Genomic DNA, 57,671 nt, shown 5'->3' on the forward strand with positions numbered 1-57,671 from the left:
CGCGGACGCGAAGCCTTTCGTGGAGAGGAACAGCGGTCTATAGCACAACCCTTAATCCACTCTGGGTGGAGCATTAACTTTCCATAAAGTACTTTTATGAATCTATCAATCTACTTATGACACTAATTCCTGCTCTTCCCCAAAGATGGATTTTTCCAGAAGCTCCGCAACATCATAAGTGCTTACCTCTTCTTCCACCTCTTTAGCCTTCGTACCGTCAGATAGCATGGTCAAGCAATATGGACAACCAGAACTGATGACGCTTGGCGCCACTTCTAAAGCTTGCTCCGTACGCGCTACGTTAACACGTGATCCGGCATCTTCCTCCATCCACATGAGTCCTCCACCTGCGCCACAACACATTCCGTTTTGACGGTTACGCGCCATTTCCACTACCTTCACTCCTGGTATGGCTTTGAGAATATCACGAGGCGGCTCATAGACTTCATTGTATCTTCCTAAATAACAGGAGTCGTGATAGGTGATTGTCTCTTTTACTTCGTGATGTGGTGTTAGTTTTCCTTCTTCTACTAGCTGCGCCAACAGCTCTGTATGATGGTAAACCTCTGCTTCCAATCCGAAATCAGGATATTCATTTTTGAAAATATTGTACGCATGAGGATCGATGGTCACAATCTTCTTCACTTCATTTTTCTCAAACTCTGCAATATTGCTTGTTGCCAGCTCTTGGAATAAGAATTCGTTTCCTAAGCGACGTGGTGTATCTCCAGAGTTCTTCTCTTTGTTTCCTAAAATAGCGAACTTCACGCCTGCTTCGTTCAACAGTCTTGCAAAAGAGATTGCAATTTTTTGTGAGCGGTTGTCAAAGGATCCCATGGAACCCACCCAGAACAGATATTCAAATTCTTCTCCAGCTTTTTTCACTTCTTTTACAGTAGGAATTTTCACTTCTGGTGCTGCTTCGCGCCAGTTTTCACGCTCTTTACGATTTAAGCCCCATGGATTTCCTTGACGCTCAATATTCGTCATCGCACGCTGCGCATCTGCATCCATTTTTCCTTCTGTTAAAACAAGATAACGGCGCAGGTCGATAATTTTGTCTACATGCTCGTTCATTACCGGACATTGGTCCTCACAGTTACGACAGGTCGTACAGGCCCAGATCTCTTCCTCTGTAATGACATCCCCAATTAAGCTTGGGCTGTATTCTATTGTTGCTGCACTTTCTTCTGCCCCTTTTCCAGCAGATGCTAAGGCAAGTTGATTTCCTTGCGTGTTATTGAATGCGAAGGTTGGTACCCAAGGGGATTTGGACGTAATCGCCGCTCCCTTATCCGTTAAATGGTCCCGGATTTTGACAATCAGGTCCATTGGGGAAAGCATTTTTCCTGTTCCTGTTGCCGGACACATATTGGTACAGCGGCCGCATTCCACACAGGCGTACATATCAATCAATTGCAGCTGAGTGAAATCCTCCACTTTTCCAACCCCAAAAGTCTCTTGTGATTCGTCTTCAAAATCAATTTTCTCCAATTTTCCAGGGTTCGTTGTACGATGGAAAAATACGTTGGCAGGCCCTGCAATTAAGTGAGCATGCTTGGATTGTGGAACATAAACTAAAAATGCCAGTAAGAAAAGTAAATGAACCCACCAGCCGACATAGAATAGCACAATGGCTGCTGTTGTATTAATCCAGCCAAAGAGGAAAGCAAACGCAGACGCGACAGGCTCACTCCATGTTAAACCGTGGTTGTGCCAGATTAGTCCCATTCCGTTGGCAAATAGTACGGAGACCATAAGGCCACCAATAAATAATAGAACAAGCCCAGCTTTGAAGCCTCGTTTAAGACGGACAAGCTTTTCCACGTAGCGGCGGTAGAATGCCCACACCACTGCCACTAGAATCATCAGGGTAACTAGTTCCTGAAAAAATGTGAATGCAGGATAGAGCGGTCCAAGCGGCAGGTGTGCATTCGGGAATAACCCTTTGATAATCAAATCGATGGCACCGAGCTGGACCATTAAAAAGCCGTAGAAGAACATAACATGGATGATTCCACTCTTTTTATCCTTTAAAAGCTTCTTCTGGCCGAATACATTGACCCAGACTTTCTCTAAGCGTTCCTTTAAATTTTTATCAAACTCCACTTTTTTCCCAAGTTTGATGTACTGTATTCTTGTTCGGATCAAGTATACGAACAATGATACTGCGTAAGCGGTTACAATTATCGTTAAAATCCAATTGGCTATTAACAAACCGTTCCCCACGTCTCTCCACTCCTTTCGTGTCTCTTGCCTTATTTTAATGTTTGGAAAGAATCTAATTTTCAGAACTTTAATTTATCTCTATCTTAATTCTGAATGAGCATTCAGTCAACACATTTGATAATTTTTTTTGCTTAAACTTACTCGTCTTTTGGGTATAGAATGGGAGATGGATTAGGGTGAAATACCTAATGCAGCAAGAATTTATGCAAAAAGGATAAGGCACATGTATTCTGTAAAAGCTAAATGGAAGGAAAGATGGAGGGATTTTTATGGAAATTATACTGTATATTGTAATAGCACTTTTAATTATTATAGCTTGGGTCCTCATCGATTTTTCTTTAGGTCGCAAAAATCATCTTAAAAATTTGAGAAAAAAAGAGTTTCCCAAAAGAAATAGTGATTTTACCCTTTATACCGACGGCAATAAGCTGTATGAAGATCTTTTTGATGAAATGAAAAACGCCTCCAATCATATTCATACGTTTTTTTACATGGTAAATGATGACCATGTGAGTGAGGAGTATTTTACGATTCTTAAGAATAAGGCTGACGAAGGGGTGGAAGTTCGGCTTCTGATGGATTATCTAGGATCTCACAAAGTGAAGAAAAAGAAGGTGGAGGAGCTCCGGTCCCATGGCATCACAGCTGAGTTTTGCCAAAAGCCCTCTTTTCCTTATCTCTTTTTTAGTATCAACCAGCGGAATCACCGCAAAATCACCGTCATAGATGGCAAGATCGGATATCTTGGCGGATTTAATATCGGCAAAGAGTATTTGGGGCAGGATCCCAAGTTTGGTGTGTGGAGAGATTATCACTTGAAATTTACGGGTGAAGGAGTGCAGGATCTACAAACCCAATTTTTTGAGAACTGGACGGAGGCGAATCCAGGGACAAGTCAGGATTATCAATTACCTAACTATTATCCTCCGCTGGCAAAAGGGAAAAGCAGGCATCAGCTTGTTCCAACCAACGGTCGATTTTTGGAAGATACTTTTCAGGGACTTATTCGAAGGGCACAAAAATCAATTATTATCTGTACCCCCTATTTTATACCTAATGATGAGCTCTTTGACGAACTGCTTCAAGCGCTGAATCGGGGTGTGAAGGTTACAATCCTGCTTCCTGAAAAAGCAGATCATATACTGGTAAGGGATGCGGCTTTTCTATATTTCCCCGCACTACTGAAAGCCGGAGCGGATGTGCACTTTTTCTACCTCGGATTCTATCACGCCAAGGTGATGGTGATTGATGAGGAGATGTGTGATATTGGTACGGCGAACTTTGATAAGCGTAGCCTATATTTAAATAATGAATTAAATTGTTTGATTTTTGATCCGGAATTTGTACAGTCATTAATACCGGCGATTCAAAAGGATATTCATAATGCCGAGAAGCTGACCTACGAGTTCATCAATGAACGGTCGATTTTTGACAAAGGAAAAGAGCAAGTAGCAAGGCTTGTGGCGCCTTTGCTTTAGAAATTGTGTAATTTTAAGATAAAGTTAAACTAGAGCCTTAAATTTAGGGGGTTAGGAAAGTTGCGAATACGTTTTGGGTTTGTTTCACAGTCATGGTCTTTATGGGAGGCTTCTCCTGCTAAAACACTGACGTTTACAAGGTATCAGCAATTGTCAGCAGCGGAGGGGAAAGAAAAGCTTCTCGACGTGACGCGTCAAAATCTAGAAAATACGCTCCGTACGATTTATTATTGTATCGCACACGATATTAAGGTATTCCGCTTCTCCTCGTCGATTGTTCCGCTTGCTACACATCCTGAAGTAAGATGGGATTTTGTTTCAGAGTTCCGAGAAGAGTTTAAAGAGATCGGTGACTTGGTTAAGCGATATGGAATGCGATCCAGCTTTCACCCGAATCAATTCACGCTGTTTACCAGCGACAAAAAGCATATTGCGGAAAATGCTGTCATTGATATGGCATACCACTACGAAATGCTTGAGGCGATGGGCTTGGAGAAGGAAGGGACCATTAACATCCATGTTGGCGGTGCTTATGGAAACAAGGAGCTAGCGGTGGAGCGGTTTTATGAAAATATTAAGCTGCTGCCAGAGCATATCTTGAAGCGGATGACATTGGAAAACGATGATAAAACGTATACAACGGAGGAAACCTTGGTGTTATGCGAGAAGCTTGGCATTCCGCTTGCCTTTGATTATCATCATGAGTTCGCCAATCCGAGTGCGACGCCATGGGAAGAACTGTTGCCAAGGGTGTATGCGACATGGGACAAAATAGGGATTATTCCTAAGATTCACATTTCCTCCCCTATCTCGGAGAAAAAACTGCGTCATCATGCGGATTACGTGGACCTTGCGTTTGTACTGGAATTTATCAAAGTGGTTGCGGGACTCGGAAAAGATGTGGATTTCATGATTGAAGCCAAACGCAAAGACGATGCTGCTCTTCAACTCGTAGAAGACGTTGCGGCGATTCGCGGTGTGAAGCGTATTGGCGGAGCTGCTGTAGAGTGGTGAAGTGAAAGGGGGGTCTGGCCCCCCTTCACTTTCTTCCTTTAGGAAGATTGTTGAAACATGGGGGAGACCCACATGAAGAGTTTGTAGCCTAGGTAGATTCCGACGATGCCCACGACGCCGGCGAATGCTGGTGGCGCTGGGATTGGAAGACGAAATAAGGCGAAGAGGAATCCAACGACTAATCCTGTAATTAGTGCAAGTATGCTTTCTTTCATTTTGATCAACTCCTTTTCAAGTTATCCTTCTACCTTAAGTTTCACCAAAAAGAGGCTCACTACTCTAAATAGTAGGAAGCCACCTTTTTGAAATCATAGATTTTTTACATTTTTTCTGGTGCAGATACACCGATAAGGTTTAGTGCGTCCTTAAGGGTTATTTGGACAGCTTTCATTAGTGCCAGACGTACTTTTGATTTTTCCATATTGTCTGCATCTAAAACTTTTTCTGCATTGTAAAAGCTGTGCAGGGCAGAAGAAAGTTCGAATGTGTAGTTCGTGATTCGGTGTGGAATTCGTTTCTGAGCCGCTTCAGCCACTGCCAGTGGATATTCTCCAAGCTTTTTCAGCAGGTCGATCTCTTTTTCCGACGCAATATGCTCTAAGGCAAATGGTCCAGTTAACTCTACCCCTAGCTCGTCTCCTTGACGAAGCATGCTGCAGATGCGCGCATGGGCATATTGTGCATAGAATACCGGATTTTCATTAGATTGAGATACAGCTAAGTCCATATCAAAGTCCAAGTGCGTGTCTCCACTGCGCATTGCGAAGAAATAACGAACGGCATCCAAGCCTACTTCTTCCATCAAGTCGCGTAATGTAACAGCTTTTCCGGTACGCTTGCTCATTTTCATTTTTTCACCGTTTTGGAATAGGTGCACAAGCTGGATAATTTCCACTTCCAGCGTGTCCTTGCCATGGCCTAGCGCTTCAATAGCCGCTTTCATACGAGGAATATAACCATGGTGATCTGCTCCCCAAATATTAATCAGCTTGTCGTGGCCACGTTTCAATTTATCTAGATGGTACGCAATATCAGGTGTTAGATAGGTATAGGAACCATCATTTTTTATTAACACACGGTTTTTATCGTCACCAAAATCGGTCGAACGGAACCAGGTTGCACCCTCCTCCTCGTAAATATGCCCTTTTTCACGAAGTGTAGATAATGCCTGATCAATTTTGCCGTTGTTGTAAAGGGATGTTTCTGAGTACCAAACGTCAAAGCGGACACGGAACTCTTCTAGGTCTTCCTGCAGTTTTCTCATTTCATATTTTAGGCCATATTCACGAAAAAAGCTGCGTCGATCTTCTTCGGATTCTTTTACAAAACGGTCGCCAAACTCGTCTGCGATGGCCTGGCCAATTCCGATAATGTCTTTACCATGGTACCCGTCTTCCGGCATTTCTTTCTCCTGACCTAGTGCTTGGAAGTAGCGGGCTTCAACAGATAGCGCAAGATTGTTAATCTGGTTACCTGCATCATTGATATAGTACTCTCTTGTCACGGTATAACCTGCTTTATCGAGTACATTACAGAGGGAGTCACCTACAGCCGCTCCACGGGCATGTCCTAAATGCAGATCCCCTGTAGGGTTTGCCGAAACAAACTCGACATTGATTTTTTCGCCGTTTCCTGCATTTGAACTACCATACTCCGAGCCTTGCTCTAGGATTGTCGGGATTAAGTCAGTCAAGTAGCTGTTATTCATATAAAAATTGATAAACCCTGGTCCTGCGATGTCTATTTTTTCAATAGAAGCCTTTGATTGATCAAAATGTTTCACAATTTCATCGGCAATCATACGCGGCGCTTTTTTCGCTACACGAGCCAATTGCATCGCCATATTTGTCGAGTAGTCTCCATTCGCCTTGTCCTTTGGCGTTTCGAGCACAACGTCCGGAATCTGATCTTCCGTCGCCAAGCCTGCCTTGATGACAGCGTCTTTTATCTCAGTTTTCAAGCGCTCTTGTACTTGTTCTACTATGTTCATTCTGCTTGTTCCTCCTCGTAATGGATGGTGATAAAATATAGCCCTGTCTGTTCGCCTTGCACTTTTAGGTTATATTGCAACTGTACGGAGCCTCGGTTTTTTACTGGATCCTTCATTCGCACAATTTTTTCTGTATCAGTTTCGAGTTGAAATGTGCCAAATTCACTTTCGAGCGAGCCTGCTGTCCTCTCGCCCGCTCGGAAGGATTGCCGCATTTTCAACGCACCGGAACGACTTACCCATACTTCTTTATCTGTTAGTTTATAAATAACATCGAGTTTTTCCTTGTTCTCGAGCTCTTCGGTAAAGACGATATATTCAGTTTCACCTTTTATGTAGTATTGACCATTTGTAATAAACGTCATAACCTGCCTTTGTTCCTCGTGGAGAATTTCAGACTTGAATTTCACCTGAACCGGCATTTTCTCGTTTTTCTGATTGTCTTGCAACCGAGACACTTCCTTTATATTTTACGCTTTTGGTAAGCGATAACTTTTCTATAACCTTCATAGTATAAAACAAGTAGTGGCGCAAGTTCAATAGTGAGTGGTCAGTTTTCAAGGTTTTCTGGTACATCATCCGGACCCCAGCTTGCTTTTCATGTATCAGCATTTTGTTTTCTGGTTCGTCATCCGGCCTCCACTTATACTTTTTTTCATTGAACAAAAGCGCAAGGCGCCCGCATAGAGACGTAGGAGAGCTGGACGGTGTTTGTTCTTAAAACTTTTTAAAAATTTCTTAACTAAAAAAGCCTTACCCATCAACAGCTAACTGTCGTGGATAAGGCTCACTTTTTCTATGGGATGTTTTGGCATTTTTAGCCCGTCACTCTTGTTGCTTTGGCGCTCTTTTCTGTGCAAACGTGATAAGCGCTCTTATTTTACCCAACCAAGGATCATTTCGCGAATGAGCTTGCTTGCTGTGTTTGCTGTTTGTTCAGAAGGGTCATAGATAGGTGCTACTTCCACTAAGTCTCCGCCTACTACATTTACTTCTGATTGTGCGATTGCATGGATGGAAGCCAAAAGCTCACGGGATGTAATCCCCCCAGCATCCACCGTTCCCGTTCCAGGTGCGTGTGCCGGATCCAACACATCGATGTCGATGGTCACATACACCGGGCGGCCTGCTAGCTTAGGCAGAATTTCTTTCAAAGGCTCGAGCACCTCAAATTTGGAAATGTGCATGCCGACCTCTTTAGCCCATTGGAATTCTTCTTTCATTCCTGAGCGAATTCCAAAAGAATACACATTAGAAGGACCGATTAGGTTGGCCACTTTCTTGATTGGTGTAGAGTGGGATAACGGCTCGCCCTCGTAATCGTCACGTAGATCTGTGTGCGCATCCATATGGATGATTGCAAGGTCCGGATATTTCTTGTACATTGCCTTCATGACAGGCCATGATACAAGATGCTCCCCACCCATTCCAAGTGGAAACTTATCAGCAGCTAGAAGTTGGTCAATGTAGTCCTCGATAATCTCAATGCTCTTTTGCGGATTTCCAAAAGGCAATGGAATGTCGCCTGCGTCAAAATATTTTACTTCCTCTAGTTCACGATCAAGGTATGCACTGTATTCCTCTAGTCCAATTGATACTTCTCGAATTCGAGCAGGACCAAAACGGGAACCAGGACGATAGCTTACTGTCCAATCCATCGGCATCCCATAAATCACTGCCTGACTCTCTTCAAAGCTTGGATGACTTTTAATAAATACATTACCTGAATAAGCCTCGTCAAAACGCATCCTATTTCCTCCTTCATTCAAGGACCATCCCCATTACCACATAAAATGCCTGTGAAATGGGCGCTTTAGTCCTTTACTGTATATTAGGCACCAGGTCCCTCTTCATCACTTTAAAGCAAAGAACGATTGTGTCTCCTATTGATTCTGCAGGTTACTTAATCAGGTCCCCGACAAATTTCGGTAGTGCGAATGCTGCTTTGTGCAGTTCTTTTGTGTAGTACTTTGTTTCCATCTCGTGGAAGCGGTCTTCACTTACTTCGAGTGGGTCGTGTTTTTTCGATCCGATCGTGAATGTCCATAGTCCGCTTGGGTAGGTCGGGATGTTTGCAATGTAAAGGCGAGTGATCGGGAAGATTTCGCTTACGTCACGTTGCACGTTTGTGATTAACTCTGGTGTGAACCAAGGGTTGTCCGTTTGTGCTACAAATACACCATCTTCTTTTAATGCTTTGGAAATCCCTGCATAGAAGCCTTTTGTGAATAGGTTAACTGCAGGTCCTACTGGCTCTGTGGAGTCAACCATGATAACGTCATACTCATTTTCGCTTTCAGCAATGTGCATGAAGCCGTCTCCTACTTTCACTTCAACACGAGTATCGTCAAGCATACCTGCGATTTCCGGTAAGTATTTCTTTGAGTACTCAATTACTTTTCCGTCAATTTCTACTAGTGTCGCTTTTTTCACGCTAGGGTGCTTTAGGACTTCACGAATTACGCCGCCGTCTCCGCCGCCTACCACTAATACGTTTTCAGGGTTCGGATGGGTGAATAGGGGGACATGTGCCACCATTTCGTGGTAAACGAACTCATCTTTTTGCGTTGTCATTACCATGCCGTCGAGTACGAGCATGTTGCCGAATTCCTCTGTTTCTACCATGTCCAGCTTCTGAAATTCTGTTTGCTCTGTATGTAAAGTGCGTTTTATTTTCGCTGTAATTCCAAAGTTCTTTGTTTGATATTCTGTGTACCATAATTCCATTTGTACAACATTCCCTTCTCGTTTTTTATTTCGTTACTTATTTCGTTTTTTTCTGCGTGTGAAAATCTATTTCTATATCGAATAAACTTCGCTTTTATCGTTCCCTATCCATAGATATTGAAACATAGATTGCAGGGGTTTTGGAACTATTTTCTGCATTTACTTCGGATAAGCTGTGAAATTGTTAGGTAGCTTTTCCACTCCCTGTTCCTTTCCGTTTCAGGTGCTCGCTTTCCGCGGGGCGGTGCAGGAGCCTCCTCGGCTGCGCCTGTGGGGTCTCCTGTCTACCGCTATCTCCCGCTGGAGTCGATCACCTGCCACTCCAATACACAGGGGGGAAGACTTTATATATGTGATGACCTTCTCTTCTATGTATATGGTGGCATATCTACATTTGAAGAGCCCTTTTATAGACAGGTTATTCTCTTACCACCTAGGATTTCAGTTTAGGGGTGAGCACCATTTGATTCTTTGTTTCCTAGCTGTGGATCGGAACGAAAGGCGGAGACTCCTGCGGGAGATAGTGCTTTGGGAAGACCCCGCAGGCGTTTAGCCGAGGAGGCTTCCCAAGCACCCCGCGGACGCGGAGCCTTTCGTGGAGAGGAACAGCGGTCTTTACAACAACCCTCCATCCACCAGGTACACATACCTAACTTTCAAGAATCCTAAAAGAACACAACTTAATGCTTGATGGACCTAGCTGTGTATCGGAACGAAAGGCGGAGACTCCTTGCTAAGAGATAGTGCTTTGGGAAGACCCCGCAGGCGTTTAAACGAGGAGGCTTCCCAAGCACCCCGCGGACGCGAAGCCTTTCGTGGAGAGGAACAGCCGTATTCAAAGAGACGATCAAAAGTTTCTTGAACTACTGAATTCTTACTATGAAAATCCCTTGATTTAGAAAGGTCGGTTCCAAATAAGCAACATTCAATTCTAAATACCCCTTTATCCTAAAGCGGAATGAAAAAAGCGAAATTAATTTTTGTACAACAAGGAAAAAGTATAGATGAATCTAGCGAAAATTCAAGTTAAAAATTTATTTTTTTCTAAAATGTTTAAAACATGTGAAAGATTTTCATACTGAGAAGGAATAGTTTAAAGCATTTATTGTATAGAAAGGGGGATTAGAGAGAATGGAATTAATGACAAATGATAGATTGCAGCAGCTTGTTAAAATGGTTCGTGCCTTTATTTTTATTGTATCTATCCTAGCAATCTCTTTGTTTTTAATGATTGGCGGCATCCTGATTTATGCTAAATCTAAAGGGGCGCCTCCTCTTTCAGTAACTCAGTCCTCCATTATTTATAGCAAGGACGGTTCGATTATCGGGGAGGCTCATAGCGGGGAAAAGCGGTATTGGGTGGCATTGGAGGATATATCGCCTCACATGATAGACGCAACGATATCGGTGGAGGATCGCCGTTTTTTCCGTCATCATGGTTTTGACCCAAAGCGGATAGCCGGCGCATTGATTGCTGATATAAAGGCGATGGCAAAAGTGCAAGGGGCAAGCACCATTTCTCAGCAGTATGCTCGTAATCTTTTTTTGGAGCATGAGAAAACGTGGAAGAGGAAGATCGATGAGGCACTCTACACGATTCGAATTGAGGCCAATTATACAAAAGAAGAGATTTTAGAAGGTTACCTTAATACCATCTACTATGGTCATGGTGCCTATGGGGTGGAATCGGCTTCTCACTATTATTTCGGAAAGTCGGCGAGTGAGTTGAATAGAGCGGAGGCGACCATGCTTGCAGGGATCCCAAAAGGTCCGAGTGTTTTTTCCCCCTTTAATGACCAGGAGCGAGCGGTATCGCGCCAAAAAATAGTGCTGCAATCAATGGTGGAAAATAACCATATTACAAGTGAGGAAGCTGCCCGAACGTTAGATGAGCCACTAGTGTATGGGGAGCGTGAGCATTTGCCAAAGGAATTTATGGCACCTTATTTCCAGGATGCGGTGCGGGCTGTTATTCGTCATGATCTTAAGTTGCAGGAGGAGCTGGAGATGGGTGGTCTTCATATCTATACCACACTGGATCCCAAGCTTCAGGAGATAGCCGAGGAACAGATTGAAGCAACGTTTGATCCAGAATCTGATATGCAGGTTGGTTTTGTGTCGATGGACCCGAAGACTGGAAAGGTGCTTGCACTTGTAGGGGGAAGAAATTATGAAGAAAGCCCTTATAATCGTGTTACACAAGCTGAAAGGCAGCCTGGTTCAACGTTTAAGCCATTTCTTTACTACCGGGCCCTAGAGAAAGGATTTACTCCTTCCACGGGCTTTAGAAGCGAAAAAACGACGTTTCAGGTGGATGATGGGCGTTCCACTTATACGCCACATAACTTTAACCATTATTATGCGAATGGTCCGTTAACTATGATGCAGGCTTTGCCTTTGTCCGATAATGTGTTTGCGGTAAAAACGCATTTATTGCTAGGAAAAGAGGAGCTAGTTAAACAAGCCAAAAAGCTCGGCATCACGTCTCAAGTGAAAGAGGTACCGTCGCTTGCGCTTGGGACTTCCCCTGTACGTGTCTTGGATATGGCACATGCTTATGGAATTTTTGCCAATGGTGGAAAAGAAGTGGAACCTGTTTTTATTGAAAAAGTCGTTAACTATCGTGGAGAGGTTCTTTTTGAACGAGAAGCAGAATCTGAGCAAATATTAGACCCGGACGTGACATTTGTCTTGAACCATCTGATGACAGGAATGTTTGATACAACACTTAATGGCTACATGGCGGTTACAGGTAACGCAATTAAGGACCAGCTTACACGGCCGTATGCTGGAAAATCCGGCTCTACGGAAACAGACAGCTGGATGATTGGCTATACTCCTCAGTTGGTCAGCGCTGTCTGGACAGGCTATGACAAAGACCGTTCGATTACTTTATGGACAGAAAAGCAGTATGCGAAGCAAATCTGGGCAGGCTTTATGGAACGTGCGCTCGATAACCGATCGGTCGTCGCTTTTCGGCCGACAGAAAATGTGACAGGTGTGCAAGTGAACCCGCAGAGTGGTTTATTGGCTACAAGTGACTGTCCTGTTTCTCGCTTAACTTATTATGTAAAAGGAACAGAGCCGACAGAATATTGCCAGCCAAACTTAGAAGAATTGGATGAAGCAACGGAAGTGCCGGAAGAACCGCCGGAAAAAGAGGAGCAATGGTGGAAAAAGCTCGTTCCATGGATGTAGGATTCCTTTGGAGTTAATATTCTATAAAAGTTAAAACCCCCGAGATGCCTCTCGGGGGTTTTAGGTGTCCTAGCTCTCCATGTGCTCTTTACACATGTAGGTTTATCTTACTTTTTTTATGACAATAACTCAAGTGGTTATGGTTGAACGTTCAAAAAAATGTCACAACTTTATTTCCAGGAAGCTCTTGACAATCAATTGATAGCCAACTGATTTTTCAATTCTTCTTCTGAGCGTTCCCACATACCTGCATCAAATTCTTGCAGATAGTTTTGCAGGATAGTTTTAGAGCGTTCATCCATATGGTCTGCCATGATGCGGCGTTTCATTGATTTATCCATTTTGTTCACATGATCCGGCAGAGACTTATAACCTCTTCTAATCTCTCGGTCCACTGTCATTTCACACGCAGTCACACCAGCATAATACGGACCCTCCTGCTTACGGTCAATGGTTACCCATACTAACCAATAGGGCTTTCCATTTGGCACTTCTTCCTTGTTCTTCAAGAATTTAATACCTTTTTCCACGGCACTACGAGCGTGCATCGCCCCAATATCAACAAAAGCCTCGCCGCCTTCAACATCCACAAAAACGGGGGACACATTATCTAAACTTAGCGCACCGATGCCAAAGCCGCCATGCCCGTCTGTCGGGTCGTTTTTGATAATATTAAAGCCTACCGGTTTCTTTTTCTTTTCCATGTCCATCATATTGCCTCCTTAACTTAAGGTTCTAGACCTAACTTAATAATAGTGCGCTAATCCACTGTGCAAGCGTGCCGGACACAAATGGAATGAAATCATACAATAATGGTCTGATTGTGTAATCACCAAGGGGCGTGAATATTAATACTAAAAATAGTAAGATGCCATATGGCTCCAACCTTGTCATTTTCACTCGAAAGGAAGTGGGCACCAGATCCTCGATAATTCGGTATCCATCCAATGGTGGAAATGGGAGTAAGTTAAAAATGAATAATAGCACATTCAAATGGGTGAAGATGCCAAAGAACATTTCTACCTTTTCCAATACCGGTACGGAAAGTCCATCCAACACTCCAAACCTTACCATAAAAAAGAACAAAAAATAACCGATACAGGCAAGCAATAAATTACTTAATGGTCCTGCTAGAGAAACTAGAATCCCTGCCAGTCGGGGATTTTTGAAATAAAATCGATTTACAGGTACAGGCTTGGCCCAACCGAATCCTGCAATAAAAATCAGGATTGTCCCAATAGGATCCAAGTGGACATGAGGTGCCAATGTCAACCTGCCTTGATTCTTTGCCGTAGGGTCGCCAAATTTGTAGGCGGTGTACGCATGTGCAAATTCATGGAGTGTAAAAGCGATAATTAATGTAATGACGATAAATGGAATCTGCTCCAGATCAAAGGGTAAATACCCCAACAAACTTTCCAAACCTTTTCCCCTTTTCTATACGTACTTCTAATTTAAGTATACAATATTCTATGTAAGATTAGAAAATAATAGAAGAAAAAAGGAGTGTCATTGATGCCTTACATTACCGTTAAAATGCTTGAAGGTCGCACAGAAGAGCAAAAAAAAGCACTAGTAGAAAAGGTTACAACAGCAGTCAGTGAAACAACTGGTGCTTCGGAGGATAAAATTGTTGTCTTTATCGAGGAAATGACAAAGGGACACTATGCTGTTGGCGGAAAACGGTTGAGTGATCTTTCATAAGCATTAGAGGTTGGGACAAAACTAAAACCGCTAACAAAAATTTAAGTAACGACTTTAAATACCGCTAATGATTTCCGTGCAAGACTCCGCTTTCCGCGGGTAGCCCGTGAGCCTCCTCGGCTTTGCCTGCGGGGTCTCACATAAGCTACTCTTCCCGCAGGAGTCTCCGCCTTGCACTCCAATCAACCGCTAGAATAGTTTATAAACTATAAACGTCCATTTGAACAAAACCAATAAGAAACTCAAACATCCTTTTGAAGCCATAAGGATAGTTCGGATTTCCCTCTTTTTGTCCAGCCTCAATTATTTTCTCTCAGCCTCTCCTTCAGAACCGCTTTCTTTTCCTCCAATTTCACCAAGTCCAAGGGCTCAAATTGCGATTCTTGGATACTGCCAACCAGAAAATCATGCATGCTATTAATTTTTCTCCTAATCTTACTCTGACTTCCTTCCGCGATCAATATCAAGCATTCTAAGATCGCTAAGATAACCGAGATATCATTTTTTCCGTAAATTCTAATTTGGTAGAAGGCGGTATAGAGAATCTCTTCAAAGGTTCGCTGCCGAATTGCGATACGCTGCTGCTTTTCCTCGTCCAAGTAAAGTAGCGCATCAGAGTCGATCTCCCCAAAGCTGATTAGTAGCCGGCTCATATAACGTATACAATTGTTTGCGGTATTGGGATCATTTATCCCTGGAGAAATCGCCCGCAACGCAACTTCGGTTAGCTTTTGCAAGGCAAACTCTGCATCCTGCAAGGTCGTTCTTTCCTCTCCTATCTGCACATATGACGCAATGTCCAGTTCCTCTTTCTTTTCTTTTAAATAATAGATTTCTCCAATCACAGTTCGATCGGTAACAAAATCGCCTATCCGCTTCTTGAAGGAGATGAAAACGTTCAGTTTTTTTGCTTTTTTGGCAAGATTAGTTGTTTCAATGACTTGAATATATCCTGTATTATGTAAGGAAAAACTGACTTTCTCTGTATAGGAAAACGGTTCATTTTCAACAAATTGCAGCATGCCCTTGTCTGCATTTTGCTTCTTTTTCTCTACACTTTCCAAACCCTCTTCCATTAACCGTTCGATCAGCTGGCTCACTTGAATCGACCGTGATACATGATGGACGAAAAAGACAAAATACCCCACACAGATAATGGCCAAAATCACCCCTACACCAGAAGAAAGTACCCTTTCCCCTTCTAACCCATCCTTCATAAACAAAAGAGTCAGGACCGTATAAATGAATGATCCCACAAAAATTCCTAGAACCCGTAGCGTACTCTTTTCTGTCATAAAATCCTGTAGAGTCCGAGGAGAGAACTGGGAAGAATAGGTCGTAAGCACCACCATAATGGTAGAAAACGAAATGGTCGTCATTGTTAAGATCGCCGTCGCAATCGAACTAAGAATGGTCGCCCCCAAATCTACATTTGTGAACAAAATTCCAGGTAAGATTCCCTGGACCAGATTTGCAAAGACTGTATCTACTAAAATTACCATTGTTGTTAAAATAATACTTGCCAAGCTATACACACCTGGCACAAACCATATGCTCTGCCTTGCTTTCAACGTCCATTTAATCATGATAATCTCCTTGCTGCATCGTTTTATCTTTCTTATTCCCCAATCTAGCTACCAGTAAGCCGCTTCGTCTTCCTCTCGGGTAAAAAAAAAGCCAAGCCGAATTTCGGCCTAGCTCACTGACTGCGCTCGCAGCTTTTCAATGTATTCGTATGCTTCTTCTACTTCCTGCTCTGTGTAACGCTGCTTACTTTTTAAGGTGAATACTTTTTCCTTCACTTCATCTTTCGGAAGATTCTCGAAGAACAAAACGGTCGATACAAGTTCCAAAAAGCGGGAGCTCTGTTCATTCATAGCTGTCATGCATTCGTTCAGGTGAGGCATTTCCAATTCATAATGGTTCAGAAATTCCTCGCCTGTTTCCGTAAGAGAATAGCGGTACTGGGAGTATCCACCTTTGTTTTCTTTCAGCTCATTTAAAAAGCCTAGGTTGCAAAGCTCTTCCACCCTTAATGTTACTTCTTCGGAATATGGTCCATAGAAATGGAAATTGTATTTTTCATAGAATGGGTAATTTAGCTTTTTCGCTATGTACACCATCTTTTGCAGCTTTTTTCTCCCAATAACTTCCCCGGCAGTTGCAAATACTTTCATTAATTTCGCGTGATCAACTAACAAACCCTTCATCTCCTAACGTGTATCCATGGCCTAACTAAAATTTCTCTAAAATCTCGAGGATTTTCTTTTTTATCGTTCGTTTTGTCGTGAGGTCCTCTAGTATGTCTTTTGGAAAATAGAGTTTATGATCGGTTCTTCTTTTTCCCGAAATGGCTTCCACAATTTCTGATTGCCTGGACAGTTCTCTAACGTCGCCGTTCGGCATTAACAGATGGATTGGAAGTCGCTCTTCTTCTTCACCTGGGCGGTAAAAGTCGTACGGTAGATCAGAGGACGAATCGACAACCAGGTAATATTCTGGGTCAAGCCCTGCTTTTTTGAAAAGACCCATAAGCTCCAATAAATCCATCATCTGCTTGTTAGGATTAAATTCGACATACTTAAACAAATTCCTGTTCATAAATCGTCGACATAAGTCACTTAATATCGAATCTTCTTCTTCCTCCCATGCTTGGAAGTAGAACATAATTACCGATTCGTCTAACTTTATATAATCTTCCAATGCCAGCTTGTCCTCAAATAAAGAATAAAAGTGGATTGGTTTATGTTTAAATGTGTAGTTTTCTTGGCTGAGCTGTTTGGCACGATGAAGAATTTTCGTTAAAATTACTTCCGCACTTCTTGTCACAGGATGAAAATAAACCTGCCAATACATTTGATAGCGACTCATAATATAATCTTCTACCGCATGCATTCCGCTTGATTTAATTACCACCTGGTCCTCGCGCGGTCGCATTACACGCAATATCCTCTCCATGTCAAAGTTTCCATAGCTGACTCCAGTGAAATAAGCATCACGAAGCAAGTAATCCATCCTGTCTGCATCGATTTGACTAGAAATTAAGCTTACAACCAGCTTGTTTTTGTAAGTTTTCGCAATAACCTCTGCCACATGCTTCGGAAAATCCTTATGAACGCGCAAAAGGACTGCATTTACTTCTGTGTCTCCTAAGATAATGGCTTGTGTAAAGTCTTCATGGTCAAGATGAAATACCTTTTCAAAGGAATGAGAAAAAGGCCCATGTCCTAAATCATGAAGGAGTGCAGCACACAAACATAATAGCCTGTCTTCCGGGTTCCAGTCCGGTCGGCCTTCAAACCCATCATCAATAATGCGGCGCACAATTTCATACACTCCCAACGAGTGGTTAAGACGGCTATGTTCGGCCCCATGAAACGTCAAATAGGTTGTACCTAACTGACGAATTCGACGCAGGCGCTGAAACTCTCTCGTTCCGATCAAATCCCATACCACACGGTCACGAACATGGACATAGCGATGGACAGGATCTTTAAATACTTTTTCTTCACTTAGTTTTTGTTTTGCATAACTCATCAAATGACCTCATTTACGTGTGGCATGGTTACTACATTAATTAAGATAACACTATTATATCGTATTTTATTTACATGAAAAGGGGGATAATAACGGGTATTTGAGGTTCTATGTTCGTTTTACCCTATCATCATCCCTTCTACTCTTTTTTTCGCCATTCTCTTATTTTTAACCTAGATCCACACTACGTTAATTCCTCGTATAGTACCAGAAAATAAAAAATCACCTTTGTACAAATACGAAGGCAATTTTTTTATGGCTCGTTCGTAATTTTTGTTACGAAAAACCTATTTTTTTAGCTTAATTTTTATTTTATCAATCAATTCATCTTCTGTTGGTGCGGAAACCGGCCGGTTGTTCACAAAAGCAAACGACTTTTTTCTACCTGGTCCACAATATGATTGGCATCCTACATCTACCGTTGCTTCTTCGTCCACCTGATTCAGCTTGGGAATCAACGTTTTGATGTTGGTTGCTTGGCAATCATCGCATATACGGAATTCATTCGCCATGATCTTGTACAACCCTTTCTAGCTTTTAAATTCATTTATATAGGCTCTTTTCGTTAGGATTGTTGCTCTAAGCCCCGTAAAGAATCGGTATTTGGATTTTTTACTCAATGCGAAAACAGCCTTTATATATAGGAAGTTTCTTTGTGACCTTTTTTAATCGCAAATGATATTTTACATGTAAAAATACGACATTGCAAGCCGATTTCTAGAAGAATATGGGTCAAAGTCGCGACAGATAACAATCTAGTAATTATTTCTATTAATATGTATAAATATTTTTTTCTGGTCAAAAATAATAACAGAACTAAAGATATTAAGGGAGTTGGATATCCATGAAAGATCGTCAAGATGCCTGGTCTGAAGAGAATGATTTATTATTGGCGGAAACGGTGCTACGCCATGTAAGGGAAGGCAGTACACAGCTTAACGCATTTGAAGAGGTCGGTGACAAGTTGAACCGTACTTCTGCCGCTTGTGGTTTCCGCTGGAACGCAGTTGTCCGCCATGATTATGAAAAGGCACTACAATTAGCAAAAAAACAACGCAAACAAAGGCAGCGTGCATTAGGGCAGCCTACTAAGAAACTATTATACAACCCACCGGAATCCATTGTAGATGAAGACATTCCATATGTGCTCGAGCAGCAGAGGGAAGTCGAGATGCCTCCTGCAACAGAGGTAAAAACAGAACGCAGAGAAGAAGTGCAAGCGGAAGTAAAAGTTAATCAACCTTTGAAGCAGCCATCCTATTCTAATTTTACTGGTGCATTATCCATTGATCAGGTTATCGGTTTCTTACAAACCATGAAACATACAAACGTCCATACTAGCGCTCTACAACTTGAAAATGAGAGATTAGTAAAAGAAAATGCCGAGTTGAGCCGTAAAACTCAGGAGCTTGAGAAGCGAGTACAGAAGCTTCAGGATGAGCAGCTGACAGTTCAGGAAGATTATGAAACATTGATGAAAATCATGAACCGTGCAAGAAAGCTTGTACTGTTCGATGAGGATGACCGTGTGCCATCAAAATTCATGATGGACCGAAACGGGAATTTGGAGAAACTGGCGGAATAGATAGAGAAGGGGCCTAGTCCACAGCATGGTAAAGTGCTGAGGGCTGGGCCCCTTTTATATGGGAACTACATAAATTTCTCATTTCGCTCGATTATCCTTTGATGGTATTGGTGATAGAGCTCCGTTTCGGTTCCTTGGAGGGTGTTGGCGTAAAGGCTGCCGCTCCATTCTTTCAGGGAGGTTAGTAAGCGCAGCATGACATCTTGAACAGTCAATTGCAGGCCGGTCAGTTCCGTCAACGATGCCATCACACTTGGATCAATGGTCGGAAAGGCAAATTTGGTTTCTTCCCCTTGAAGCGCTCGCTTGTAAAATTCTTGTATAAGGGTTGCACGCTCAGAACCACTTTCGTTGATACAAAGGTATATTTGAACCGCTACACCTCCGCGAATTCTGCGTTGTGAAATTCCGGCGAATTTTTGATCATTTATGCTAAGGTCGTAGCTTCCTGGACAGTAGGAGCCGATAATTTCCTTTGCTTCTATCCTTGTTGTAATGTCATGAAACATATGCTTGGTCAATTCGTACATCGCATCATAGCCTCTGTTGATATCGATGGCTTTCTCTCCTTCAGGAAAAACAAGCGAAATGTTCAGTACTCCGCGATCAAGCACAACCGCCAATCCACCAGAGTTTCGGACAATGACCTGGTAGCCCTCTGCTTGTAGATAGCTGATACCATTTTGTAGATGCGGCAGTCTTGTGTCTTGGATGCCGAGAACAATCGTCTTGTCATGCACCCATGTACGGCAAACCGCTCCACTCTCCCCTTGCCCTACAGAAGTACATAAGGTATCGTCCATCGCAAAGGACTGAAGGGCTTGAAAATTTGTGCCTAATGAAGATTGATCGATAATTCGCCACTTTTCCTGCCTTAACAACTGCAGTGCTGGCGTATTCGTTGATTTACTCATGGTAACAAATACTCCTCTAACCATTCTAATATATTCCCTAGCATTATAATACAAGTGCAGAAGGAGGGAAAGGTCCCTTGTACTTTTGGGGCCAGTCCCCAGCAGGAATTTCTCTATAAACGTCGAATAAGCAGGTAGGTGCGCCGTTTTGAGCGGCTGCACTTCCCTGCTTTTTGTTGAGGTTTTATCACTTAGGCTCACGGGATTGGGAGCGGTGTCGGACTCGTTCGGGCCTTTGGTGTCCACGCGGCACCGTTTTTGTGGGCTCTGCACTTTGAGTACACCCGGCACCCGTTTTTGTGGCCTCCATGGTCTCATTTCGCACTTTGAGGCCACCCGGCCCCGCCTCCATGCTCTCATTCCATACTTTGTGTCCACGCGGCACCCGTTTTTCCCGCCTCCATGGTCTCATTCAATTCCTTTACTAATGCAAGACTCCCATTTTGTACTTCAGATTTAGTTAAGTGCTTGTCCAGCGGTAATTAGCGCCAGTTTGTACACGTCTTCTACGCTGCATCCGCGAGAAAGGTCATTTACCGGTTTGTTCAGGCCTTGCAAGATTGGTCCTACTGCTTCAAAGTTTCCGAGGCGTTGTGCAATTTTGTAGCCAATGTTTCCTGCTTCTAAGCTTGGAAATACGAATACGTTCGCATCGCCTTTGATGATGGAGCCTGGTGCTTTCTTTTCAGCAACAGATGGAACGAACGCTGCATCAAATTGAAACTCGCCGTCAATGATTAGCTCTGGTGAACGTTCTGCCGCTAAACGGGCTGCTTCCACTACACGCTCTGTTTCCGGTGACTTGGCTGATCCTTTAGTGGAGAAGCTTAGCATTGCTACTTTTGGCTCGATATTGAACATTTTCGCAGTTGCCGCACTTTCTACTGCAATTTCCGCTAGATCTGTGCTGTCTGGGGAAATATTGATGGCGCAATCAGCAAATACGTATTTCTCATCGTTGCGAACCATAATAAACACACCAGATGTTTTACGCACACCCTCTTTTGTTTTGATGATTTGCAATGCCGGGCGAACGGTGTCGGCTGTCGAGTGAACCGCTCCGCTTACTAAGCCTTGTGCACGGTTAACATGGACAAGCATGGTTCCAAAATAGTTTGGTGTCATCAGTATTTTACGTGCATCCTCTTCTGTTGCCTTGCCTTTACGACGTTCCACAAAGGAATCCACAAGCTCATCTAGATGCTCATAGGTCTTAGGATCATAAATTTCTACCCCATCCAACGTAAGCTTTAATTTCTCCGCAAGGTTAGTGATTTCCACTAAATCCCCTACCACAATCGGCTTTACCATATTTTCAGCGGCCAAACGCGCAACCGCAGTTAAGACACGCTCATCGGTTCCTTCTGGAAATACTATTTTCAAGTCTTTACCTACTATATTTTCTTTTAACGTTGTAAATAAATCACTCACACAAATCGCTCCTTTGTCACTTTAGAATCGCTTATAAAGATAAGGATACTTTAACAAATTGGAAAAGCAAACATTACCCTTTATTGACATCGCTTACAAGAAAAAGTCTTTATTTTCTAAAAAAAACACTCTATCTATGCCCTACTATTGTATCTACCACTCCCTTTCCTATTCATAAACCGGGTACATTTTGAGGTAATAAGGCGCTCGGTGCATGAAAAGAGCATGCCGCAACCAATACTATTGGAGATTATGTGAACACCCACACCACAAATAGCCTAAAAGCGTCCTATAATAAAGAAGATATGGGAAAACTGTGTTATAGTATGGATGAATACATAGTAGTAAAAATCGATTCTTTCTAAGGAGTGATTCTAATGAGTGAAGCAGCTCAAACATTAGATGGCTGGTATAGCCTGCATGATTTTCGATCGATTGATTGGTCCCTTTGGAAAACACTTTCAAGTGAAGAACGCCAAACGGCCATTAACGAGTTTTTAGGATTGATGGAGAAGTGGAACAAAACGCAAGCGGAGAAGAATGGAAGCCATGCTTTGTACACAATTGTTGGTCAAAAAGCAGACTTCATGATGATGATTCTTCGTCCAACACTTGAAGAACTTAACGATATTGAAAACGAATTTAATAAAACAACCCTTGCTCAGTACACCATTCCGGTACATTCCTATGTATCCATTGTGGAGCTTAGCAACTATCTGCCGGCTGGTGAGGATCCATATGAAAACCCTCAAATTCTAGCGAGACTCTATCCTGAATTACCAAAAGCGAAGCATGTATGTTTCTATCCAATGGACAAGCGCCGTATGGGAGAAGATAACTGGTACATGCTGCCGATGGAAGATCGCCGCCGCCTGATGCGCAGCCACGGAATGATCGGCCGTCAGTATGCAGGGAAAGTTAAGCAAGTAATCACCGGTTCTGTCGGATTTGATGATTACGAGTGGGGCGTCACTCTTTTTGCAGATGAAGCACTTCAATTCAAAAAGCTTGTATACGAAATGCGTTTTGATGAAGTAAGTGCCCGCTACGGTGAGTTCGGTACATTCTTTGTTGGAAACATTTTAGCGGAAGATAAAGTTTATTCATTCTTGCATGTGTAAAATAAAAATCGGTGGGACTCTTGATTGCAAGGGTCCTTTTTTTGTTGTCTAAAAGTTATGTCATCTAGAAGGATCCATCTTTATCTGCACCTACTCCCCTACTTTCTAAATCCACATCCTATCCTAAACATGCTAAAACCACTTGGCATATTCCACCCCCACCTTTCATACAATCAAGTAGTGTGAGTTATCTTTTTTATTTGCACCATTTTCGGCCCGCTCAATATGTTAATAGAGATACGCAAGAGGGCTTGAACCAGGTTCTTTTGTAATATTGAGGTGAGAAAATGGAGCCCGCTACTTTTTCCCTGGGGTTTTTCCGACCTGATGGACCGTGCCCGGCACAGTGGTACATTCAGCCAAATACAGGTCGTTATAAGGCGCATCGCTTCTTTTCACCAACAGAAGCTAATTGTGCTGATGTTTACAACACTTTTTTAAGTAGAGAAATCTATACTTACACGTTTTGAGGAGGGAATGGCACATGAGTCAACAGTTTAGTCAGGCAGCAGGTTACCCTTATGGAGCGGGGTATGGTGATCCTTACTCAGGTTTAAGTCGTGCTTATGGACAGCAAGGCGGCTATCCTTACGGTTATGGAGGATACGGCCAGCAACAACAACAAGTGTTAGGGCAATCAGGAGTACCTGGTTTTCCATCGCAGACTACCCAACAAGCTCCTGCTATACCAGGGATGCTGCCTTTAGAGCAGTCGTATATTGAAAACATTCTACGTCTGAACCGCGGAAAGCTTGCTACTGTTTACATGACATTTGAGAACAATCGTGAGTGGAATGCGAAGATTTTCAAAGGGATTATTGAGGCGGCAGGACGTGATCATTTGATCTTAAGTGATCCGCAAACAGGTAAACGTTATCTGCTCTTGATGGTTTACTTGGACTATATTACTTTTGATGAAGAACTGGATTATGAATACCCTTTTAGTGGGCAGGTACCTTTGAGCCAGTACCAGCCTCGTTGATTGGATAATTGATAGGGCTCTTTTAGATAGAGTTTATTAGTAAGGACGTTTGGTTTTTGGTTAAACACATTCTATTGTGAGGGGTTGGGGACCTTGCTTTTGAGTGTGTTTTTTTGTTTTTGTTTTTGTTAGGAAAGTAGGTTGGCGGTGTAACTCCCTGTTCCTTTTCGTTCCAGGTGATCGCTTTCCGCGGGGCGGTGCGGGAGCCTCCTCGGCTAAAGCCTGTGGGGTCTCCCGTCTACCGCTACCTCCCGCTGGAGTCGATCACCTTCCACTCCAATACACAGGGGGAAGCACTTAGATATAAGGTCATTTTTTCACCTTGACTATTGTGAGTAATTTTTATATTGAATTTGAATTCTAAGTTTTATATAGGTGAGACCTTTTAAAAGACCTTTAAAGACCACACATTGGACTTTTGGTTCCCAGTTGTGGATCGGAACGAAAGGCGAAGACTCCTGCGGGAGATAGTGCTTTGGGAAGACCCCGCAGGCGATTAGCCGAGGAGGCTTCCCAAGCACCCCGCGGACGCGAAGCCTTTCGTGCAGAGTAACAGCGGTCTATAGCCTACCCCTCCATCCTACAGATAAAGCATTTTTCACTAAAATTTTCAAAGAACACCCCTTGAACTTTTGGTTCCCAGCTGTGGATCGGAACGAAAGGCGGAGACTCCTGCGGGAGATAGTGCTTTGGGAAGACCCCGCAGGCGATTAGCCGAGGAGGCTTCCCAAGCGCCCCGCGGACGCGAAGCCTTTCGTGGAGAGGAACAGCGGTCTACAGCCGAACCCTCCATCCTACAGATAAAGCATTTTTCACTAAAATTTTCAAAGAACACCCATTGAACTTTTGGTTCCCAGCTGTGGATCGGAACGAAAGGCGGAGACTCCTGCGGGAGATAGTGCTTTGGGAAGACCCCGCAGGCGATTAGCCGAGGAGGCTTCCCAAGCGCCCCGCGGACGCGAAGCCTTTCGTGGAGAGGAACAGCGGTCTACAGCCGAACCCTCCATCCTACAGATAAAGCATTTTTCACTAAAATTTTCAAAGAACACCCATTGAACTTTTGGTTCCCAGCTGTGGATCGGAACGAAAGGCGGAGACTCCTGCGGGAGATAGTGCTTTGGGAAGACCCCGCAGGCGTTTAGCCGAGGAGGCTTCCCAAGCGCCCCGCGGACGCGAAGCCTTTCGTGGAGAGGAACAGCGGTCTACAGCCGAACCCTCCATCCTACAGATAAAGCATTTTTCACTAAAATTTTCAAAGAACACCCATTGAACTTTTGGTTCCCAGCTGTGGATCGGAACGAAAGGCGGAGACTCCTGCGGGAGATAGTGCTTTGGGAAGACCCCGCAGGCGATTAGCCGAGGAGGCTTCCCAAGCGCCCCGCGGACGCGAAGCCTTTCGTGGAGAGGAACAGCGGTCTACAGCCGAACCCTCCATCCACCAGATAGAGCATTTTCCCTAAAAGGTGAAGACTCCTCCCCGCGATCGGAAAGCCAAACATTACCTTATCCCTTAAAAGCAGCCACAATAAGCAGGACCCACCCCAACAAAAAGGCTACTCCCCCAAGTGGAGTAATCGCCCCTAATACTTTTATCCCAGATAGGGTAAGGATGTATAAACTGCCTGAAAATAAAATAATGCCGACAAACATGGACCAGCCTGCTGTCGTTAAAAGTCCTGAACTACCCAAGCGGTCGATCATGAAGGCAATGACAAAAAGGCCGCCTGCATGGAACATCTGATAAGTGACCCCTGTTTTCCAGATTTCCAGCATTCTTTCTGATACTCTTCCTTCTAGGCCATGGGCACCGAATGCGCCTAGTGCGACTGCCAAAAAGGCATGAATGGCGCCAAGTATGATAAATAGATTCATTTTTGTTCCACCTTTCCTATCTTCTCTAATTAGTTTAAGCTTACTATTATGTATAGCATAAATATCCGTATGTTAGGGGGCTTCTTTATGAATTATATAGTACAACCTCTCGGAGACCAAGCCGTTCGCATGGAGATGGAGGATTCTTCCCCACCCATTCGCTCTATTTGCGCCTTTTTAACCTCACATCCCCTAAAAGGCGTGGTTGATATTGTTGGAGGGCTGAGCAGCGTCACTATTTTTTACGAATATCCTGCAACGAATTTTTATAGTTTAAAGGAACATCTTGCTGCTTTGCTCGAAAACTTCCCGGAAGATAATGTTGCGGCATTTACTAATACTCGAACGGTTTATCTTCCTACCTTGTACGATGGTCCAGATTTATCCCAACTGTCATCCACACATAATATGACGGAAGAAACTATTATCCGCCTTCACACAGGTGGCACATATGAGGTGACGATGCTAGGTTTTTTACCAGGTTTTCCTTACTTAACGGGATTGCCGGAGTCATTGGAAACTCCAAGGCTTAGCACTCCAAGAGGGAAAGTGGAAGCTGGTTCTGTTGGAATTGGCGGCAACCAAACGGGGGTCTATCCTATTGCATCTCCAGGTGGCTGGAATCTTATCGGGCGTACACCAATTCCCCTATTTTCTCCAGGTGAAAAGGAGCCATTCTTGCTTCAGGCTGGCGATACTGTTCGGTTTCAGGCTATCAGCGAAAAGGAATATAACGAATGGCTGGAAAAAGTACAGCAACAGACGGATTGGAAAAAGGAAGTGATTGATTGTCATGAAGAAAATTGATTTAAATTGTGATTTAGGGGAGAGCTTCGGTTCCTTTGTGATGGGAAATGACGAACTGATTCTTCCCTATGTTACCTCTGTTAATATTGCCTGTGGCTTTCATGCAGGTGATCCACATGTCATGAGTAAAACGGTAAGATTAGCAAAAGAGCAGAAGGTTGCGGTCGGGGCCCATCCTGGATTTCAAGATCTCCAAGGCTTTGGAAGAAGAAGCATGCCGCTTACTCCTGATGAAGTATATGATGTGATCCTTTACCAAATTGGCGCCATGTCAGCCTTTTGCCGGGCACACGGTACCGAGCTTCATCATGTAAAACCGCATGGAGCACTCTATAATATGGCGGCATCAGACTTTAATCTTGCACAAGCAATCGCTAAAGCAGTGAAAGCTTTTAACCCTTCGCTTCTCTTATTTGGCCTATCGGGCAGCGAGCTGATTCGCGCAGGAAGAGAAGCAGGACTTTCTACCGCGTCCGAGGTCTTTGCCGATCGAACCTACCAGGCGGACGGGACACTCACACCTAGGAGTCATCCAGGTGCACTCATCCATGATGCAACAGTGGCGGTACAGCAGGTGCTAGATATGGTGGAGCATGGCTCAGTTAAGTCCCTCACAGGGGAAAGTGTCGAACTTGAAGTCGATACCATCTGCCTTCATGGTGACAATGAACATGCCATCCTTTTTGCTCAACAACTACATGATCACCTATTAGAAAAAGGAGTGCACATTAGGCAGGTGGGCTCATTATGACGGTTCCGTTGTTTAAAGTGGAGAAGACCGGGCTGCTCACTTCTTTTCAGGATCTTGGTCGAAATAAACATCAATCAAAAGGCGTGGTCTCTTCAGGTGCCATGGACACGACTGCCTGTCAGGTCGCGAACCTGCTTGTAGGAAACTCAAATGATGAAGCATGTATTGAAGTGGCAGTGCAAGGTCCATCCTTAACCGTGCTTGCCGAGACAGCCACCATAGCCATCTGCGGAGCTTCTCTTTCTCCTATGATTAATGGGGACGAAGTGGAGATGTGGAAAACGCTTCAGGTAAAAGAAGGGGATCAATTGCAATTTGGCGCACAAAAGGAAGGTGTTTATGCATATGTCGCGACTAGAGGCGGTTATGCCATAGCATCTCCTTTAGGTAGCAAGGCTTATTACGGGAAAGCCTCACTTGGGACCCCCATTTTAAAAGGAGATGTTATTTCTACTAGTTCCGAGTTTACTTCTCTTCCTTCTCGAGGAATTCGCCATTCCTTCCATTATCCTAAAGAAGGTACCATTCGCGTCATCCTCGGCCCACATGAGAAGCATTTTTCAGCGGAAGATCTCGACCGTTTCTTCTCCCAGCCCTATCAGGTGAGGCAGGGAGATCGAATGGGCTATCGGCTTCACGGAGAAGCACCTCTAGGAGCTGGCGCTAGGAATGGAATTGCCTCTGATGCCATTCCACTTGGAGGTATCCAGGTGCCTGAGGATGGGCAGCCAATTGTCCTGTTGGCAGACAGACAAACGACGGGCGGATATCGGCGTATTGGTACGATTATCACGGCAGATATCGCCAAATTAGTTCAAATTCCAGCTGGTGGTACCGTTCATTTTGAACAAACTACATTGGAGGAGGCTTACGCCGCTATAGCTGAACAGCAGCGCTTTATCAAACATCTCTCTATTTTTGCCCAAAATTAAACGCCCTACCGTATCTTGTAGGGCGTCATTTTAACGAGAATGTAAATAGATTTGGAGCGCATGCTTTAGCTCCCGTTCTTTTTTGGTTGCTTCTATATTATAATGATCGCCATCAAGGTTTGTTTTAAAGTCATTATACCCTTGTGCATGCAGGAATTCGTTGACGCTAGTGACATCTTCTCTTGTTGTCAGCAACGTTTTTTGTCCAACAAAATCCCCGTTAACATATACCTCATAGCGATCATGGGCCAACTTTGACGATGTATCAATACTTTTATCAACAAAGGAAGCTAACCCGATAAAGGTTCCGTCTGTACTACCCACCATGTAAAAAACACCTCCATACTTGCTGGGGTGTTTTTAGTTTGACTAAGAATCCTTGTATTTAGTATGGTAATTTTTCGGCATTAGAAATCGAGGAGCGAGTCCCCGTTTGCGTCGTCCTCTTTCATTGGCTTGGAAGAAACGTTGGCAATAGGCTGCTTTGGAAATGTTGCGCTTTCCGTATTGTTGGGATATGGCAAAGCTTCCGCCTGACTTCTGGATGAAGCAGATCTATCCTGTGTGTCTGTTTCTAATGCAAGTTCGCACAATGATTTCATTGCTGCAAGGTGTTCTCTTTTCTTTTGCACGTTTTCCGTTTCCCGTGCGCGGTTTAATTCAGCTTGCATTCGTTGCAAAACTTTGTCTAAAGTGATGCTCATTTTCCCAGCTCCTCCTCCTTAATAATACGGAGATATCATCAAATAGACGATTACACCCGTTATACTAACATACAACCAAAGTGGCATGGTCCAGCGTGCGATTTTCCGGTGTTTTTCTTTTTGCATGCTTAAACCGGTTGCCAGCGAATATAAGGCAAGAGGGACAATGACGATCGCCAATACGATATGTGTCAGCAAAATAAAAAAGTAGATGGAACGAATAATGCCTTCTCCTCCAAATGGAGTGGATTCTGTTAAGGCATGATAGGTCACATAGGTGACTAAAAAGAACGTGGTCGATGTAAAGGCGGCCAAAATAAAGCGGCGATGGATGGTTATGTTCTTCTTTAAAATTGCAATTAAAGCACCAACTAGAAAGATAAAAGTAAAGCTGTTAAATATCGCATTCATCATTGGCAGGAAGGTTAGATCCATATGTGCGAGCCCTTCGTATTGCGGCAAAAAGAACAGAACAGCCACGAGAGCATTCACAAGAATCGATATCCCAATAATCCAAGGCAAATAATTTCTCTTTTTCATTTCTATCTCCTTTAAACATAATAACCACGATTTGTAGTCTTATTCGGCGGTTTATTTTCAAATTTCATGCATGGGCTTCCGGATGATTGAAAAACAGATAAGGATGGGAGTTGGCTTGTCTTAAATCCGAATGCGCGACAGCCTTTAGGGAATCTTGAGTCCCATGTAACATAATAGTGGCGACATTGCATACAATTAATCCGCTTCGTTTCCATCCTTTCACGTCCTCTCCGATTTTCCCTTTTCATTTTACCATCTTCACCCGGAGGTTAAAATGAAAAACCTGTGACAATTGCTTATCACAGGTTTTAACTTCGTAACTTTTGTTCATTTATTTGCGCGCATAGCTTACCTGCGGTTTATTGCTTCGATCGTTGCTGCCAGATCTTCTGCTGTTTCTTTTACTACCTCCACCGTATCCTGCATGCTATTGGACACTGCCACCTGATGATCGGCGGCGTTTACTACTTCATCCATTTGACTTGTTAGATCGGAGGATGAGGTGACTAGTTCATTAACAGAGTGGACAATATCATTAACACCTAGGCTTATCTCTTCCATCGCTGCGGTGATATGCAACCCTTGCTGCAACAAGGAGCCACTAGTATCAGCAATCTCCTGGAACAACTGTGCGGAAGATTCATTTTGGCTATTGGTTGCTTCAATTGTCTCTTTAAACACTTCAAACTCTGCTAATACTTCGTTAGCATCCTCTTGAATCTGACCTGTAATGCTATTGATTTCTTTTGAAAAAACATCAGTCTGGGAAGATAGTTTACGAATTTCTTCTGCCACGACCGCAAACCCTTTCCCTGCCTCTCCTGCTCTTGCCGCTTCAATGGACGCATTTAAAGCAAGCAGGTTTGTTTGGGTGGTGATTTCGTTTATCCCTTTTAGGAAGCTTTGGGCTTCATCGATGCTAGTCTTAATTTGTGAAAATCGAGCAACAATGCTATCCGTTTCTTTGGAAGAAGCTTTCATCGTTTGGTACATCTGCTTCACAGAATGGGCACCTTTATTCGACAAAGACTCCATACTGACAAGGTTACGCTTCATCTCATCAACAATGCTGTAGATTTCCTCGGTGCTTGCAGATGCCTGTTCCGTGACAGCTGAAATGGCTGCAGTACCTTCATATTGCATCGCAACATTTTCTGTTACTTTTACTGATTTTTCTTTAATTAAAGTAGACTTTTCAAAATTCTCTTCCGCTCCAACAAGCAGTTCTTTCATGACAATTTGTAAGCGTTGGTTGGCGTCGAGACTGCCTTTCATAAGCTGGTCAATATTTTGCCCCAAAGTTGTTAATGCGAGTTCTACCTGGCCGAACTCATCTTTTCTCGCCGTACGCTTAGATGAATAGGTAAACTCTCCACGGTGATACGCCGATACTCGTTCTAGAAGTTGATTTACCCCCCGATTAAAGGTGTTTCTGAAAGAAAGCAGGGCTACTATTGGAACAAGTACAACAACAAGCAAAGAAACAAGGGTCCAAATGTTAGAGGACGCCAGCTGCCCTTTAACTTGCTCTCTGTTTTCTTCATTGAACTGGCGTAAAAATTCCATTCCCGTACTATTTGCACGAGCTATATGATTACGCGCCTTCGCTAACTCTTCTGAGGTTTGAATTCGAATGCGATCCATGTTGGAAGCATTCGAAACATCACTGATTAACAAGTACTGATTCGACAATGTTTCATGTGAAACAACAAAATACTGCTTTAACTGACCTAATTCTTCATATCTTTCAAAAAAAGGATCAAAGCCTGTCAGTTTCTCTTCTGTATCTTGAATATTCTGTTCGATTTCTTCAAGGTGTCTAGTGGAATAGCCATTTGAAACGACAAAATACATGTCTGTCAAGATCGTTTGGTAAGACTGTACCAGCTCAAAATATTGCTCATTCAGTTCGGTAACCTGATCGATCTCCTGAACATTCTCTTGCACCTGCATGCTGTTAAACCAAATAACCAACGAAGTCGCGATCCCGATTCCTGCCAACAGCAATGTTAATCCTAGCAACCTCTTTCTCATACTTCCCATCATACTTCCCCTTCCATCTTGGTAACAGTTCTCTCTCTAAGTTAGTACGCTCGTGAAACCGTTTGCACAAATCAACGATAACATTCTTCTCTCCTCCCTTTATTTCGGCACCCTCCCTCTTAAACTTAAGCGAAATGAAGAACAAAGCTAAAATCTTATTTTATAGAGTTCAGTTCTCATCCAATTCGTAACAGAACGGTTCAAGCTACCACCCATATCTCTCATTTGAATGGCAACTTCTGACTTTTTCAATGAACCTCCTGTCTTTTTCAAGCATCCTTCCGACTTTTCTGATAACCTTCTGACTTTTTGCACTCACCTTCTGTAATTTCCCACTTAAGCTCATGCAGCGCATACGAACAATTAAAAAAGAAGATATTTCCAAAAGGGGCCAGGCCCCTTTTGGAAGTATCTTCAATTAAAACACCCGCCTACCTCTGCTTCGCAGTTCTCGGTTATTCTCTGTTGCTTTCTTTTTTTAGGAGGAGTTGTTTGAGTTCGGTTATTTCGTTGGTGATTTTGGCCAGCTCGTGCTTGCTGACCTCTAGTTTTTCCTCTTTTAACTCTTCTTCTTTCGCTTCTTGAATATTGCTTAATATTTCCCCAACAATAAGATTAAGAACGATAAAGGTTCCAACCAGGATGAAGGAAACGAAATATACCCATGAAAGAGGGCTTTCGGCAAAGATTGGACGAAATATTCCGCTTGCCCACGATTCCAATGTGATAATTTGGAACAGGGAAACGAAGGCTAAATGCAAGGTTCCAAAATATTCTGGAGAAATTTCCCCAAAAAACATTACACCTAATACAGCGTAAATATAAAATACTAGGCCTAAAAGCATCATGATGGTTCCGAGCGAAGGGATTGTCTTTAAAAATGCCGAGACAAGCCTTTGTAACGACGGAATAACTGTAACGGCACGAAGCACACGAAACACACGTAAAATACGAAGGGCAGAAATAAAGTAGGTACCGCTAAATACCAGAACACCTGCAACTACGATAAAGTCGAAAATATTCCATCTACTATAGAAGAAATGGTGGATCTTTTTCTCTGCTAGCATTCTCAAAATTATTTCTATCGTAAAGAACCATAAAAAGAACACTTCAAAACCATGTATAAGCCAGTAATACTCTTCCCTAAGATCAGGGTAGGTTTCCACTCCAATTAGAATGGCGTTCAATAAAATCACAAACATTACAACATTCACAAAGTGGCGATGTTCGACCACTTTCCTGATTCTCATTTTCCATGTATCCATGTCGTGCGTTTCCCCCAAATACTAAGATGATATCTTCCAATTAATTTCTTTTTTTCCTATCCTCTGCAGAATGCTGTTTATTTTCGAAAATGGCTTACTGCCAAAAAAGCCTCTGTGAGCAGCAAAAGGACTCGGATGAGGGCTTTTCAATATATAGTGGTGTGAATTTGTAATCAGCTTTTCCTTTTGTTCGGCATGCTTGCCCCATAAAAGGAAAATCACCGGTTCTTCTCGATCATTCAGTTTACGGATTACTGCATCAGTGAATTGCTCCCATCCTTTTCCTTTGTGGGAATTTGGGACAGATTTGCGCACCGTTAATACTGTATTCAATAGTAGAACGCCTTCTTCTGCCCACTCTCCTAAAAACCCGTGGGCTGGCGGCTCTATTCCTATATCGTTGTACAATTCTTTATATATATTCCTTAACGAAGGCGGAATCGTTACACCCTTTTGAACGGAAAAACTCATCCCATGGGCCTGTCCTTCTCCATGGTATGGATCTTGTCCTAACAGAACGACCTTCACATTTTCGTAGCTTGTCGTCTCAAAAGCGCTAAATAAGTCCACTTTTGCGGGGTATACTATGTTTGAATCAAATTCTGCGTTGATATATTGGTGGAGTCTTCTATAATATTCCTTATTCGATTCTTCCTTAAAAAGCGCGGACCAACCTTCATCTAGATGATTCATAATGCTACCACTCCCACACTTGTAATCCAATCATTACTTTATCACAGGTTGGTGCTTTTTGTCTGATAAATGTTACTCCAATCTTCCTATCTGATGATGAGTCAATCATTCTAAGTTTTCCCCGTTCGTGTGGTATAGTGAGAACGTAAAACATTGAGTTGCTTTGTCCTTTTAGATAAAATAAAATACTTGGGTAGGTTAATTTATAAATGTTCCATACTTATTGATTAAAATACAGACCTTTTACATAATTAATTGTCCTATTTATACCAATCGTGTAACATAAATTAGATTAGACTAGTTCTTAAAAGTGAGGTTCTAACGGTGATTAATAAAGATAATCCAACTTCCCTAATAGTAATTTTCGGAGCAACTGGAGACTTGGCAAAGCGAAAGTTGTACCCTTCCATCTACCGCCTTTATAAAAATGGCAGCATCTCGAAAAACTTTGCCGTAGTAGGTGTCGCACGACGTCCCCTTAGTAATGAAGAGTTCCGGGCAAATGTCACCTCTTCTGTTAGTGGTACAGCAAACGATGAGGTAGATGTGGAAGAGTTCAGCTCCCACTTCTTTTACCAGCCTTTTGATGTGACAAGCAGTGACTCCTATCAGCAGTTAAAGGATCTGCTTGGTTCCCTTGACGATACCTATGTCACAAACGGAAACCGTATCTTTTATCTAGCAATGGCACCTGAATTTTTTGGTACAATTGCCTCCAATTTAAAAGCAGAAGGCCTAACAGAAACCGACGGCTGGAAACGTCTCGTGATCGAAAAGCCATTTGGACGCAGCCTTCCTTCTGCTAAAGAGCTAAACGAACAAATTCGAGAAGCGTTTCACGAATCAGAAATCTATCGAATTGACCACTACCTCGGAAAAGAAATGGTCCAAAACATTGAGGTTATCCGATTTGCCAATGCCCTTTTTGAACCTTTATGGAATAACCGTTACATTTCAAATATCCAAATTACATCCAGCGAAGTATTAGGCGTTGAGGACCGAGGCCGATATTATGAAAATTCCGGCGCCCTGCGCGACATGGTGCAAAACCATATGCTTCAAATGGTAGCTTTGCTTGCAATGGAACCGCCAATTAAATTAAACCCCGAAGAAATTCGAAGCGAAAAAGTTAAAGTGCTCCGTGCTATCAGACAGATTGAGCAGTCCGAAGTGGGGGACTACTTCGTTCGCGGCCAATACTCTTCTGGTGATATTGGCGAAACCAGAGTACCGGGATATCGAGAAGAGAATTCCGTTGATCCTGATTCTAATACCGAAACCTTTGTAGCCGGAAAGATTCTCATTGACAACTTCCGTTGGGCGGGAGTTCCCATTTATATCCGGACGGGGAAGAGAATGTCCACCAAGTCTACAAAGGTTGTCGTACAATTTAAAGATATCCCAATGAATCTTTATTACAACCGCGGGGAAAAAGTAGATCCGAACCTTCTTGTCATCAATATTCAACCAGATGAAGGAATCACCTTGCATTTAAATGCAAAAAAATCGGGTAAAGATATAACAACCACTCCTATCAAATTGAATTACACCAATAACTGCTTCGACGGTTTTAATACCCCCGAAGCTTATGAGCGCCTGATCTATGACGCGATGCGCGGTGATATGACCAATTTTACACACTGGGATGAAGTAGCACTGTCGTGGAATTTTGTTGACGAGGTATCCAAAGTCTGGGAGAGCACCAAAGCAGAAGAATTCCCGAACTACGAAGCCGGATCCATGGGACCAAAGAAAGCCGACGAAATGCTTCACAGGGACGGTTTTCATTGGTGGCCAGTTTAAGAAAATGAGGCTCTATTCGTTACACTGAATAAGCCCTGTAGTCACTTATTTTTGACAAAAACCATGCAGAGGAAATGGAGAGGAGTTTTACCATGAAAGTATACGATATCTCATCCCCGATTTTTACGGGAATGCCTGTTTATAAAAACAAACTGGAAAAGCAGCCAGCATTAACGACCAACACAAACGGCTATGTGACAGAAACTCGCCTTGAGCTGGATGTTCATACCGGAACACATGTAGATGCACCATTACACATGATTGTAGATGGTGAAACAATTGAAACATTGCCACTCGAAAAGCTTGTTGGTCCTTGTAAAGTGTTTGATCTTACAGCTGTGAATGACCGCATCACAAAAGAAGACATTGTAAACCTTGATATCCAAAAGGACGATTTTATCCTATTCAAAACAAAAAACTCCTTTGATGAGGAATTCAATTTCGACTTTGTCTTTGTTGCTGAGGATGCGGCAATTCATTTAGCGGAACTCGGAATCCGTGGCGTTGCCGTGGATGCTTTAGGCATTGAGCGCAGCCAAGAAGGACACCCTACCCACAAAACATTATTTAACCATAATGTCATTATCATTGAAGGCCTCCGTTTGAAGGATATTGAGGAAGGCGGCTATATCATGGTTGCAGCTCCCCTGAAATTATCCGGAGTTGATGCTTCACCCGCACGTATTGTTTTGTTGGATATGGAATGATTAAGTGATCTAAAATCGCCAAGCTGCTCTTGAAAGAGTATGCTTGGCGTTTTTTTGTTTTGGAATTGGGGGGGGGCTGCTGAGGGCTTGATTCATCCTGTTGAGAACCCCGACTCCCTTTTTTCCTGCCGACCACGGTCTCATTCACCCGCTTCGAGACCACTGCCCCCCTAAAACTACACAAAAAAAGCCAATCCCCCGGCATAAGCGCCCGAAGATTGACTTCCCTAAACTACTTGTATTATTTTGACATCCATTCTGTATGGAAGATGCCTTCTTTATCTGTACGTTGGTATGTGTGTGCGCCAAAATAGTCGCGTTGTGCTTGAATCAGGTTAGCTGGAAGCGTTGCAGAGCGGTAGCTGTCATAGTATGCTAGCGCGCTTGAGAATGCTGGAACTGGTACGCCGTTTTGCACAGCAACCGTCATGATTTCGCGCAGGCCGCTTTGGTAACCTTCTACGATTTCCTTGAAGTATGGATCTAATAAAAGATTGGATAGGCCCGCTTCACGGTCGTATGCTTCTTTGATTTTTTGTAAAAATTGTGCACGAATGATACATCCGCCACGGAAGATCATCGCGATATCTCCGTATTGTAAATCCCAGTTGTACTCTTCTGAAGCAGCTCTCAGTTGAGCAAATCCTTGCGCATATGAACAGATTTTACTCATGTATAGTGCTTTTCGTACGGACTCAATAAAGGCCGCTTTGTCGCCGTTAAACGTTACTTCCGGTCCGCTTAACATTGTGCTTGCCTTCACGCGCTCTTCTTTCATTGCAGAGATAAAGCGGGCAAATACGGATTCTGTGATTATTGGAAGTGGCACGCCCAAGTCTAATGCGCTCTTGCTTGTCCATTTTCCTGTGCCTTTTTGGCCAGCTGTATCTAGAATGACATCAACAAGCGGCTTGCCTGTTACTTCGTCCACTTTTGTAAAAATGTCAGCCGTTATTTCGATCAGATAGCTATCAAGCTCGCCTTTGTTCCATTCTGCAAAAACTTCATGCAATTCTTGAGCGGATAAGCCTAGAACATTTTTCAGCAGATAATATGCTTCACTAATGAGCTGCATGTCGCCATATTCAATACCGTTATGCACCATTTTCACATAATGTCCTGCACCATTTGGTCCGATATAGGTGCAGCATGGGTCGCCTTCTACTTTTGCAGAAATATCTTTCAGGATATCCTCCACTAAGTCGTAAGCTTCCTTTTGGCCACCTGGCATGATGGAAGGGCCTTTTAATGCGCCTTCTTCTCCACCGGAAACACCAGTTCCGATGAAGTGGATGCCAAGCTCATCTAACACTTTATTACGGCGGATTGTGTCTGTGTACAGCGTGTTTCCACCGTCAATCAGGATGTCTCCTTTATCCAAATGCGGTTTTAATGATTCGATTGTTGCATCTGTTGGGCCACCTGCTTTTACCATAAGTAAAATTTTACGTGGGGACTCTAAGCTTTGTACAAATTCCTCAATGCTGTATGTACCAACGACATTCTTTCCTTCTGTTTCTTGGATAAATTCTTCTGTTTTTTCAGGTGAGCGGTTAAATACCGAAATGGAATAGCCTCTGCTTTCAATGTTCATTGCAAGGTTTTTTCCCATTACCGCAAGACCGATTACACCGATTTGCTGTTTTGCCATATAATAAAAACTCCTTCTACAAGGTAATTTGGTTCGCTATAGTCCGAATTGAAAATACCATAAGAAGCCTGATGGAATCAAGCTTTTAACCTATTATACCCTAACAAATGACGGGATAGCGCTTACAACATACTATCCTTTAGTCTTTTCCATTTATTCTATCTACATACTGATATGCCAGTGTTTTCAAATAGGTTGTTCTTACAGCGAAAACTGCCACAACTAGAGCCCTGATAACTTTTCCCTTTTCATTCTCTCCTAGGAATGGATCCCTTGTTATATACGCTTTTACCTCTTCTTTTATATGTTCTTCGGATAAAATTTCCCTTTGAGCAATCAAATTTTCATAAAGACAAGCATAAGCTTTATAGAAAACCACAGGGCTAATTATATCATCTGTTCGATCGACTGGATTATTAAAAATAGATCCTATTACTTTGCGAATTGCTTCAAAGTCTAACAACACCTTTAAATCTTTTACGATAAAAAGGAGGGCAGCCTGTTGAATGGAATATTTCCGTCCTACCTGTGGGGCACCGATATATTCTTTAACTTCTCGTTTCACCCAATTTTTTAGCGCCGGCTCTGTATAGTCTGCACTTTCCAATTGGTTTCCTAGCCATACGATATTGGTCATCGTGAGGCCAATTTCCGCTCCAGTATTTTTATCCAGAAGCTTTTGAAAGCTTTCCGGAAAGTGCTCTCCCAAATTATGCGGGCCTTTGGAATGCTGGAGTGTTTCTAAAATTTCTGCTAATATTAACCTTGTCCATCCTTTTGCCATCAGGATTACACCTCATCACTCGTCCATTCTTGCGTTAATAGTAAATCGACAACTTATTTTCGTCAAATATAGTCAAAGTATAATCGTTGAAATTTTTGAACAAACAAACTATAATAAGTATCATGATATAGGTTCATAAGAACTCTAAACAATCAGGAGGAGAAACATGGCTAAGCGTATTTTCTTTTTTCTTTTAACAAATATTCTAGTACTAACAACCATTACCATAATCTTCAGTTTAACTGGCGCAGGTAATTATATTAATGACCAAGGCGGCATTAACTTTGGTGCATTATTAATCTTCAGTGCCATTATCGGTTTTACTGGTTCTTTCATATCCTTATTAATGTCTCGCTGGATGGCGAAAAAGATGATGAATGTGAAAGTTATCGATCCAGATGGCCCGATGTCAGGACAAGAGCGTCAAATCGTTGAAATGGTTCACCGTATGTCCCGTGCTGCAGGTATAGTAAAAATGCCGGAAGTCGGAATCTACAACTCTCCAGAAGTAAATGCATTTGCTACAGGTCCTTCTAAGAACCGCTCTTTAGTAGCTGTTTCATCAGGACTTTTACAGGAGATGGATGATGATGCGATCGAGGGTGTTATTGCCCATGAAGTAGCACATATCACGAATGGTGACATGGTTACCATGACTCTTTTACAAGGTGTTGTGAATACCTTTGTTATTTTCTTAGCACGTATTGCAGCCTTCATCGCTTCTCGTTTTGTAAAAGAAGAAATGGCTCCAATCGTTCACTTTATAGCAGTTATCGTCTTCCAGATTGCGTTTTCGATCTTAGGAAGCATTGTCGTATTTGCCTTCTCTCGTTACCGTGAGTTCCATGCGGACCGCGGCGGTGCCGATCTTGCTGGTAAAGATAAGATGGTGCATGCACTTCGCTCCCTTCAAGCCTACTCTCACCGAGTAACGGAAGAGCGCGATTCTGCCGTAGCATCTTTGAAAATCAACGGGAAGAGAAAAAGCTCCCTGTTCTCTACTCACCCTGACTTAAATGAGCGCATTCGTCGTTTAGAGGCAAAATAAGAATAAAAAGAGTTAGCCTTTGGCTAACTCTTTTTTTGATGTCTATTTTCGAATAGATTGTGATTTTAAAATACTACTACTGATTAGTTTGTTGCACTATGCATTGCTTTTGATACTAGGCTTAATAAGAATACAAAGATTACTGCACCGATAATCGCTGGTACGATTGCGATGTCAGCAAGTACAGGGCCCCATGAACCAAGTAATGCATGACCAATCCATGCTCCAACCAACCCTGCAATCATTGCGCCTAGGATTCCACCTGGCATGCCACCTGGTGCAATGGCACTTCCGATCATTCCAATAACAATTGCTATAATAAGTGTAATTAATAGTCCTAACATTTTAATTTCCTCCATTTCATTTTGTTTTTGTTTTCTTACAGAGTATATTACCTTTTGTAAGGATGTTTAAACTTCCTAAATGAAGCTATCTTGAAACTTCCTAATCTGCTATATTATAGGTATCGTTTTCATAGCCGAGAGATTATTGACACAACCACAATCAGATCTAAATTTACCGAGGGAGGCTCCAACATGGCCGATATTCAAAATAAGATAGTTATCGAGAAACCGGTGGAAGAAGTATTTTCTTTTGCCTCTAATTTAGAGAATTCATCTAAAATCATGGCAAATGTGGTGGAAATAGAAAAATTAACGGATGGTCCGATAAACGTTGGATCCCGGTATAAAGAAACACGTGAAATACGCGGGAGAACGGCTTCATCGACCATTGAGTTTACAGAATACACGCCAAATAAAAGCTATGCAGTTAAAAGTGAAGCCAACGGGTTGAAGGTTGTGTATTATTATAACTTTCAGACGGTACCCGAGGGAACGAAGGTGGAATTCAAGGGTGACATCTATACATCAGGTCTTGTCATGAAGCTAACAAAACCTATCATCCGTAGAATCTTGAAAAAAGAAGATGCTGATCATTTAAAGCATCTGAAACGTGTATTAGAAGAAGGTTCTTAATACAATTTAGCATGAATGCAAATTCTCGAAAGGCAGGTGCAGAGATGAAAAAGCTTATTGTTCCCTTAATCCTTACCTGCTTTGTTTTTCTATTTCTGACCCCGTTGTTTCCGCAATTGGCTGCGAATCTCCATCCGATTGTACTGTTTGTTTTATTCTTCTGCATATTTGCTTTTGTTTTATGTATCTATTTGTACATCCGGAAATCTCATATTAGCATGTCATCTAGGTTAATCGCAGCAGGTTTCGTTATCTATACCTTGATGCTGCTTACACTATTGTTCTTCCGTCCAAACGAACAGCAATATGATAGCTTTAATCTAATCCCTTTTGCTACGATCTCTCTTTTTCTTTCCGGTGAAATCGACTGGCTTGTTTCCTTCTATAATCTTGCTGCTAATATTGCTCTGTTTATCCCTTATGGTATTCTATTGAAATGGCGGACCAATGCTATTCTCCTTCTTGTGATTGTGCCAATTCTAGTGATATCCACTATTGAACTATCGCAATATATCACCAACCGAGGTAGCCTCGACATTGACGATCTACTCCTTAACACCCTCGGATTCCTAATTGGCTACACCCTAACCCCCATCTTCAAACAAATCATCCACCCGCACAAATAAAAAAGCATGCAGACCACTACAAAGGGTTGCATGCTTACAGTTATTTCAAAAAGGGGCCCGGCCCCGTTTTCCAATATAATCCAACACCAAGGCTACCTGCCGTTTTTCTCCTTCCCTTTTCCTTTGTCTTTCCCTTTCTGTTTTCCCTGCACTTCGTCAAGTAAGATTGCGTTAGCCAACAGGCGGTAGCTGTGTTCGGTGTGTGCACGGAATACTAAATCGTTTGCAAATAGTGTGATATTGGCCTCATCGATCGTTGTAGTGAATGCCGTTACCTGTCCTTGCACTTGCTCTTTCCCTGGCCACCAGCCTGCTACAAAATAGTCTCCCGTATCTACAACTTGCGCCAGCACTTCTGCCCCTGCTGGAACGCCTGTAATCCAAGAGCCTGTAGTGTGATAGAACTTCTCTTCTGCACTATATCCGGAAGTGAGGATCGAATCTGCGTTCACGGAAGTCTTGAGCAGTCCTTCATGGTAAAAGTTTGTTCGTGCAAAGCTGAATCCTTCTAACAGGTTAGCCTGTTGTACGGAATTTAGTGCTCGCCCTCCGATACCGATATAGGATTTACCCGCTAATATCGTTTCTTTATCAAACCTTCCACTATCATCAACAATAATGTCTGCTTCCTCGACACTAGTAATCTCAAACCCTAGTTGTTTTAACACAAAAAGACTTACTCCGCTTCCAACGACTGCCACTTTCGGTGCTGCTTTAAGCTTTTCCACCCTTGATTTATTATCCAACTCTACCACCTCTAGATAGTAGTCATCTTTAATGGACAGTAAATCATTTCGTTTTACCACATAATCACCTTTGTTGTAGCCATTTCCGTTAGCGGTAGTAACGGATACTTCTTTTCCTGCTTGTAAAAGTTCATTTACTGCTTTAACGGCTTCGTTGTTACTATTTTTGATCACATAATGCCCTTTGTTTTTTGGCATTTCCGTTTGTGGATAGGCCACTTCTGTTACTTCTGTTACTTCTGTTCCCACGCCTGCGAAAGCATCAGGGACACGGATTTCCTCTACGGTGAAGCCTCGAAGATCAGGGAAATTCACGACAATTGCATCGTACATATTATTCCAATCAGAAATGTCGTCGCCTTTATAAAGAACCGCATTGGCAAACCCTCGCTTTGCTTGCTTCATCGGTACAAGATAAGTACCCTTTGGATAGGTCACCCCTGCCACTTTTACAGCGGAAGTAGTCCTTTCCACCTTCACTCCATTACGCAGGAGATAATCGACCATCTCAGCGGCTTCCCATTTGTTCTTTTGAAGATCATGCATCGGTAAAACATAATAGTCAGGAAAGAAGTTTGCATTCTCTCCACGATCTCTTCCAATGGCAATGCCTTCCTGGTTTACAAGATGCTCATCTACCGCTCGGTTATCTTCTCCTTCCACCCCTCGTTTAAAAAGCTCCAACTGCTGGGTGAAAAGCTCGTCCTTATTTTCCAATACAAAATTAATTGCACCAAGTCCGGCATGAACCATCGCATATAGTGATTGCTGGTTCAAGCCTGGTACTTCAATGGTATGTCCAAGTGAACCATGAAGCATGGAGTAGATTGCTGTATAAGCAGGGGTCATATCATCCCAGCCATTTTCATAGTCCAAATAAGGAATCGCATAAGAATCATAATCTGAATTAGCAATACCTGCCTGTCCCATGGCATGCGCTTGATTTAACATATTATCTATTAATAAATCAAACTCAAAATTAGGATTATGCGGCGGTGTACACGGCTCTATCAAAAAATCACTCACATACCCGTGCAGATCCAAAAAGGACAAAGGAGACCACTTGGCAATCTCTTCGGTAACAACTACAGTTTCCTGTTGAGTTTGATAGGCATTATCTCTATTTAAGTCAAATCCATTACTATTTGCTCGTGTATTATGAACACGACCATCGGGGTTATTCGTAAAGTTAAACAAGAATATCGCATGGTCCAACGCTTCTTTTACGTCTAAGATGATTTCCTCTTCTTCCCCTTGCTCGTTTACGACGTTAAATGTAATTTCATCGTCTTCTGCCAACATACGCAATAGTTCTACCTGTGCATCTACCCCTTCTACCTCATCAGGGTGGATGTTATTGAACCATATTGGTACCTGATAATCTCCGATGGTTCCATCCTCTATTTTCTTTAGCAGGCTTGCCGGATTCTCCAAGGCCTCAGGTAGTGTTTGATTCAAGTATTTGTCTACCGCTTCCTGGTTCTTCGCGAGCGTAATGAAATGGATCTCTCTTCCTTCATACGATTGCCCAAGAGATTTATACTCTATGAATCTATCATTTAATGCATTCGCTTCTTCGGTGATGTTGTCAAGTTCCGGTTTTAACTGGTCGTAGGTTAAGTATTCATCGTACACATTATATGTAATCTGCTTACTTAAAACTTCACCTGTATTTTTATTCATAACACTTAACTTATAATCGCCTATAAATTCTGGATACAATACTCTGATTGATCTTGGGGCAAGGTTGTTTGTCCCATATAGAAGATCAAATTCGAGGGTGGCTTTTACAGTTGTGGAGCCTTCCACATAGGAGGGTGCTTCAGAGAAAGTTATTAGTTGAGCTCCTGTATACCCCTTATCCTTAGCATTATACATCTTCCACTCTTCTAATCTTTTGTCACCAAAGGTCCATTCCAGCTCATCTAAATCAACCTTTTCGCCGAAATCAAAGCTTATTTCCATTTCCCGTTTCTCCGTCATCGAAACCATCGAGATACTAGTTGATATTGTCTCTTCCACTGTTTCAGCCTGTGCTTCCTGCACTTGAGTCGCATAAGCCACTATCATCCATGCAGACAAAAAGGTGATTAACAAACTTCTTAACTTCATTCCACCATCTCCTAATAATTATTACTTATAATGAATATTTATACCATAAAACTTCGAAATCCGGAAGAGATTTTTAAAAGTTTAAATATTATAAAATCTCTCTATAAAAAACCCTACTAATTGTTTTGAGGTTTGGATAGAGACGATTGGGGGAATTTTTTTCCTACAAAAGCACGAAAAAGGACTACTTTAAGTTAAGTAGCCCTTCTTTCTACCTATCGATTCTCAAAATAGATCACTTTCTTGCCAGCCCGCTTTTTTCAACAAATCCCTTCATTTCCATCCGTTTCGGTTCCTTTAGCATATTTGCCATCTGGCTTGTCCAGGTGTCTGAGCGCTTTCCACTGGTACGGGTATGATAATAGGCTGATATTGTCTCATTGTATTCTTGCAGCTGTTTTTGATAGCTCCCCTTGTCTGTATTGTATACTTCTTCATGATAAACATTTGTATATGGCAAACGGGGTTTCACATCTGTTTGCTGTGCTGGATACCCTACAGCGAGTCCAAACAGGGGAATTGCATGGCTTGGTATCTCTAATAATTCTGCGACTTTTTCCATATTATTTCTTAGTCCGCCGATATAACAAATCCCAAGTCCCATCGATTCTGCTGCAATAGAGGCATTTTGTGCCGCTAAAGAAGCATCAATTGTCGCCACGATAAATTTTTCCATGCTTTCAATTGAACCTTTTACTTCTGTATTTTCTATTTCACCAATATGTTCATGGCGGTGCAAATCTGCGCAAAAAATGAAAAAATGGCCATTGTCTTCTACATAGGGTTGGTTTCCTGCTAGCTCTGCCAAGCGCTTTTTCTTCTCTTTATTTTTCACTCCAATAATGGAATAAGCTTGAATAAAGCTTGAGGTGGAGGCGGCTTGTGCGCATTCCACGATCATTTTTATCTGTTCGTCTGTTAACGGTTTATCCTCAAACTTACGAATAGAACGGTGCTGCAGGATGGTTTCAATGGTTGTATTCAAAATAAATCCTCCTTGATTATCATTCTTTCTTCTATTTAAGCAGGTAAAGAGCCGAAATTCCAGAAGGAGACCTTAATGTTTTGCACTTCTGGGGTTTTATTACATTAGCATAACAATTAATCTAGTAAAAAGGAGTAGAACACTCGGAATTAGGGAATACTTAAGTGACGCTTTTTTACATACATAAATTTTAAGGGGAGAATGTTAGTGAAGAATCTTGGGATTGTTTTTTGGTTTTCTGCCATTGTAATTGGTTTATTAGTTTTAATTGGAGCAGTTGCACCTGATGCATTTGAGGCTGTGGCTGGTGAAATTTTTAATTTTACGACCTATGCTTTTGGCTGGCTTTATTTACTTGCAGTCTTATTTTTTGTACTATTTTGTATTATTTTAGCTTTGTCCAAATATGGACGCATTCGTTTAGGAAAAGACGAGGATCGACCGGAGTTTTCTTTCTTCACTTGGGTAGGGATGTTATTTAGTGCAGGCTTTGGTATTGGGTTAGTATTCTGGGGAATCGCCGAGCCAATGAGTCACTTTTTCACTCCACCGAGAGAGTCGATTGATGCTTTAGGAAATGAAGCTGCTCGAACGGCCATGCAATATTCCTTTTTTCACTGGGGTTTAAGTCAATGGTCCGTGTTCACTGTTGTCGGCCTCGCCATAGGTTATTTTCAATTCCGTAAAAAAGAGGATGGCCTTATCTCCACTACGCTAAATCCTATTATTGGAACTGGTAAGAAGGGCTACATAAGAAAGCCGATTGATATTTTGGCAGTAATCGCTACCGTTATGGGTGTGGCAACCTCACTTGGTTTAGGAATTTTACAAATTAACGGCGGACTTAATGTTGTTTTCGGTATTCCAAGTAACGCAACTGTTCAGCTGATCATTATTTTCGTGCTACTTGTCCTGTACTTAGTTTCTACTACAACAGGAATTGAAAGAGGAATAAAATATTTGAGTAATTTAAATCTTTCTTTAGCTCTATTACTCATGCTTTTTGTCTTTATTGCAGGTCCGACAGTGTTTATTTTAAATACCTTCACGCTTGGAATTGGGGATTATATTTCTACGTTCTTTGATACTAGTCTTCGATTAACGCCATACAGGGGCGGAACCTGGATACAAGATTGGACAATATTCTATTGGGCCTGGGCCATTGCATGGTCTCCTTTTGTTGGCGCCTTTATCGCCCGCGTATCAAGAGGACGGACGATCCGGGAGTTTGTATTGGGTGTGCTTATCATCCCTCCGCTGATTGCGCTTTTCTGGATTGCAGTCTTTGGCGGAACGGCTCTCCATTTTGACCTATTTGGTGGAACACAAATTGCCCAAGCAGTTGATAAAGATATTACTTCTGCATTATTTGCTACCTTTGCAGAGCTTCCATTCACTTTTATCGTATCACTGCTTTCTATTTTGCTTATTTTCACCTTTTTAATTACCTCCGCCGATTCAGCGACCTATATATTAGGAACGATGACTTCGGGTGGAAGCATGCATCCTCCATTGTTATTGCGAGTAGTGTGGGGAACATTGATGGCCGGAATTGCCGCTGTACTTTTATTGGCAAGCGGACTTGGCGGCCTTCAAACGGCATCTCTCATTTCTGCCCTGCCATTTACAATAATCCTGCTTGTAATTTGTTTTGCTTTAGTCAAAGCCTTGCGAAAAGAACCTGGCATGGCTCCTAAAAAGGGAATTGAAAAATAATCTTTTGACACCTTCTACTTATAGAGGGTGTTTTTTTTGGACTACCTTTTAAACAGAGCGAATATAGTTTTAGTAGGTTGACCAATAAGTAGGAGGGGGAATGTATTGTGAAGAGGGTAATATCTTTTTTCAACCGCGTGATGCAGCGCTATCTGCCTGACCCATTTTTATTTGTCATCATTCTTACATTTGTTGTTTTTGCCTTAGGTCTCATATTTACCGACAGCGGTCCATCTGATATGGTCAAGCACTGGGGCGGAGGGTTTTGGGGGTTACTTGCCTTCTCGATGCAGATGGTTCTTGTGCTTGTAACAGGTCATGTGCTTGCGAGCAGTCCTATTTTCAAAAAACTCCTGGGTTCTTTAGCATCTACTGCAAAAACTCCTGGCTCGGCTATCATCATTGTTACTATTGTCTCGATAATAGCAAGCTGGATTAACTGGGGCTTCGGCCTGGTCATTGGTGCTCTATTTGCAAAAGAACTGGCAAAACGCGTAGTGAACGTCGATTACCGGCTTTTAATTGCAAGCGCTTACAGTGGATTTATTGTCTGGCATGGAGGGTTTTCCGGATCCATCCCGCTTACCATTGCAACAGATGGACATTTTGCAGAAAATCTTATTGGAGTCATCGCGACGGATCAGACCATCTTTGCTCCCTTTAACTTAGCAATAATTGCAGCATTGTTCATTACTCTACCACTGCTGAACCGTTTTATGATGCCTTCTAAGAAGGAGACCGTTACAGTGGATCCTTCCATCTTAACGGAGGCTTCGAACTCACAGGTCAAGTCAGTTGATCGTTCAAAACTAACACCCGCTGAACGTTTGGAAAATAGTTGGATTGTCTCCTTGGTTATTTCTGTTATGGGCTTATTTTTCTTATTCTTCTATTTTGCAGACAGTGGCTTTAAGCTAAATTTAGACATAGTTAACTTCTTATTCCTATTTCTTGGTATTCTTTTTCATTGGCGTCCAAAGCATTTCCTTGAAGCTGTAACGAACGCTGTCAAAGGAGCGAGCGGCATTATTCTACAGTTCCCTTTTTATGCCGGAATTATGGGGATGATGACTGCTTCAGGGTTAGCATTAGTGATGTCCGAGGCCTTCGTCAATATATCCAATGAACATACTTTTCACTTTTTTGCCTTCTTAAGTGCAGGGATAGTAAACTTCTTTGTACCATCTGGTGGTGGACAATGGGCGGTTCAAGCACCCGTTATGCTTGAGGCAGCACAAACACTTAATGTGTCGGTTGCCAAGACTGCAATGGCTGTTGCATGGGGAGATGCTTGGACTAACTTGATTCAACCTTTCTGGGCTTTACCTGCGCTTGCGATTGCCGGCTTAAAAGCAAAAGATATTATGGGCTTCTGTGTGATTGTGTTATTTATTAGCGGAATTGTCATTTCCTTGGCATTCTTGTTATTGTAACGAGAGTTGGTGCGTGGGGGACTTTATACTGAAGTTCTTGAGAATTTCGGAATATCCCCCCCTATTTTGTTGAATTTTTTAATAGGAATTCGGGTATTTAAACGGACGGGGCTGTAAAAGTGGCTTATAAACTGCGGTCTTCCGGTGTTGCGTACCACTTCTAGGGACTTGTGCACGGAACTCGGTTTTTTCGTACCACTTCTCGAAACTTGCGCACGGAACTCGATTTTTTCGTACCACTTCTCGAAATTTGCGCACGGAACGCTTTTCTCCATATCTCCTGCACAAAGCACCAGGATATGATGCCGCTTCTTCAGGGGCTGCACGGCTGATTTCTTCCACAAATTCTATTTTCGCGTTTCATTTTATGGGAAGCAATTGACTGTTGAAAACACTTGTAAGGAATTTTACACATATTAAGGACTTGACTCGGACGAGGAGGTAAAGTAGTGCTTATCACTTACCTTGCGCTAAAAAGGGGGGAAAAGCAGCTTTATCTCACTACTTTTCGTAATCTATCTAACAACTTCTCTAATTTCATCTAACAACTTTGGTCAAGTTATCTAACAACTTTCATGATTCATCTGACATCTTTCAAGATTTATCTAACAAGTTACGGTAATCAACAGATGCCACACATCCTTGTTGATAGCTGAGAAATCCCTCCCACAACAAACTTATTGTTCTAAAATCGCCTTTACCTGAGCTAAAGTCGGCAATGCTGTCATCGCGCCCTTTTCCGATGCTGCAAGCCCACCCGATACACTTGCAAAGGTTGCCATCTCAGCTGCTTCCTCTAGCGTGATGCTATCTATTGAGCCACTCCGTTCATGGATGCAGTGAAGGATACCAGATACATAGGCATCGCCTGCACCAGTGGTATCAACGGCGTTCACCTTGCGAGCAGGGATATGTCTGTTGCCTTCTTTTGTGAAAACATAGCTTCCTTCTGAACCGAGTGTGACCAGGGTAAAAGGAATCTCGTGCGGATCAAGCAGCTGCACGCCCTTTACAATATCTGTTTCTCCTGTAAGGAACTCCAGCTCTTCTTCTGAAATCTTCAAGACATCGGCGTAGGAAAGCATCGAGGTGATTGCTGCTTTTGCATTTTCCGCATTATCCCATAAACCCAGTCGCAAGTTAGGATCGTAGGATACCACTAACCCGTTTTCCTTTGCTAGTTTAACAGCCTTGATTGTCGCACTTCTAGAAGGGTCGCTAATTAAGGAAATGGAACCAAAATGAAGTACTTTATGTTGTGTAAAAAGCAATTCGTCGATTTCCTTTTCATCTAGAAAACGGTCTGCACTTGGATTTATATAAAAATCAAAGCTTCGTTCTCCATCCTTACCTAATGTAACGAAAACGGCACCTGTTCGAATATCATCCGTCAGCATCAAATGATTTGTATCTACACCAAAATCGATTAAGGTCTCTTTTAGAAAGATACCTAGTACATCGTTCCCTACTTTACCGATAAAAGTAGAGGGTGTTTCCAGACGCGCCACTCCCACTGCCACATTGGCAGGTGCTCCGCCAGGACTTTTATGGTATGTTAAATTGTCATTATCGAGGGGGATAAAGTCAATTAACGCCTCTCCTAAAGAAATTATGCCCTTTTTCAATCCAATCGTCCTCCTTCTCGGTTGTTGCCTAGAGCCTTATTATATCGAAAATAAAAGCCCATACCAACTGTATGAACCAAAGAGCAGAGGGGACTGTCGGACATAGATTTACCCTTTAACCTTCCAATCCATAAGAGCCGTCGCACCCTTATATGTAACTTTCACATCGTGCTTTGATAAAGTTTCCAAGATATCTCCGTTTGTGATAATCAAGGGCGTTACGATGCTTTGCGCTTTTTCTTTAATCAAATCCACATCAAATGATAAAAGCCGTGTTCCTGCCGTTACCTTATCTCCGACTTTCACTAGACCTTCAAAACCTTCCCCTTTCATGCCGACTGTTTCCAAACCTACATGTATCAAGATCTCGACACCTGTTTCAGATCTGATGCCAATGGCGTGCTTTGTTGGGGAAAATTGAATGATTTCTCCGTTTACAGGAGATACCACTGTTCCTTCGGTTGGTTCAATCGCGACACCATCTCCCATCATTTTTTCAGAGAAGACAGGATCTGGTACCTCTTCAAGCGAAATTACCTTACCCGAAATTGGAGCCACCAATATTTCCTCTGTTTTTACGACTCTTTCTTCCTTTTGACCCAATAGTTTTTTTAAGAATGACATGTAATTTTCCTCCTTGCTTGTTGAATTGCATAAAAGAAGGGTGTGTGTTGATTAGCGCTGGTGATTTCCGCAAAAGGTGCCGCGATTGCGAGGCGGCGTTGGAGAGGCACTATTATCACACTGGCTAAAAACGGAAAAGACCCAACACGACCGTTATCCGGTTTCGTATTAGGTCTTGCTGCATTATCAGTCACAATTTTTACGAAAAGAGCCTTAAGAAAAGTTCGCCTACATTTCACTACATCTAACATTATGCTACAACATAGCTTATTTATTCTATTTATCTTTGACCAAGATAAGCTGGTATCTTTTTTGCGAGTTTTTCCCAATCTGGGTATAGATCTGAGCGACGGTCACGCCAGGTGGTGACCGAACCGCTTTGGCGTACTTTTTCGAGCAGTGCGATGTCAAGGTCTCCTGTTACGACCATGTCTTGATTTAATTCACCCTCCACTACGATACCGCCGGGAGGGAACGGCACATCATTTGGTGAAATGATGGCACCTTGTCCTGTGTTGCCTCGCATAAAGTCGACAGTCGGCAGGGATCCAACCGTACCTGTTGTGACAACATATATTTGATTTTCGATCGTTCTGGCATGGCATGTATAGCGAACACGATGAAACCCATGGCGGTCATCGGTACAGGATGGGCAGAATACTACATCTGCTCCCATGGCTTTTACGAGTCGGACCACCTCAGGGAATTCGATGTCATAACAGGTTAGCATCGCAATTGTCCCTTTATCGGTCTCAAATACCTGCAGACCTTCGCCAGGTGTGATATTCCACTCTTCTACTTCCGTTGGTGTAAGATGGAGCTTCGTTTGAATGGAGATTCTTCCATCCGGATAAAAAAGATGGGCAGCATTATAAAGCTTCCCTTCTTTTTCAATTACGTGTGTCCCTCCAATGATATGCAACCCTGAAGACATGGCCAAATCACAGAATAATTCATAATAGGACTCTGTATAGGAAGGCAGATCTTGTATCGTTTGCTTTTTTCCCTCTACAGGAAAAGAAAGTAATTGTGTCGTAAGAAATTCTGGAAATAAAACAAAGTCCGCATCAAACTCAGCGGCGCTTTTGACATAATGGACCACCTGATCTGCGAATTCTTCAAAACTAGAAATGGTATGCAAATGATATTGCACTGCAGACGCACGAAACTTCATCGGAAGAACCCCCTATCTACCGTTCATAAACAACTAGACCATTATAAAACAAACATATCCGCTCTTCAATGATTGTTTCTTGGAAACCTGTTTATGGACTAGCGTCGGGTAGTTTCATCTTCAAATTTTTCTTCACTTAAGGGCTGTTTTCGCAAAATTTATTGCCTTTACATAAGTTGTGATAACCCTTTGACTACAAAATCACTACCCTACTTTAGAACTTCTAACACAGCTTTTGCTACACCACTGTTAATATTTGTGTCTGTTTCCATATGTGCCTTTGCTTTTACTCCATCAGGAGCATTGCCCATTGCAACACCGCGTCCGACCCGTTCTAACATAGAGACATCATTATAATTATCTCCAATTGCCATTGTATCCTCCATGGATATGCCAAGTTCCTTTGTAAACACCGTTAGTGCCAATCCTTTTTGAGCTTCAATACTAGTGATTTCCAAGTTATCTTTACCAGAGGAGCTTATTGCTACTTTGCCTGTTTCTAATAATTCCGCCTTTGCTGCCTGCAACTTTTCCTTGTCTAAAGAGAACGCCAAAAGCTTATAAACGACAGTTTCCTCATCTTCTAATATAGGGTCAAAGCTATCCACCAGCTTGACGCGACCTTCTTCCATTCTTTCCTTGGCCGCTTTTAGTACAAGGTCATAGTCGTTTTTTTGCTCCTCATTTACTGACATGAATATGTCCATAATGGTTGCAATTGCTTTGTCATAGTCTTTTGAAAAGGTACCTTTTTGCGTATATAACTCAAAATATACTTCGTTTTTATCTAACACTTCCGCTAATTCGATGACTTGTCTGTTTCCTAATGGATTGGTAGCTACTACCTCTCCATCAACGGAACGAACCTCTGCTCCATTGACACAGATAATCGGGCTATAGATCCCCGCTTCCGCCAGCACATCCTTAGCTTCTGCATAGGATCTTCCAGTAGCAATAACAACCTCCACGCCACTCTTTTGAGCTACTCTAATCGCATCTGCATTTTCTTTACTTACTACATGGTTATTATTTAATAATGTTCCATCCATATCTATTGCAATACATTTAACCAATCAATTCACCTTCTTATGAAAATATAGCTTACTTTACCCTATCCTAGATAATCTTTCATCACTTTTCAAATATTATACCGCAGTAACTTTTTTACTTAATTTTTAGAAAAGTACAAAATACATCTGTTTATAGGATAGAATCTCCTTTATAATAGGGATAAGATTATTGGCTTAGGTGAGGTAGAGTGCAATGAGGATTTCCTCCAAACATATCGGCAAAATATTAATAGACGACATTTATTCTGTTATAGGGAATCTTTTGTTAAGAAAAGGCACCATCTTAACGAAAAAGCATATAGAGAGTCTTCAAAACCATGAATATTATTTTGAGCCATCCTCTTTAATTGAGCAGCCGAATCATCTTTCAAAAGATTATTTCCAGCATGTTAAGGGGATCTATCAGGAGAGCGTTTCTGCCTTTCAAACTATCTTTGAAAAGCTAGAAACACAAAAGATGCCACCTTTGGAAGAGTTGCATCAAATGTTAACGCCATTAGTGGATAAGCTTGTGGATGATCCCGTTTTTATCCGCTATATCGAACAGGTGAAAAGCTACGATAATTATACATATTCTCATAGCTTAAATGTCGGGATTTACTCCTCTCTCATTGGAAAAATTCTAGGGCTTGAAAGAGAAAAGATAAAGCTCCTTGGACAAATGGGATTATTTCATGATGTAGGAAAGCTTTTAATTGATAAGAATATTTTACAAAAACCAGGCCGCTTAACAGAAAGTGAGTGGAACGAAATTCAAAAGCACACCACCTTTGGGTATGAGCTGCTGCGGAGAAACAAGGAAATTGATCCACACATTCTACAAGGTGCATTATTGCACCATGAGCGCTTAGATGGAAGCGGTTACCCGACGAGGCTGAAGCATGAGAAAATACCATATTTTGTTCAAATACTTTCAGTAGCGGATATGTACGATGCCCTATCTTCCGAGAGAAGCTACCGCCCAAAACAAAACCTTTTTGTCACAACCAAAATTTTGGTTCAAGAGGCGAGCTTTAATAGGCTGAACCCTGCGATTGTCTATCCTTTTATAAATTATATACTTTCTAATCATATTCGAGATGAAGTGGTGTTAAACAACGGCAAGAACGCCGAAATCATCTTTATTCATGCAGACGAACCACATTTGCCGATCATAAAAATTGACGATCATTTTATTGACCTTCGAAAGCACAAAGACATTGAGATACTGGATTTTGCTAATTAAAGCAAATCCAGTATTTTTTTGTTTACTTAAAGGTGGCGCATCGCATGAAGGAATAAATTAACCAAGTAATTTCTATGTTTGTTCATGCTGAATAAAGGGAAGGTATAGGAGGGGAACTTATTTTACCCAATAACTACCTTTGAAAAAAGGAAAGATTGTATTAAAATAATACACGTTGTATATTTACGCATAAGGAGAATCACTTACTATGAAAACGACATCACAATCTTTTCAGACATCCAATGTCCTGAAATTTATCATTCCATCCTTTATCGGGATTTTATTATTCATGTTTCCCATCTCTTATAAGGATGAATTAACCATTCCCATTGCAATTTTATCTGGTCTACTACAGGACTTCCTTGGCGGGACCATACCTTCCATTATGACTGGTATCATTACCATTACAGCCATTGGAACCTTACTAACAAAGCTTGCAAAGCCAGGCTTCATCAAGAACAACGGATTCTTGAACTCACTGTTGAACGTTTCCCTTTTTTGGACTGTGACCCGTGTCGTTGCCATGATTTTTGCAATTATGACATTATATAATTTGGGTCCTGAGCTGGTATGGAGTGATGCAACTGGGGGATTACTTCTCTATGAACTATTACCTATCCTTCTCACCGTGTTCCTTTTTGCAGGTTTATTCTTGCCGCTTCTATTGAACTTTGGATTGCTGGAGTTTTTCGGCGCCCTCTTAACGAAAATAATGCGGCCCCTATTCACTTTGCCTGGACGTTCCTCCATAGATTCTCTTGCTTCTTGGCTTGGAGATGGAACTATTGGGGTTTTATTGACTAGTAAACAGTATGAAGAGGGCTATTACACCAAACGTGAGGCTGCAGTTATCGGTACAACCTTTTCCGTTGTGTCGATCACCTTCAGCTTGATTGTTATTTCCCAGGTTGGCTTAGGCGATATGTTCATTCCATTCTATATTACCGTAGGAATAGCTGGGCTCATCGCGGCCCTTATTATGCCGCGTATTCCGCCATTATCGAGGAAGCCTGATACGTATTATAATGGCGATGAAAAGGAGAATAAGGACCTTATTCCAGAAGGATACAGTCCTTTTGGATATGGGTATAAAAAAGCGGTCGAAAAAGCGGCTAAAAATAATAGTGTTTCCAAGTTCTTCATGGACGGCGGTAAAAATGTACTGGACATGTGGATGGGAGTTGCCCCCATCGTTATGGCATTTGGTACCATAGCGCTTATCCTCGCTGAAGCGACTCCGATATTCGCCTGGCTTGGATTGCCTTTCATTCCGCTGTTAGAGTTTCTGCAGATTCCTTATGCAAAAGAAGCATCCGAAACCTTAATGGTCGGATTTGCTGATATGTTTCTTCCTTCTGTGCTAGGGGCAGAAATTGAAAGTGAACTGACACGATTTGTGGTGGCGACAGTTTCTGTAACACAGCTTATCTACTTATCAGAAGTCGGCGGGGTGTTGCTTGGATCAAAAGTACCAGTATCCTTTAAGGATCTGTTTATCATTTTCATTCTACGTACACTTATCACCTTACCGGTTATTGCGATGATGGGACATATCTTTTTCTAAGACCTTTTCGCATTATCAAAAGGTGCCAGCCCCCTAAGTGGGGCTGGCACCTTTTTTACTTATGGATAAAACCAGCAACAATCCCTTACGAAAACTGCCTTATTTATTCAGCTCTTCCCCTAATAGCTTTGCCAATTCCAGCATTCCGAATTTGCCTGCGGCTCTTTCTGCATCGGCATTGTAGTTGGTGTTGGTATTTACATCGTAGGTGAAGATCCTCCCATTGGCATTGCGGATAAATTCAATTCCTGCTACTTGGATATTGTTTTCTTGAAGAAAGCTCTCGTATTTCTCCACAATTGGGTCTTCGAAGTTTTGGATAATCCGAAACTTCGGCTTCTCCTCCACTTCTTCTCCAACAGGGCAGAAAAGGTCTCCAATTTGGCAAGCGTCTGCGGGGCAAAGCTCAAATCCTTCTGAAGTATCAACTTGAACTGCATAGAGGAACTTCCCGCCGACAAATTCACATCTTGTAATGTAGGATTGAGGTGATTCAATATAATCCTGTATAAGTGTGATCCCGTCCACTGGCTCCTCAAATGATGGTCCATATAAATATTCCTCTAGGCTTGCGGTTGAATGGAAAAGCTGAACCCCGAGGCCTTTTCCGGCACGGTTATGTTTGGTAATAAAGGAGTTGGATCCAAGTCTTTTGGCCGCCTCGATTATATTGGCCTTTCCAACAGCCGCAATCGTTTTTGGCGTTTGAATTCCCTGCTTCTCCAAGGCGGTATACTGATTAACCTTACTAAGCTCCAGCTGTAACGCTCGGCTGCCATTCAGTACTTTCCGGCCGTGGTGCTCAAGCCAGGAGAGCACTGCACCTGTTAGCTCAGGGGCATAGCGATGGTCTCTTGTATGGGATGATGCACTCATCCGATTATAGAATACTCCTTCTGGAGGTGTTTCAGTCAATGGAACGAGGCCTTCATCTAGGTGCCATTCCTCAAAAGGTAAATCTAATTCTGTTAATCTATTGGTTAAATGTGTTGTCCATTCTTGATTTTCATGGATAATATATATTTTTTTCATTTAACTGATCCTCCAATGTTTGCATGTTTAGTAGTACAGCTTATGCTTGTATTATGGCGTTGGTATGGGTGGGGCTTATCTTTTATTCACAAGTGGCATCACTTGATTCGCAAAGCGCTCCATCTCTTCTAGCTGTGGAGAGAACTGAAGCAGCAGCAAGTCAATCCCAGCGTTCTCGTACTCTATTATTTTTGCTGCTATCTGTTCAGGTGTACCAATCAGATTTGGTCGTAGACCTCTATTGGAAACCGAGTAATCTTGAAGCTGAATTTGCTGCTCAAGCTGGGATTTGCTTGTAAAATCCTTAAACCCAGCATAGGCACTTGATTCTTTTACCTCTGTTATTCTAGCAAGCTCTTCTTGAACTTCCTCTTCCGTATCCCGGCAGATGATATAGGCTGCCATCCCAAAGGATTGAAATGGGCTCAGACCTGTTTGTGCTCTTCTTTGTTTCATATCCGCAACTTTACTAGCAATCTCCTCAACTGTGCCACCGTGCATCACATAGGCATCACAATACGAGGAGATAACTTCCTTGCCTTTAGGACTTTCCCCACCTGCATAAAGAATTGGATTCGGACGCTGTACCGGTTTTGGAAAAAGCTTCGTATCCTTCAATTGATAATACTTACCGTCATAGCTAAAAGAATCCTCTGTCCATAAGCCCTTTAACACATCAATAAATTCTTTTGTACGATCATACCGCTCATCATGCTCCGTGAAAATCCCGCCGTATTGCCTTGCTTCTTCCTCCCACCAGGCTGACACGACATTCAAGGTGAAGCGTCCATTGCTGATATGATCAATGTTAGCTGTTTGTTTAGCCGCTATGGCAGGGTTATGAAAACCAGGGCGTATCGCCGTCATAATTTCTATTTCCTCTGTTACAGCAGCCAATGCTGCAGCAGTTGACCATGCATCAAGACTATCCTCTTCGGGACCTTTTATATCATTCAAAAAAAGCTCTGCTATTAATGTCGTGTCATAACCTAACCTTTCTGCCTGCTGCGTTACTTTTTTCGCATATTCAAATGTTGACGGCATCTGTTCATCCTCAACATTTCTCAACCAACCACCAAAGATAGGCAACCAAAAACCAAATTTCATTTTCCATCTTCCCTTCTTTCGTTGTGCTTTCAAATAATTTTAAGGCTCTCTTTTTAGGCTGTGTTTAGCAACGCTGTTGATCTTCGCAGATGCTCGCTTCCCGCCAGGCTGTGCTGGAGAAGTTCCTTTTAGGCCCAGGTTGTAA

51 protein-coding genes are annotated in these 57,671 nt (G+C 42.4%); 19 read left to right on the forward strand and 32 right to left on the reverse strand.

Annotated elements, in window-relative coordinates; translation table 11 throughout:
• Positions 1-114 precede the first annotated feature (114 nt).
• Complete coding sequence (locus tag K9B36_RS14270; protein WP_263399388.1) at positions 115-2,217, reverse strand: heterodisulfide reductase-related iron-sulfur binding cluster; 2,103 nt, start codon at positions 2,215-2,217, stop codon at positions 115-117.
• Between the two features lie 281 nt (positions 2,218-2,498).
• Here K9B36_RS14270 and cls point away from each other — a divergent pair, with 281 nt between their 5' ends.
• On the forward strand, positions 2,499-3,707 hold the full coding sequence (gene cls, locus K9B36_RS14275) for a cardiolipin synthase (protein ID WP_223702963.1): 1,209 nt from the start codon (positions 2,499-2,501) through the stop codon (positions 3,705-3,707).
• 60 nt (positions 3,708-3,767) lie between these two features.
• Positions 3,768-4,721, forward strand: coding sequence for a UV DNA damage repair endonuclease UvsE (uvsE, locus tag K9B36_RS14280; protein ID WP_223702965.1), 954 nt, complete (start codon positions 3,768-3,770; stop codon positions 4,719-4,721).
• 38 nt (positions 4,722-4,759) lie between these two features.
• Here the strand turns inward: uvsE and K9B36_RS14285 are convergent, their stop codons facing one another.
• The 5 genes from K9B36_RS14285 to speE all read right to left on the reverse strand — a co-directional run bounded on the left by K9B36_RS14285 (position 4,760) and on the right by speE (position 9,438).
• Positions 4,760-4,936: a XapX domain-containing protein gene (locus K9B36_RS14285; RefSeq protein ID WP_223702966.1), complete on the reverse strand. Its 177-nt coding sequence runs from the start codon at positions 4,934-4,936 to the stop codon at positions 4,760-4,762.
• 104 nt (positions 4,937-5,040) lie between these two features.
• Positions 5,041-6,711 (reverse strand): arginine--tRNA ligase, encoded by a 1,671-nt coding sequence (argS, locus tag K9B36_RS14290; protein ID WP_223702967.1) that lies wholly within the window; start codon positions 6,709-6,711, stop codon positions 5,041-5,043.
• A complete protein-coding gene (locus K9B36_RS14295) occupies positions 6,708-7,160 on the reverse strand; it encodes a DUF1934 domain-containing protein (RefSeq protein WP_223702968.1) in 453 nt (150 codons plus the stop codon). The genes argS and K9B36_RS14295 overlap by 4 nt, the downstream gene beginning before the upstream one ends.
• 426 nt (positions 7,161-7,586) lie before the next feature.
• Positions 7,587-8,459, reverse strand: a complete 873-nt coding sequence (speB, locus tag K9B36_RS14300; protein WP_223702969.1) for an agmatinase — start codon at positions 8,457-8,459, stop codon at positions 7,587-7,589.
• A 151-nt stretch (positions 8,460-8,610) separates the two neighbouring features.
• On the reverse strand, positions 8,611-9,438 hold the full coding sequence (gene speE / locus K9B36_RS14305) for a spermidine synthase (RefSeq protein WP_223702970.1): 828 nt from the start codon (positions 9,436-9,438) through the stop codon (positions 8,611-8,613).
• Between the two features lie 1,131 nt (positions 9,439-10,569).
• Here speE and K9B36_RS14310 point away from each other — a divergent pair.
• Positions 10,570-12,636: a transglycosylase domain-containing protein gene (locus K9B36_RS14310; RefSeq protein ID WP_223702972.1), complete on the forward strand. Its 2,067-nt coding sequence runs from the start codon at positions 10,570-10,572 to the stop codon at positions 12,634-12,636.
• 194 nt (positions 12,637-12,830) lie between these two features.
• On the opposite strand, the gene K9B36_RS14315 is transcribed toward K9B36_RS14310, so the two are convergent.
• The gene (locus K9B36_RS14315) at positions 12,831-13,340 is read right to left on the reverse strand and encodes a YwhD family protein (protein ID WP_399202002.1); all 510 of its coding nucleotides are present in this window, start codon (positions 13,338-13,340) and stop codon (positions 12,831-12,833) included.
• 37 nt (positions 13,341-13,377) lie between these two features.
• Positions 13,378-14,058, reverse strand: coding sequence for a site-2 protease family protein (locus K9B36_RS14320; protein WP_399201981.1), 681 nt, complete (start codon positions 14,056-14,058; stop codon positions 13,378-13,380).
• A 93-nt stretch (positions 14,059-14,151) separates the two neighbouring features.
• On the opposite strand from K9B36_RS14320, the gene K9B36_RS14325 reads away from it, so the two are divergent.
• Positions 14,152-14,340 carry a 2-hydroxymuconate tautomerase gene (locus tag K9B36_RS14325; protein ID WP_223702975.1) on the forward strand — a complete coding sequence of 63 codons (189 nt, stop codon included), beginning with the start codon at positions 14,152-14,154 and terminating at the stop codon, positions 14,338-14,340.
• A gap of 299 nt (positions 14,341-14,639) precedes the next feature.
• Here K9B36_RS14325 and K9B36_RS14330 read toward each other — a convergent pair whose 3' ends face one another.
• The 4 genes from K9B36_RS14330 to K9B36_RS14345 all read right to left on the reverse strand — a co-directional run bounded on the left by K9B36_RS14330 (position 14,640) and on the right by K9B36_RS14345 (position 18,389).
• Entirely contained in the window at positions 14,640-15,926 is a 1,287-nt protein-coding gene (locus tag K9B36_RS14330) for a DUF2254 domain-containing protein (RefSeq protein ID WP_223702977.1), read from the reverse strand.
• Positions 15,927-16,034: 108 nt separating this feature from the next.
• Positions 16,035-16,541 (reverse strand): YwgA family protein, encoded by a 507-nt coding sequence (locus K9B36_RS14335; RefSeq protein ID WP_223702979.1) that lies wholly within the window; start codon positions 16,539-16,541, stop codon positions 16,035-16,037.
• A 34-nt stretch (positions 16,542-16,575) separates the two neighbouring features.
• The gene (locus tag K9B36_RS14340) at positions 16,576-17,877 is read right to left on the reverse strand and encodes an HD domain-containing protein (protein WP_223702981.1); all 1,302 of its coding nucleotides are present in this window, start codon (positions 17,875-17,877) and stop codon (positions 16,576-16,578) included.
• 287 nt (positions 17,878-18,164) lie between these two features.
• Entirely contained in the window at positions 18,165-18,389 is a 225-nt protein-coding gene (locus tag K9B36_RS14345) for a DUF1450 domain-containing protein (protein WP_223702983.1), read from the reverse strand.
• 332 nt (positions 18,390-18,721) lie between these two features.
• Between K9B36_RS14345 and K9B36_RS14350 the strand changes: the two genes are divergently transcribed.
• Complete coding sequence (locus tag K9B36_RS14350) at positions 18,722-19,462, forward strand: RsfA family transcriptional regulator (protein WP_223702985.1); 741 nt, start codon at positions 18,722-18,724, stop codon at positions 19,460-19,462.
• A gap of 65 nt (positions 19,463-19,527) precedes the next feature.
• Here K9B36_RS14350 and K9B36_RS14355 read toward each other — a convergent pair whose 3' ends face one another.
• Positions 19,528-20,376, reverse strand: a complete 849-nt coding sequence (locus K9B36_RS14355; protein ID WP_223702986.1) for a lipoate--protein ligase family protein — start codon at positions 20,374-20,376, stop codon at positions 19,528-19,530.
• 456 nt (positions 20,377-20,832) lie between these two features.
• Positions 20,833-21,807 carry a phosphate acetyltransferase gene (gene pta / locus K9B36_RS14360; protein WP_223702988.1) on the reverse strand — a complete coding sequence of 325 codons (975 nt, stop codon included), beginning with the start codon at positions 21,805-21,807 and terminating at the stop codon, positions 20,833-20,835.
• A gap of 377 nt (positions 21,808-22,184) precedes the next feature.
• Here pta and hemQ point away from each other — a divergent pair, with 377 nt between their 5' ends.
• Positions 22,185-22,928, forward strand: a complete 744-nt coding sequence (gene hemQ / locus K9B36_RS14365; RefSeq protein ID WP_223702991.1) for a hydrogen peroxide-dependent heme synthase — start codon at positions 22,185-22,187, stop codon at positions 22,926-22,928.
• Between the two features lie 484 nt (positions 22,929-23,412).
• Entirely contained in the window at positions 23,413-23,910 is a 498-nt protein-coding gene (gene gerQ, locus K9B36_RS14375) for a spore coat protein GerQ (protein ID WP_223702993.1), read from the forward strand.
• 1,503 nt (positions 23,911-25,413) lie between these two features.
• Here gerQ and K9B36_RS14380 read toward each other — a convergent pair.
• On the reverse strand, positions 25,414-25,782 hold the full coding sequence (locus K9B36_RS14380) for a DUF423 domain-containing protein (RefSeq protein WP_223702995.1): 369 nt from the start codon (positions 25,780-25,782) through the stop codon (positions 25,414-25,416).
• Between the two features lie 87 nt (positions 25,783-25,869).
• Between K9B36_RS14380 and pxpB the strand changes: the two genes are divergently transcribed.
• The 3 genes from pxpB to K9B36_RS14395 are packed head-to-tail and all read left to right on the forward strand — an operon-like array spanning position 25,870 to position 28,272.
• A complete protein-coding gene (pxpB, locus tag K9B36_RS14385; protein WP_223702997.1) occupies positions 25,870-26,589 on the forward strand; it encodes a 5-oxoprolinase subunit PxpB in 720 nt (239 codons plus the stop codon).
• Entirely contained in the window at positions 26,576-27,340 is a 765-nt protein-coding gene (locus K9B36_RS14390) for a 5-oxoprolinase subunit PxpA (protein ID WP_223702999.1), read from the forward strand. The genes pxpB and K9B36_RS14390 overlap by 14 nt, the downstream gene beginning before the upstream one ends.
• Positions 27,337-28,272: a 5-oxoprolinase subunit C family protein gene (locus tag K9B36_RS14395; protein WP_223703001.1), complete on the forward strand. Its 936-nt coding sequence runs from the start codon at positions 27,337-27,339 to the stop codon at positions 28,270-28,272. The genes K9B36_RS14390 and K9B36_RS14395 overlap by 4 nt, the downstream gene beginning before the upstream one ends.
• A 30-nt stretch (positions 28,273-28,302) precedes the next feature.
• On the opposite strand, the gene K9B36_RS14400 is transcribed toward K9B36_RS14395, so the two are convergent.
• From K9B36_RS14400 to K9B36_RS14430, 6 genes are all read right to left on the reverse strand, one after another.
• Positions 28,303-28,599 carry a hypothetical protein gene (locus K9B36_RS14400; RefSeq protein ID WP_223703003.1) on the reverse strand — a complete coding sequence of 99 codons (297 nt, stop codon included), beginning with the start codon at positions 28,597-28,599 and terminating at the stop codon, positions 28,303-28,305.
• 80 nt (positions 28,600-28,679) lie between these two features.
• Entirely contained in the window at positions 28,680-28,976 is a 297-nt protein-coding gene (locus tag K9B36_RS14405; RefSeq protein ID WP_223703005.1) for a YwdI family protein, read from the reverse strand.
• Positions 28,977-28,994: 18 nt separating this feature from the next.
• Complete coding sequence (locus K9B36_RS14410; protein ID WP_223703006.1) at positions 28,995-29,516, reverse strand: DUF420 domain-containing protein; 522 nt, start codon at positions 29,514-29,516, stop codon at positions 28,995-28,997.
• Positions 29,517-29,864: 348 nt separating this feature from the next.
• Positions 29,865-31,562, reverse strand: coding sequence for a methyl-accepting chemotaxis protein (locus tag K9B36_RS14420; protein WP_223703008.1), 1,698 nt, complete (start codon positions 31,560-31,562; stop codon positions 29,865-29,867).
• 452 nt (positions 31,563-32,014) lie between these two features.
• Positions 32,015-32,824 (reverse strand): ion transporter, encoded by an 810-nt coding sequence (locus K9B36_RS14425; RefSeq protein ID WP_223703009.1) that lies wholly within the window; start codon positions 32,822-32,824, stop codon positions 32,015-32,017.
• Positions 32,825-32,845: 21 nt separating this feature from the next.
• Entirely contained in the window at positions 32,846-33,517 is a 672-nt protein-coding gene (locus tag K9B36_RS14430; protein ID WP_223703010.1) for a uracil-DNA glycosylase, read from the reverse strand.
• Between the two features lie 327 nt (positions 33,518-33,844).
• On the opposite strand from K9B36_RS14430, the gene zwf reads away from it, so the two are divergent.
• Complete coding sequence (zwf, locus tag K9B36_RS14435; protein WP_223703059.1) at positions 33,845-35,320, forward strand: glucose-6-phosphate dehydrogenase; 1,476 nt, start codon at positions 33,845-33,847, stop codon at positions 35,318-35,320.
• Positions 35,321-35,412: 92 nt separating this feature from the next.
• Positions 35,413-36,027 (forward strand): cyclase family protein, encoded by a 615-nt coding sequence (locus K9B36_RS14440; protein WP_223703011.1) that lies wholly within the window; start codon positions 35,413-35,415, stop codon positions 36,025-36,027.
• A gap of 241 nt (positions 36,028-36,268) precedes the next feature.
• Here K9B36_RS14440 and gndA read toward each other — a convergent pair whose 3' ends face one another.
• Positions 36,269-37,678 carry an NADP-dependent phosphogluconate dehydrogenase gene (gndA, locus tag K9B36_RS14445; RefSeq protein WP_223703012.1) on the reverse strand — a complete coding sequence of 470 codons (1,410 nt, stop codon included), beginning with the start codon at positions 37,676-37,678 and terminating at the stop codon, positions 36,269-36,271.
• 139 nt (positions 37,679-37,817) lie between these two features.
• Positions 37,818-38,462, reverse strand: a complete 645-nt coding sequence (locus tag K9B36_RS14450) for a DUF1836 domain-containing protein (RefSeq protein ID WP_223703013.1) — start codon at positions 38,460-38,462, stop codon at positions 37,818-37,820.
• A 166-nt stretch (positions 38,463-38,628) separates the two neighbouring features.
• On the opposite strand from K9B36_RS14450, the gene htpX reads away from it, so the two are divergent.
• The gene (htpX, locus tag K9B36_RS14455; RefSeq protein WP_223703014.1) at positions 38,629-39,510 is read left to right on the forward strand and encodes a protease HtpX; all 882 of its coding nucleotides are present in this window, start codon (positions 38,629-38,631) and stop codon (positions 39,508-39,510) included.
• An 83-nt stretch (positions 39,511-39,593) separates the two neighbouring features.
• On the opposite strand, the gene K9B36_RS14460 is transcribed toward htpX, so the two are convergent.
• Entirely contained in the window at positions 39,594-39,854 is a 261-nt protein-coding gene (locus K9B36_RS14460) for a GlsB/YeaQ/YmgE family stress response membrane protein (protein WP_223703016.1), read from the reverse strand.
• 192 nt (positions 39,855-40,046) lie between these two features.
• On the opposite strand from K9B36_RS14460, the gene K9B36_RS14465 reads away from it, so the two are divergent.
• Positions 40,047-40,487, forward strand: a complete 441-nt coding sequence (locus K9B36_RS14465) for an SRPBCC family protein (protein WP_223703018.1) — start codon at positions 40,047-40,049, stop codon at positions 40,485-40,487.
• Between the two features lie 44 nt (positions 40,488-40,531).
• A complete protein-coding gene (locus K9B36_RS14470; RefSeq protein WP_223703019.1) occupies positions 40,532-41,113 on the forward strand; it encodes a VanZ family protein in 582 nt (193 codons plus the stop codon).
• Positions 41,114-41,205: 92 nt separating this feature from the next.
• Here the strand turns inward: K9B36_RS14470 and K9B36_RS14475 are convergent, their stop codons facing one another.
• Entirely contained in the window at positions 41,206-43,971 is a 2,766-nt protein-coding gene (locus K9B36_RS14475) for a M14 family metallopeptidase (protein ID WP_223703020.1), read from the reverse strand.
• Between the two features lie 235 nt (positions 43,972-44,206).
• Positions 44,207-44,956, reverse strand: coding sequence for an oxygen-insensitive NADPH nitroreductase (gene nfsA / locus K9B36_RS14480; RefSeq protein ID WP_223703021.1), 750 nt, complete (start codon positions 44,954-44,956; stop codon positions 44,207-44,209).
• 201 nt (positions 44,957-45,157) lie between these two features.
• Between nfsA and K9B36_RS14485 the strand changes: the two genes are divergently transcribed.
• Both K9B36_RS14485 and K9B36_RS14490 read left to right on the forward strand, forming a co-directional pair.
• Positions 45,158-46,672, forward strand: coding sequence for a BCCT family transporter (locus K9B36_RS14485; protein WP_223703022.1), 1,515 nt, complete (start codon positions 45,158-45,160; stop codon positions 46,670-46,672).
• A 107-nt stretch (positions 46,673-46,779) separates the two neighbouring features.
• Positions 46,780-48,105, forward strand: coding sequence for a short-chain fatty acid transporter (locus K9B36_RS14490; RefSeq protein ID WP_223703023.1), 1,326 nt, complete (start codon positions 46,780-46,782; stop codon positions 48,103-48,105).
• Positions 48,106-48,782: 677 nt separating this feature from the next.
• On the opposite strand, the gene K9B36_RS14495 is transcribed toward K9B36_RS14490, so the two are convergent.
• The 4 genes from K9B36_RS14495 to K9B36_RS14510 all read right to left on the reverse strand — a co-directional run bounded on the left by K9B36_RS14495 (position 48,783) and on the right by K9B36_RS14510 (position 52,601).
• Positions 48,783-49,730, reverse strand: a complete 948-nt coding sequence (locus K9B36_RS14495; RefSeq protein ID WP_223703025.1) for an aminoimidazole riboside kinase — start codon at positions 49,728-49,730, stop codon at positions 48,783-48,785.
• Between the two features lie 108 nt (positions 49,731-49,838).
• Positions 49,839-50,354 carry a PTS sugar transporter subunit IIA gene (locus tag K9B36_RS14500; protein WP_223703027.1) on the reverse strand — a complete coding sequence of 172 codons (516 nt, stop codon included), beginning with the start codon at positions 50,352-50,354 and terminating at the stop codon, positions 49,839-49,841.
• A gap of 280 nt (positions 50,355-50,634) precedes the next feature.
• Positions 50,635-51,528, reverse strand: coding sequence for a carbon-nitrogen hydrolase family protein (locus K9B36_RS14505; RefSeq protein WP_223703028.1), 894 nt, complete (start codon positions 51,526-51,528; stop codon positions 50,635-50,637).
• A 209-nt stretch (positions 51,529-51,737) separates the two neighbouring features.
• Complete coding sequence (locus tag K9B36_RS14510) at positions 51,738-52,601, reverse strand: Cof-type HAD-IIB family hydrolase (protein ID WP_223703029.1); 864 nt, start codon at positions 52,599-52,601, stop codon at positions 51,738-51,740.
• Between the two features lie 190 nt (positions 52,602-52,791).
• Here K9B36_RS14510 and K9B36_RS14515 point away from each other — a divergent pair, with 190 nt between their 5' ends.
• Together K9B36_RS14515 and K9B36_RS14520 are read left to right on the forward strand one after the other, a co-directional pair.
• A complete protein-coding gene (locus tag K9B36_RS14515; protein WP_223703030.1) occupies positions 52,792-53,823 on the forward strand; it encodes an HD-GYP domain-containing protein in 1,032 nt (343 codons plus the stop codon).
• A 208-nt stretch (positions 53,824-54,031) separates the two neighbouring features.
• Positions 54,032-55,387: a YjiH family protein gene (locus tag K9B36_RS14520; protein WP_223703031.1), complete on the forward strand. Its 1,356-nt coding sequence runs from the start codon at positions 54,032-54,034 to the stop codon at positions 55,385-55,387.
• A gap of 99 nt (positions 55,388-55,486) precedes the next feature.
• Here the strand turns inward: K9B36_RS14520 and K9B36_RS14525 are convergent, their stop codons facing one another.
• Together K9B36_RS14525 and K9B36_RS14530 are read right to left on the reverse strand one after the other, a co-directional pair.
• On the reverse strand, positions 55,487-56,419 hold the full coding sequence (locus K9B36_RS14525; RefSeq protein ID WP_223703032.1) for an ATP-grasp domain-containing protein: 933 nt from the start codon (positions 56,417-56,419) through the stop codon (positions 55,487-55,489).
• Positions 56,420-56,494: 75 nt separating this feature from the next.
• A complete protein-coding gene (locus K9B36_RS14530) occupies positions 56,495-57,526 on the reverse strand; it encodes an LLM class flavin-dependent oxidoreductase (RefSeq protein ID WP_223703034.1) in 1,032 nt (343 codons plus the stop codon).
• Between the last annotated feature and the right edge of the window lie 145 nt (positions 57,527-57,671).

It is taken from the genome of Sutcliffiella deserti (assembly GCF_020037475.1).
Classification (GTDB): Bacteria; Bacillota; Bacilli; order Bacillales; family Bacillaceae_I; genus Sutcliffiella_A; species Sutcliffiella_A deserti.

Excerpts from the sequence above, each read along its gene's own strand:
- K9B36_RS14525 (WP_223703032.1), bottom strand. The coding sequence starts at position 56,419 with ATGAAAAAAATATATATTATCCATGAAAATCAAGAATGGACAACACAT.
- K9B36_RS14340 (WP_223702981.1), bottom strand. The coding sequence starts at position 17,877 with ATGAGTTATGCAAAACAAAAACTAAGTGAAGAAAAAGTATTTAAAGAT.
- K9B36_RS14470 (WP_223703019.1), top strand. The coding sequence starts at position 40,532 with ATGAAAAAGCTTATTGTTCCCTTAATCCTTACCTGCTTTGTTTTTCTA.
- K9B36_RS14405 (WP_223703005.1), bottom strand. The coding sequence starts at position 28,976 with ATGAGCATCACTTTAGACAAAGTTTTGCAACGAATGCAAGCTGAATTA.
- K9B36_RS14410 (WP_223703006.1), bottom strand. The coding sequence starts at position 29,516 with ATGAAAAAGAGAAATTATTTGCCTTGGATTATTGGGATATCGATTCTT.
- cls (WP_223702963.1), top strand. The coding sequence starts at position 2,499 with ATGGAAATTATACTGTATATTGTAATAGCACTTTTAATTATTATAGCT.
- gndA (WP_223703012.1), bottom strand. The coding sequence starts at position 37,678 with ATGGCAAAACAGCAAATCGGTGTAATCGGTCTTGCGGTAATGGGAAAA.
- speE (WP_223702970.1), bottom strand. The coding sequence starts at position 9,438 with ATGGAATTATGGTACACAGAATATCAAACAAAGAACTTTGGAATTACA.
- hemQ (WP_223702991.1), top strand. The coding sequence starts at position 22,185 with ATGAGTGAAGCAGCTCAAACATTAGATGGCTGGTATAGCCTGCATGAT.
- K9B36_RS14465 (WP_223703018.1), top strand. The coding sequence starts at position 40,047 with ATGGCCGATATTCAAAATAAGATAGTTATCGAGAAACCGGTGGAAGAA.
- K9B36_RS14330 (WP_223702977.1), bottom strand. The coding sequence starts at position 15,926 with ATGATTAAATGGACGTTGAAAGCAAGGCAGAGCATATGGTTTGTGCCA.
- K9B36_RS14345 (WP_223702983.1), bottom strand. The coding sequence starts at position 18,389 with ATGGCGAATGAATTCCGTATATGCGATGATTGCCAAGCAACCAACATC.
- K9B36_RS14395 (WP_223703001.1), top strand. The coding sequence starts at position 27,337 with ATGACGGTTCCGTTGTTTAAAGTGGAGAAGACCGGGCTGCTCACTTCT.
- K9B36_RS14420 (WP_223703008.1), bottom strand. The coding sequence starts at position 31,562 with ATGATGGGAAGTATGAGAAAGAGGTTGCTAGGATTAACATTGCTGTTG.
- K9B36_RS14310 (WP_223702972.1), top strand. The coding sequence starts at position 10,570 with ATGGAATTAATGACAAATGATAGATTGCAGCAGCTTGTTAAAATGGTT.
- K9B36_RS14475 (WP_223703020.1), bottom strand. The coding sequence starts at position 43,971 with ATGAAGTTAAGAAGTTTGTTAATCACCTTTTTGTCTGCATGGATGATA.
- K9B36_RS14450 (WP_223703013.1), bottom strand. The coding sequence starts at position 38,462 with ATGGCAAAAGGATGGACAAGGTTAATATTAGCAGAAATTTTAGAAACA.
- K9B36_RS14425 (WP_223703009.1), bottom strand. The coding sequence starts at position 32,824 with ATGGATACATGGAAAATGAGAATCAGGAAAGTGGTCGAACATCGCCAC.
- K9B36_RS14350 (WP_223702985.1), top strand. The coding sequence starts at position 18,722 with ATGAAAGATCGTCAAGATGCCTGGTCTGAAGAGAATGATTTATTATTG.
- K9B36_RS14380 (WP_223702995.1), bottom strand. The coding sequence starts at position 25,782 with ATGAATCTATTTATCATACTTGGCGCCATTCATGCCTTTTTGGCAGTC.
- pxpB (WP_223702997.1), top strand. The coding sequence starts at position 25,870 with ATGAATTATATAGTACAACCTCTCGGAGACCAAGCCGTTCGCATGGAG.
- K9B36_RS14520 (WP_223703031.1), top strand. The coding sequence starts at position 54,032 with ATGAAAACGACATCACAATCTTTTCAGACATCCAATGTCCTGAAATTT.
- speB (WP_223702969.1), bottom strand. The coding sequence starts at position 8,459 with ATGCGTTTTGACGAGGCTTATTCAGGTAATGTATTTATTAAAAGTCAT.
- htpX (WP_223703014.1), top strand. The coding sequence starts at position 38,629 with ATGGCTAAGCGTATTTTCTTTTTTCTTTTAACAAATATTCTAGTACTA.
- K9B36_RS14390 (WP_223702999.1), top strand. The coding sequence starts at position 26,576 with ATGAAGAAAATTGATTTAAATTGTGATTTAGGGGAGAGCTTCGGTTCC.
- K9B36_RS14500 (WP_223703027.1), bottom strand. The coding sequence starts at position 50,354 with ATGTCATTCTTAAAAAAACTATTGGGTCAAAAGGAAGAAAGAGTCGTA.
- argS (WP_223702967.1), bottom strand. The coding sequence starts at position 6,711 with ATGAACATAGTAGAACAAGTACAAGAGCGCTTGAAAACTGAGATAAAA.
- K9B36_RS14440 (WP_223703011.1), top strand. The coding sequence starts at position 35,413 with ATGAAAGTATACGATATCTCATCCCCGATTTTTACGGGAATGCCTGTT.
- gerQ (WP_223702993.1), top strand. The coding sequence starts at position 23,413 with ATGAGTCAACAGTTTAGTCAGGCAGCAGGTTACCCTTATGGAGCGGGG.
- K9B36_RS14400 (WP_223703003.1), bottom strand. The coding sequence starts at position 28,599 with ATGGTGGGTAGTACAGACGGAACCTTTATCGGGTTAGCTTCCTTTGTT.
- K9B36_RS14355 (WP_223702986.1), bottom strand. The coding sequence starts at position 20,376 with ATGAGTAAATCAACGAATACGCCAGCACTGCAGTTGTTAAGGCAGGAA.
- K9B36_RS14315 (WP_399202002.1), bottom strand. The coding sequence starts at position 13,340 with ATGGAAAAGAAAAAGAAACCGGTAGGCTTTAATATTATCAAAAACGAC.
- K9B36_RS14485 (WP_223703022.1), top strand. The coding sequence starts at position 45,158 with ATGTTAGTGAAGAATCTTGGGATTGTTTTTTGGTTTTCTGCCATTGTA.
- K9B36_RS14505 (WP_223703028.1), bottom strand. The coding sequence starts at position 51,528 with ATGAAGTTTCGTGCGTCTGCAGTGCAATATCATTTGCATACCATTTCT.
- K9B36_RS14430 (WP_223703010.1), bottom strand. The coding sequence starts at position 33,517 with ATGAATCATCTAGATGAAGGTTGGTCCGCGCTTTTTAAGGAAGAATCG.
- K9B36_RS14530 (WP_223703034.1), bottom strand. The coding sequence starts at position 57,526 with ATGAAATTTGGTTTTTGGTTGCCTATCTTTGGTGGTTGGTTGAGAAAT.
- K9B36_RS14325 (WP_223702975.1), top strand. The coding sequence starts at position 14,152 with ATGCCTTACATTACCGTTAAAATGCTTGAAGGTCGCACAGAAGAGCAA.
- K9B36_RS14515 (WP_223703030.1), top strand. The coding sequence starts at position 52,792 with ATGAGGATTTCCTCCAAACATATCGGCAAAATATTAATAGACGACATT.
- K9B36_RS14460 (WP_223703016.1), bottom strand. The coding sequence starts at position 39,854 with ATGTTAGGACTATTAATTACACTTATTATAGCAATTGTTATTGGAATG.
- K9B36_RS14285 (WP_223702966.1), bottom strand. The coding sequence starts at position 4,936 with ATGAAAGAAAGCATACTTGCACTAATTACAGGATTAGTCGTTGGATTC.